A 56322-nucleotide genomic window follows, 5' to 3' on the forward strand; every position below is an offset into this window, starting at 1 on the left:
ACTCGTAGAACAGTTGACCTTGGTCACTCTTCAGACGGCCCATCATGGATCGACCTCGCCGAGATTCGCGTCAACACAACGGAATCACGGTTCGCGGCCTGCCTCAACCGACTTTTGCAACAAAATCTGCCAAAGGCGGAAGTCGCTCCATGACGCCATCAACTAAGCTTATTTGGCCCCAACGCGAAAAGGCGGAGGCTCTCTCGATCAGCCAATATGCGGATTGACTGTTCGATGCGCGCAGGCTCAAGGCGAAACTCGTTTCTGCGGCGAAAGACAAAGCCCGTCATCCATATCACAGCGAAAGGCCAGTTGATGCGACGCCAGTCGCGTACCAGGGGCCAGAACGAAGAGCAGATGATCGAGCCAAACAGGATATGTGGCCGCATTTCAGCTTGCCGCACTGCCCCGAACGATGCAGCGAAAGCCCAGATGGGAAATTGAGGTGTCGACGGGTTGTGCCATGCGCGCGGCCGGCCGGTAGCGCCGGCAGTAGTTCGGTGCGCAGAGATGTGAACCTCCCTTCGTAACCTTGCGCGGGATTTTCAGATCCGGCAGGCCAGGATCGAAGCTACCCTCGCGGGATGCGCCGCGCGGGTTGGAGGCGGTACAGCAGGGGCTGTCGATGCTCGCATGGTCCTGGTACCAATCGGCGGTCCATTGCCAGACGTTGCCCGCCATATCGTACAGGCCGTAACCGTTCGGCGGGAAAGAGCCGACTGGAGCCGTGTATTCGAAGCCATCATCGCGCGTATTGCGGTAGGGAAATTCGCCCTGCCAGATGTTCGCCATGTGTTTGCCGCCAGGCATCAGTTCGTCGCCCCAGACGAATTCCGCATTCTCGAACCCGCCCCGCGCAGCGAACTCCCATTCCGCCTCGGTGGGCAGTTCCTTGCCTGCCCACCTGGCGTAGGCTGCGACGTCCTCGTAGGCGACGTGGACGACCGGATGGTCCATGAGCTTGGCGATCGACCTCGCCGGCCCGCGCGGACGGCGCCAGTTTGCTCCCGGCACATAGACCCACCAGTTGTAATGATTGCGCATATCGACCGGCCCGGCCGGCTTCTTGAACATGGTCGAGGACGGCGCGAGCATCTCGGGTCTCGCGCCGGGATAGTCGTTCGGGTTGGCCGGCCGCTCGGCCTGCGTCACATACCCTGTTGCGGCGACGAAGCGCTCGAAGTCGCGATTGGTCACGGTCGACACGTCCATCCAGAAGCCGCCGACGCACACGCGGTGCGCCGGCGCTTCTTCCGCATAGTGGCTGTCCGATCCCATCAGGAAGGTCCCACCTGGGATCCAGACCATGCCGGGCAGTGAAGAGGAATGAGGCAACGCCGCTACTTTCCAGCGCCCCGCGCTCCCTGCTCCAGTGCCGCCAGCGCCTTGTCCACGCCAAAGTTCGAGGGAGGCGCGCTCGGCGGGTACTCCTTGAACGACTCCAGGAATTGGCCGACGATCGTAGTCGCGGGGAGGAACGTCCACATCTTCTGCCCCCACCACTTGCCGTACAGCATCGATTGCGACTGGTAGCGCTCCCACGGATCCTGTCGCAGATTGGTGACAAGCGGCGCGTTCGTGCTTGCCTCATGGCCGTTGAAGAGATTGCCTTCGACCGTCTTGAAGCTGACTTTCCAGTCGTTATAGCGCAGGGCGTTGAGTTCGCCGCTGTCGGTGAAATAGAAGACCTCGCGGCGGGGCGACGTGGCGACCTCACCCTTGAGATAAGGCACGAAGTTGTACCCATCGAGGTGATTCTTGAAGGTCTTATCGCCGACCTTCATGCCCTTCAGCAGCGTCTCCTTTACGTCCGGCGCACCGGCAGCAGCGAGAAGGGTCGGCATCCAATCCTCGTGCGCCATAATCTCGTTGACTACGGTGTCCGGCTTGATGACGCCGGGCCAGCGCACAAGGAGCGGCACGCGGAATCCGCCCTCGAAGGTCGTGCCTTTCTCACCTCTGAACGGATGGTTGCCACCGTCGGGCCAGGTGAATATCTCTGCCCCATTGTCGCTGGTAAAGACTACGATGGTGTTGTTGGCGATGTTCAGCTCGTCGAGCTTCTTGAGCAGTTCGCCGACCTCCCAGTCGAGCTCCATCATGCCGTCGGCGAAAAGGCCATAACCGCTCTTTCCGTTCCATTTGTCCGAAAGATGCGTCCACACGTGCATGCGTGTGCTGTTGTGCCAGAGGAAGAATGGCTTGCCGCTTTTCACCGAGCGATCCATGAAGTCGAGCGAGCGGCGCACCAACTCGGGTTCGATGTTTTCCATGCTGACCTTGGCTGCGGGGTCCATCCCGGGATGCGGCGGCAGCGGACCACCGTCCGCGATCGTCTGCTTGCCGACCTGGCCCCAGCGCGGATCAGTGGTGGGATCGTCCTTGTCCGTCGCCTTGCTCTCAACGATGTTGCGCGGCCCGAATTTCGCTCGGAATGCCGGGTCCTTCGGGTAGTCGTTCTCGTATGGCTCCTCCATGGCGTTAAGGTGGTAAAGGATCCCGTAGAACTCGTCGAAGCCGTGCACCGTCGGCAGGAATTCGTTGCGATCGCCGAGATGATTCTTCCCGATTTGCCCTGTCGCATAGCCCAAGGGTTTCAGTAGCTCAGCGATCGTCGGATCCTTGTCCTGGAGGCCCTGCTTGGAGGCCGGCAGGCCGACCTTCAGCAGTCCCGTGCGGAACGGCGTCTGGCCAGTGATGAAAGCGGCGCGGCCTGCCGTGCACGATTGTTGCGCGTAGTAGTCGGTGAAGAGCGCACCTTGTTTGGCGATGCGATCGATGTTGGGTGTCCTGCCGCCCATCATTCCGCGGTGGTAGGCGCTCACGTTCCAGGTGCCCAGATCATCCGTCATGATGACGAGAATATTTGGCTTCTCGGACTGTGCATGGGCGGCGCCTGCCGATACCGCCAAGGCGGCGCCAGCAAGCAGTGATGAGACGTATCGTTTCATGATGCCCTCCTAAAATCGTTGCAAAAATCGTTACCGAATCCAGAAATCGTCTGTTGGCGCTAGATTCATGAGCAGAATGCGTGATGCAACTCGTCGATGCGGGTTTGAGACGCTCATCATTGGCTACCCCCCGAAAACCGAATTGATCTGAATTGGCTGAAAACCGAATCCTTCTCTCCTAGTCGGCGTACGTTGCCCACATCTGCAATTCTGGGGCAGTTTCCGTCTTGGTCTGCCTCAAGACCGTTCGCGGACGAGCGGCGCTTTGACCAGTTCGTGTTCGTCGTTATGTTTGCTGTGCAAATGCCGGAGCTGTGACGATGAAGGCAGGGAGATCAGTAATCTTGCGAATATCCATTGCAATATACTCCCAACACGCACGAGCACTCTACTTCAGATCGCATCCCGGTGTCGAGTGTAGATCCAAATCAATGAGACCAAATGACGTTGGAGCGGCGCAAACGGGGTAGCTTCAATATTCTTTCATTGCGGCGCAAGCAAGCTAACGACTGAATCGCGTTGCAGATCCGAGGGCGTTGAGCCTCGCAAATCCGCCGCTTCTAGGGGACCGTCCCGCTCTTTTTACACGCGGCTGCTAATTTGTTACCGCTCTCACAGCAACGGACCTGCTAGGTTGCTGCAGACATACCCCGTTCTTCTCTGAACACGGCTCGTGGTTTCAGCCGACGGCGTCATCATGAGAACGAGAAGGTACCAGAGATTGCAGAGCATCGTTTGAGCAGCATCTGCCGAACATTAGGACTTCGTCTGGTCAACGGTGCTGTCATATTTCTACGCGGTCGAATTAGCAGCGAGCCCACGTGACTTCGATGCGCTAAAATCAACTAGCACGCCGGGACATGATGCATGGCGGAGAGAGACAGCGCCGGCTTCAACGTCCGGGTTGGGTCAATCGCGTCACTTTGGCCATCGGGCGACTTCTTCCGGTCCTCCCCTGAAAACGGACATCGTCAGGGCCGGTCGCGATGTCTCAAAAGTGCCACAAGCGGCAGTCGTCCAGTCGGAAATGGAGAAGACCAATCGTACCAAATGAGCCGTGGCTGCCGCACGCTCGCCACTGAACAAACTCATCGCCACCGGTTCACGATCCATAACGCGCCCCACGATCCCAGCAGCGTGACGACCATCATGCCGGCGAGCGCGACAGACGCCACGGGACCTCCCGTGGCCGCCAGCGACCCAGATACATCCATAAACAGGCTGAGTATCATTACCACAACCATGCCGCCGGGCCGTCACGGCGGTACGTCAAGAGCGGCTTGCCGCTCGTATCACCTTTGATGTGGCGACGGGACGGAGCTGCCCCGCAAGGATCACTCGGCCGAGTTCACGCGGATTTCGGATTGGACGAGCCTGCATCCCTTAGCTTCGGCGCAGCGGTCCATCGGAACAACAAGCATCTCCCTCAACCTGCGTTGCTTCTCTCCTTGGGAAAAAGGGGGCGCTAACTGGTCGGCTCTTCTCCGAATCTCACTTTCCAAAGCGGCTCGCTGGTCAGGAGTAAGAGCCTTCCCAGCCGTCATTAAAAGGAAGCCAACAAGGTCATGCCGCCGTAAGTCCAAATCCAGAATGATGAGCCCGAAAGGACCATCGGGGATGCTCACCCGCTTGAAAATGCAATCATAGCTGTTCTGGCAAAGCGAATATTGCTTCAAGTTCACATACCGCATGCTGCATTCCGGAGGCGTTTCCAAACGAACGACGCAGACCGCCAGATCCGGCGGAGCATTTTTGTTGGGGATGGGAATGGCCGTCTGACCGCGCCCCCCGCCAAGGCCTGGAATGCCGTCCCAGGGTTCTCCGTTGGCCTTCGTGTGGTCGGCCGCCACGGTGATGCTGATGGGTTTCCCTTCACCGGCTAGGCAGTAGGCGGGAAACACCAAAATAAACAAAATGGCCCACAAGGACCGTCGGCTTATGCGCGAATGCCAACTAGCGACTCGGTAAGAGCGCCTGAACAAGCACAACTGGTGTATTTGCATATTGCGCATCCAACAGATTTTTCCTGACGCGGGCTCCCGGTTCATTGATGATCCCTTTGCGAGATCAACATATTCTCGCGTACGGATGCGTCAACGCCCAAGCGACAAGCTCTATGGCAGAGCGCCTAAGAGAGGTACTTGTGAATTAAGCGGATTTTGATTCCGCCATTCGGACGTGCGATCGGTGCTGCCCCAGCCAGGGCTGAAATCGTTGAGTTCGCTATGTAAACCGCTTTGTTTAGGCCCCAATTTGGTGGGCGTTTTGGAAGCGTTGCAACGAGGACGTAATTGTGACGTTGTTTGGGTCAGCAATTGACTTGGACGTCGATAGCCAACCCATCGTTTCCAGGTCCTGCGGTTCACGAATAGAGGATGCGATGAAACTCGCCGACCGTTACCAAGCGCTGGGCGTGCCACATCCGAGCGCTGACACGATGTGCCAAGACCAACGTGAGGGACCGGCTGGCTTCCAATTTCCAAAGACAACATGGAAGAGCCTTGGAGGTCTCTTTGGCTGGAAGCTGAGGCAAAGGAAAAATCCGACAGGTGGCACTTCGTGAAATGCCCTACATGCCACGGCACAGCCGAGTCCAAGCGGGACTGGGACGAATACGAAGTGATCGGAACGATCCCCGGAGAAGTGGCATATCGCCCGCTTTCCGAGAGTGAGTGTCCGCAAGCGCTGAGTTCGCGATAAGGCTTGGCTCAGGCTCGTGTGGCCCGAGCGAACTGCAGCGGGGTGAGCCCGTAACTTCGCTTGAAGTGATGCGTCAGCGAGCTCTGATCGTAGAACCCCGCGGCGACCGCGGCATCGCCAATCGGCGATCCCGTCGCGAGATAGCGCCGGGCGGCGTCGAGCCGCAGTTGCAGGACATAGGCATGCGGTGTCATGCCGATCGTGCGCTTGAACAGCCTGATGACCTGAAATTGCGTGAGATCGAGCGTGTCGCTCAGGTCCGCCAGGGAAATCGGCATCGCCAATCGCGCTCGGATGTACTCGATCGCCCTTTCGACGCGCACGCGGTCGCGCGGCACGGGCTCGACGCGCAGCCCGCCGCTGCCGTGACGCCTGAACAGTGCTCCGAAGCTCGTGACCATCAATTCGCGCTGCAGCAGCGGATCATGTTCGCCGTCGAGCGCGCGATGCAGCGCATGCAGATTGCTGGCCAGTTCGGGATCGGCAATCCAATTGCGGGTGAAGTAGGGAATACGATCGGTGCCGAGTGCGTGCGAGAGATCGTCGAGCGCGCTCTGTTCGAGGTAAAGCGACCGGTAGCGCCAGTGGCAGCTTGCGCCCATCCATCCCGCATGAGGTTCGGACGGGTTGAAGACCAGCAGTGCCGATGTATCGGCATTGTCGACGACGCCGCGGCTCTGGATCACGGAGCCGCCGATCTCGGTGATCGCGATCACTAGCTCTTCGTGGCGGTGGGGCGCGAATTGCTGTGTCTGGAAATCGGCGTGCATCAAGCTCAGACCCGGCGAATCTCGGCCACTCCAGAAGCGGGTCAGGTTCTTCAAATCGCGACGTGCCATCCCGGTCCTCGTGAGTTTCGCATCTCCCGTTGCTCGTTTTGCTGCCAGCGCGCGCTGATCATTCTTCGCGGACGCCGCTTGCGCTAGCGACTCTTCCTTCGCACCCCCAGCGTCGGCCTGCGTGCGAGCCCCTGCAACACCGCATCGATCAGCTGCTCTTTGAACTTGCGGTCGAACCGCCGCTTTCCCAGCAAGAGGCGGAACCAGACCGCGCCGGAAATCAGATCGCTGGCGAAATCGGGTTCCTCCAGGATTGCGATTTCGTTTCGTGCCGCTGCGCGCGCGAAGATCGAGCCGATGATTGCACGCCGCGGCACCACGTAGGTTTCCCGCAGCTGATCGGCCAATTCGGTCACAGTCTGCGCTTCCGCAATCAGGCCAGAGAGGATGTTGCCGGTCGGCGTATCGCAATAGAGCCGCGACAGTCGCGTCAAAAGCACTTCGAGATCGCCACCAAGGCTCCCGGTATCATCGGTGACGAGATCGGCCGGCACCAGTTCGCGATAGACCTCGATGAACAATACAGCCTTGTTGGGCCACCAGCGGTAGATGGTCTGCTTTCCGACTTTGGCTTCCTGGGCGATCTGTTCGATCGATGCATTGGCATAACCGACCCGTCCGGCCAGATCGGCGGCCGCTCGCAAGATCGAAGCGTGCGAATGAGCCGATCGGCGCGGATTGTCACCCGGAACGCGGCAGAGCTGGAACATGGCCTCAGTCTAGACGAGACGAACCGTCTCGTCTAGAGCGCTGTGCGACGCCGCGGCAGCCGCTCCCGCTACACGGTGAACGGACACAGTCCGCCGTCTACGAGCAAGTTTTGGCCGGTAATGTAGGACGCGCGCGTGCTGCACAGGAACGCGCATGCGGCGCCGAATTCTTCCGGAAGTCCGCCCCGACCGGCAGGCACCATGGCGATGAGCCGGTTTGCAGTCTCACCAAGCTCCTTGATGCGTTCGGTCAGCACAGTTCCCGGCAATAGATTGTTGATCGTCACGTTGTGCTTTGCGGTCTGGCGAGACACGCCCGCGACGTAGCCTGTCAGCGCCAATCGCGTTGCGGTCGACAGGTCAAGGCCTTCGACAGGCATACGAACCGTCAGCGAGGTGATGTTGACGATCCGGCCGAAGCCGCGTCCGATCATGCCATCGACGCAGGACCGGATGAGTTCGACGCTTGCAAGAAAATTGGTCCGAATGGCCGAATCCCAATCCGCAGGCGATAGCTCGCGAAAGTGCTTGGCCGGAGGACCGCCGGCGTTTGTCACCAGAATGTCGGGCGTGTCGGCGTTGGCCAGGGCCATCGTCAAGCCTTCGTGCGTAGCAAGATCGCACGCGATTATGTCTGGCCGATATCCACCTTCCGTCTCGATCCGGCGCGCGGCGCTCTCCAAAGCCGCGCGCCGGCGCGACAAAAGCGTGACGCGGACGCCCTCTTGGGCGAGCGCCACGGCACACGCATAGCCGAGCCCTTGTGACGCGCCACAAACCAGCGCCGTGCGGCCGGCAATTCCCAAATCCATCAGAATCTCCTTCGCTTCACCGCGGGCAGGATCTTCAATGGGCTTGTGGGTGTATTGTCGAAACTTGCGGGGCGCGCGCAGGGTGAAAGAGTCTCGTCGCGCCGCCCGGTTTCACGATCAATCCGCAAATTTCCACAATAGCGCGCATCGCAAGTTGCGGTAAGTCTGGCCCCGCACGACGCCATAGGGCGGAACACTTCACGAGGCGCAGAATGGTTTTCTCCTGTGATGCCTTCGACTCCCATGAGGAAGTCGTTTTCGTTTCTGACCCAGCCTGCGGATTGCGCGCGATCATAGCGGTGCATAGCACCGTCCTCGGCCCGGCGATTGGCGGCTGCCGCATACTGCCTTATGCCGACGACAGCAGCGCGCTGCGCGACGTTCTGCTGCTGTCGCGCGGAATGGCGTATAAGGCGGCCGTCGCCGATGTACCATTCGGCGGAGGCAAGGCCGTCGTAATCGCCGATCCATCCACGCAGAAATCTCCGGAATTGCTGCGCGCACTGGGCCGGTTCATCGACAAGCTGGATGGCCGCTATGTTACCGGTGAGGATGTCGGCACCACCACGGCGGACATGTTGGAGATCAGACGATCAACTCCCCACGTCATGGGACTGCCGGAGGAAAAGGGGGGCAGCGGGGATCCGTCACCGCGTACGGCGCTCGGCTGCCTTGTCGGGATCGAGGCGAGCGCCAATCATGTGTGGGGAAGCCGGGATCTGCGAGGCCGGCGTGTGCTGGTGCAGGGGCTCGGCAATGTCGGCTTCAACCTGTGCCGGCTGCTCTCGGAGGCCGGCGCGGGTCTGCTTGTGTCGGATGTCAAGCGCGATGTCGTCGAAAAATGTGTGACGATGTTCGCGGCGATGCCCGTTGACCCCGAAGCGATCATTGACGCAGCTGCCGATATCTATGCGCCGTGCGCGCTCGGCGGGGTGATCAACGATCGGACCATCGAACGATTGCAGGTGAAGATCGTCGCTGGAGGCGCGAACAATCAACTGGAGAGCCCGCATCACGGCGACATGCTGCGCGCCCGCGGAATTCTCTACGCGCCGGACTACGTCATCAATGGTGGCGGCATGATTCAGCTCGCGATGGAACGCTTGCGGCGCGAAAGCGAAGAAACCGAACAGCGCGTCCGCAACATCGGCGACGCGTTATCGGCGATTTATCGAACGGCGGACATGGAGAATGTCGCGACAAACGTCGCTGCTGACCGGCTGGCGGAAAGCAGATTGAAGTCGCCCACCGTGTCGTCTCGTCGACTTGAGCAAGCCAAAGCATGAACGCACGGTCAATTCTCAGAGAGTTGGTGGCGTTCGACACTTCGACGAAAAACTCGAACCTGCCGCTTGTCCACTTCGTTGCGAATATGCTGGACCGGCCCGGCTGCAACATCCGCCTCTCGCATGACGACAGCGGGACCAAGGCAAACCTGATTTGTGCGATGGGGCCTGTGGCCGAGGGAGGGATTCTACTTTCGGGTCATTCCGACGTTGTCGGCGTTGATGGGCAGTGCTGGAGCAGTGATCCGTTCGTCCTGCGCGAGACGGACGGCCGGCTCTACGGCCGCGGCTCGTCTGACATGAAAGGCTTTATTGCGTGCTGTCTGGCCCAGATGGTCGCGCTCTCGCCGGACCGTTTGCGACGGCCGCTCTATCTGGCGCTGTCGTACGACGAAGAGCTTGGCTGCGTCGGCGTTCCGCGCCTGATCGACGATCTTCGGCAACATTTCCCGCGACCGTCCGCGGCAATCGTGGGAGAGCCGACGCAGATGAAAGTCGTCAGCGTCCACAAAGGGGCGTTCGTGATGCGTACCTCCTTCCGCGGTCGTGCTGCCCATTCGAGCAACCCAGCGGCCGGACTTAGCGCCATCGACTATGCGCATTGCTTCCTATCATTTCTCTTCGACATGGCCGCAGAACTCAAGGAAGTTCGCAGCAGTTCCGGAGTCGAACCGCCTTACACCACGCTGAATGTCGGGACGATCCAGGGCGGCACATCGCTCAACACGGTCGCGCCTAGCTGCACGCTGGCGTGGGAGTTCCGGCCGATTCCCGAGGCCGATGGTCAGGCGATCTGCTGCAGGGTGGAGCGATTTGTCGATAGTCTTCGACGGGAAATGAAAGCTGCTGAACCTGACGCGGATGCGACCGCCGAGCGGCTTGGAACGGTTTTTCCGCTCCGCTGGCAGCCGGACAACGCCGCGAAAGCTTTCATCGAACAGTTGACGGGCTCGACTGTGATCCCGGTTTCCGTTCCCTTCGGAACGGATGCCGGGCACTTTCAGGCTGCCGCTATCCCGACGGTGATCATGGGCCCGGGCTCGATCGAGCAGGCACATCAGCCGGACGAATGGATCGCCACGAGCGAGCTGCATGCAGCCAGCGACTTTCTTTCGCGCGTTGCTGCGAGTGCCGTGGCGTCAAAATAGGAATTGACAACCTATCAAGAAGGATGCCCGACCACGTCGGTAGACTTACGTTCCCGTCGCGAGACCGACGAGACCGATCTTCACGCGACGGTTATGACGGCCCTTATTGTCGATCTTGAGCACCCTCACCAGGCGCGAACGCCCGGTGGAAGCAAGGTGAGTCCCGCCGCAGGCCTGCCGGTCAAGTCCCGCGATCTCGACAATGCGGACTTTGCCGTCCGGTGTCGGCGGCGGCGCAACGCTCCGGGTCCTGATCAGGCCCGGCCCATCGATCGCATCATCGATCGGAACGTAACTGTCGCCCACCGTCAGGTCCTGCTTGATCGCGTCATTGATCGGTCCGTCGAGCGCACGAAGCCGGTCGTTATCGGCATCGGGCAAATCGAAGTCCATCCGTGCGCTGCCGTCCGGGTTGATCTGGACTCCCGTTACCAGCGCGCCATTGAACTGTTGGTACACAAATGCGTTCAGGAGATGGGTGTCGGTGTGAAGCTCACGCATCATCTGGCGAAAGTCAGGATCGACCGCCGCCTCGACCGTACCCGATAGCTCGACCTTGTCGGCAAGGAGCACCCAGATCCCGCCCCCATAGGGCTCGAAACCGGTGACGGTTACTTCGCCGCCGTTCCAGCGAATGACGCCCTTGTCCGGCAGTTGCCCGCCGCCGCCTGGAAAGAACGGCGATTCGGCCAGCATCACGCGGCCCGAATTGGCGTTAACGACCTTTGTTTCGAGCGTCAGCCTCTCCGGGTGTACGTGGTAGAAGAGCCGCGACATGCTATCCACACCTTGAGCCTGTTCCTTTTCCGCCTATCTCGGTCGGAATCTATCCGCGGTATTGGGGAAAATTGCGGGCCGCTGGCTAAATTCAACTTTTCCCGATCGCCGGGCTCGCAATTTTCGCCAATACGCGCGCCGGGCCGATCCTCTAGTTCCGAACGAAATGGAGCCGGAGGTCTCGATGCTCACGGAAGGACAACGCCAGGTTCGTCAGATGGCGCGCCAGTTTGCGCAAAGAGAGCTCGCCCCGGGTGCGGCCGAGCGCGACCGAGGACAACGGTTTCCGCGCGAGGCGTTCGCCAAGATGGCCAAGCTCGGCATGATGGGCATGGTCGTGCCTGAACAGTGTGGTGGCGCGGGGTTCGACTACGTTTCCTACGCGCTGGCGGTGATGGAAATTGCCGCCGCCGATGGTGCGGTTTCGACGGCATTCCAGGTGCATAACTCGCTGGTTTGTCTTGCCCTGGTCAATTACGGCAACGAGGAGCTGAAGAACCGCTATCTGCGCCCGTTGGCGGCTGGCGAGATGCTGGGGGCGTTCTGCCTGACCGAGCCGGACGCGGGTTCCGACGCCGCCGCCATCAAGACGCGTGCGCGCCGTCGTGGCAATGCGTTCGTTCTCAACGGATCCAAGCAATTCATCACATCGGGAAAGAGTGCCGACCTAGCGGTCGTATTCGCGGTGACCGATCCGGCCGCGGGGCCAAAGGGCATCTCCGCCTTTGCGGTTCCGACCCGTTCCCCGGGCTACAAGGTTACGCGCGTCGAACACACCATGGGCCAGCGCGGCTCCGACCATTGCCACATCGTCTTCGAGGACTGCGAGGTGTTGCCCGATCAGATGCTTGGCGAGGAAGGGCAAGGACTCAAGATTGCGCTTGCGAATCTGGAAGGCGGGCGGATCGGTGTTGCCGCGCAATCCGTCGGCATGGCGCGCGCAGCCTACGACTGTGCTCTGGCTTACGCGAAACAGCGCAAGACGTTCGGCAAGCCGATCATCGAGCATCAGGCGATCGCTTTCCAGCTCGCCGACATGGCCACCTCTCTGCAGGCGGCCGAGCTGATGGTACTGCGGGCGGCTTCCTTGCGCGATGCCGGCGAGCCGTGCCTGAAGGCGGCCTCGATGGCGAAGCTTTTCGCTTCCGAAGCCGCGGAAAGAATCTGTTCCGCCGCGATCCAGATTCATGGGGGCTACGGCTATCTCAACGATTTCTCGGTTGAGCGCATCTATCGCGATGTCCGGGTTTGCTCGATCTACGAAGGATCTTCCGAGATCCAGCGGCTGGTGATTTCGCGCAAGCTCGCGGGCGAAGCGCAGTTCGAAGGAGTACAATAGCATGATCGCGCGACTGTGGCGCGGCCGCGCTGACGCGAAAAACGCCCCATACTATGTCAGGCATATCTCCGAGACGGTGTTCCCATCGCTGCGGGACATGTCGGGTTATCGGGGTGCGCAACTGCTCCGCCGCACGGTTGACGCTCAGGTCGAATTTCTCGCCATTACTCACTGGGACACGCTTGACGATATCAGGCAATTCGCCGGCGCGGATATAGAGGTTGCCAAGGTCGAGCCTCGCGCCGAAGAACTCCTCTCGGACTACGAGCGCGTCGCCCAGCATTTTGAGCTCGCCCACGTCGCGGACGATCCCAGCCGCTAACCGAGGGATCCGTTTCAGAGGCGCGCGTTTGACGAGGCAGGACAGATAAGGAACCAAACCATGCAATTTCTGCTGCTGGCCTATGATGGCACGGACAAGGAAGCCAAAGCGCGTCGCGCGGCGGTGCGGCCGGCTCACTTCGCAAGCATCAAGCCGATGGTCGAACGTGGCGAATTGCGCGCGGCCGGCGCGATGCTCGATGATGCTGGCGACATGATCGGGTCGGTGGTGTTTGCGGAATTTCCAAACCGCGCCGATCTCGATGCCTGGCTTGCGCGGGAGCCGTACGTCAAAGAAGGGGTCTGGCAACAGATCGAGATCAAGCCGTTCCGTTTAGCAGTTCTCGGCGGCAAAGTTATGCCGTGAGTACGCGCCTTTCGTCTTGAACGCACCTACGAGGGAACGCGCTTGCTAAGCGACTCACCGAAGCGAGAATACTGCTTGCCGATCGCGGGCATCGCTGTGTAGCGCCTGACTAAAAGCCCCGATCGCCTAATGCGACCTCTAAGCACATTATCGCCAAAGATACGCTTTCTGAAGCAAACGGTGGCTCCAGCGAGCGCCGTTTTGGTTGAGAGCGCCGCAACGAAATCGTAACGAATTGGGTGAAACGACCGTGAACAAAACGTGCCGGAAACGTCGGTCGCAGCCAGAAAAATCAATAACTTAGAAGACGTTCGGGACGCAGGCGTCGCCCTCCGTTAGATATTTACTTGAACCGAATGTCGGTATCGGTGGTTGCGCCTCCCCGATTTGAACCTACCATTCGACAAGTCACTGAATTTAGGCGGACGATCGAAGAAAATATCGCAGATTTGCGTCGTGTGGGGAAAGGCGGTAGCGGTCTCTCGCTACCAAGATTTCCTCGCAGGCCATACGCTTAGAAGGCTCGCGCTTAGAAGGCTCGCGCTTAGAAGGCTCGCTCGATCGGCGGGCCTTTCTGATTCCGGCGCGCTGTACCAAACTTTACTGGCCACCAAGCTTAAATGCTCGGTGCTCGGCTTCATGTTGCCGACCGCGCAGAAGGGTTTTTCGAGGCCTTCGCGCAGACGTCAGCAGCGACCCGAAGATCAGGATCATGGCAAGCCGCTCCCGGAACTCCTCGTCCATCGCGCGAAGCTTTTCGACCCGACGGCGAACATCCTCGTGGGTTGAGAACTCGGCGGAGAGGCAGGATGAGATCAGGTCCTTGGCGAGCCATGGGCCGACGATCTGGGCGCCGATACACCATCCGTTTAAGCGACGGGCAGTTCGCTTAACTTGCTGAGCGCCTGACGCATGACCTCCACCAAATCCAGGGCCACCGGTGAGGGACTGCGCTGCGGCGGAAACACCGCGGCGAATTCGAAATCGATCCGCGGCAGGAAATGGCGCGCGACGACGCCTCGGTTCGCGAACTCCTGCGCCGTGAAGGGATCGCAGATCGCAACCCCAAGGCCGGACGAAACCAGCCCGCACATGATCTCCGACAGGCTGGTCTCGACCCGCAGGACGCGGCGAACATCATCGCGGTTGAAGGCTTGATCGATCAGATGGCGACCGGTCGATCCGGCGGTCAGCGACACAAAGGTCTCGCCCTCGAAATCGCGCGGCTCGAGCACAGCCTTGGCCGCCAGCCGATGGCCGGCCGGCAAGATCGCAACGCGCGCGGGCGCCGGCAGCCGTACACACGGCAGGCCCAAATGGGCGATCGGTACCTCGGCAAAACCGATGTCGCACTGGTGATTCAGAACCCAGTCGACCACGATCGGCGAGATGACCCCGAAAAACGACAGGTTGAGGTTTGGCCGGTCCTTCAGGAATCCACCAGCCAGCCGCGGCAGGTAGCCGTTGGACAGCGCCGGCAGCGCCGCGATCCGCAGCGTACCGGTCCGGCGGCCGCGAATCTCCTCGGCGGCCGCGGTGATGCGTTCGAGTCCGACGAAGGACCGCTCGACTTCCATGTAGAGTGCTGTTGCGGATGCCGTCGGTACAAGGCCGCTGCCGCGTCTCTCGAACAGCTCCATTTTGAGCAGCGCCTGAAAGTCGCGCAACAGCCGGCTTACGGCCGGCTGTGTTACAGCCATCAGCTTTGCCGCCTCCGTCACGCTGCCTGTCAGCATCATCGCGCGAAAGGCTTCGACCTGCCGCGAATTGATCCGAGCCATGCCTGCTCCCGTCCATAACATTTCGGCATGTAATGGGTGCCATTATTCATTGGACGGCGAAAGCGTGGATTGCGATCTTTTTCATCAAGACTGGAAACAGCTAGTTTTTTAGGCGACGCCGGTCGAAGCGAGCTGGTGAAGCCCGAAAACCCCTGCGTGCGGATACCGATGAACTTGGCGCAAGCGCCTCGTTCGGCGGGGGCTCGAGCCGGTCAAAATGAGGGTGCGCTCCGGGTGCCACCTCGCAAACGGTATTGGAGATCGATCGATATGAAGCATCTCTCCCTTGTGACCGCGGTCAGCATCGCGACGCTCGCCTTCGCCCCGTCGGCGGTTTTGGCGCAGCAGAAGACGCTCTATGTCGCGGGTTACGGCGGCTCCTTTGAGAAGACGATCCGCGACGAAGTGATCCCGGCCTTTGAGCAGGCCAACGGTGTCAAGGTCGAATACGTCGCCGGCAATTCGACAGACACGCTTGCCAAGCTGCAGGCGCAGAAGGGAAACCAGCAGATCGACGTGGCCATCGTCGACGATGGTCCGATGTACCAGGCGATCCAATTGGGCTTCTGCGGCAAGATCGAAGGCCTGCCTGCCGATCTCTACGAGGCCGCACGCTTCAAGGATGATCGCGCGGTCGGCATCGGTCTGGTCGCCACTGGTTTGATGTACAACACCAAAGTCTTCGCGGAGAAAGGCTGGACGCCGCCGACCTCCTGGAACGATCTCAAGGATCCGAAATACCAGAAGCAACTGGTCATTCCGCCGATCAACAACACCTACGGCCTGCACGCGTTGCTGATGCTTGCCAGGATGAACGGTGGCAGTGAAGCCAACGTCGATGCCGGCTTCAAGATCTTCAAGAGTGATGTCAATCCCAACGTGCTGGCCTATGAGCCTTCGCCGGGCAAGATGACCGAGCTGTTCCAGTCCGGGCAGGCCGTGCTGGCGGTGTGGGGTACGGGCCGCGTCCAGAGCTTCGCCAACACCGGCTTCCCCGTCGACTTCGTCTATCCAAAGGAAGGCGCGGCCACGCTCGTGACGACCGCCTGTCCGATCACCAAGCCCAACGCGTCGCCACTCGCCTCGGCATTCGTCAAGACACTGCTCGAGCCGAAAACGCAGCTCGTGATGCTGAAGGATTACGGCTACGGCCCGGTCTTGAAGTCGCTCGTGGTTCCGCCGGAACTCGGCAAGATGGCTCCGATCGGCGAGCGCGCGGCGAAGCTCTACACGCCCGATTGGGCTGTTATCAACGACAAGCGCGAGGAGTGGACCAAGCGGTGGAATCGGGAGGTCGAGCGCTGAGCTTAAGGCTCAGTGCGGGCGAGCGGGATTTCGGCGATGCTCCGCGCGGGCGCCGCAAGCCTCGATCGACCATTGCCACAGCACCATCCGGAAGCACGTCCATGTCCATTCTCGAACTCGACCGTGTCGGCAAACAGTTCGGCACGCAGACAGTCGTCGATGACCTCAGTCTCGCGGTCGGCAAGGGGGAGTTCATCTCCTTCCTCGGTCCCTCGGGCTGCGGAAAGACCACGACGCTGCAGATGATTGCGGGTTTCCTCGATCCCTCGCGCGGCGCGATCCGGCTCGAGGGACGAGACCTGACCGCCGTGCAGCCGGCGAAGCGCGGGCTCGGTATCGTATTCCAGAGCTATGCCCTGTTTCCTCATATGACGGCGGCTGAGAACGTCTCCTTTGGCCTTGAGATGCGACGCGTACCACGGGCTGAGCGCGCAGAGCGTGTCCGCGCCACGCTGGCGATGGTCGGGCTCGCCAGCTATGAAGATCGTTACCCGCGGCGCATGTCGGGCGGCCAGCAGCAGCGCGTGGCGCTTGCCCGCGCGCTGGTGATCCGGCCGAGCGTGCTGCTACTCGACGAGCCGCTGTCGAACCTCGATGCCAAGCTGCGCGAGGAGATGCAAATCGAGTTGCGCCAGATCCAGCGTAATCTCGGCACCACCACGATCCTCGTCACGCATGACCAGATCGAGGCGATGTCACTGTCCGACCGGATCGTGGTCATGAGCCAGGGGCGGATCGAACAGATCGGCACGCCGCAGGAGACCTATGAGCGACCGGCCTCGGCCTTCGTCTCCCAATTTCTTGGCAAGACCAACGATTTCGCCGCGACCGTCGACCGGACCGTCGCCCCGGCGCGGCTGGTCGCCGGCTCCTGGAGCGCGTCCGCGCCTATAGGTGTCGTCGGTCCGGTGACGGTGAGCGTGCGCCCCGAGCGGATCGGTTTCGGTGACACGGGGCTCTCTGCGAAGATCGTCACCCGGATATTCCAGGGCAATCACTGGCTATTCCAGTGCGAGACCGAATGTGGCCCCGCGACTGTGATCCGTCAGAACGATGGCAAGCCGCAGCCCGTCGAAGGCGAGGCTGTTCGACTCGCCTGGCGGCCGGAAGACATTAGCCTGCGGGGCGCTGGAGTTGCCGCATGAGTGCCGCCATCGACACCGCTGCGGCAAACACTGTGGCGACGGCGGACACGCGCGATGTGCGCGCGGCATGGGCGCTGACCGCGCCTGCGCTGATGCTGTTCATCGGTGTGCTGGTGATCCCGCTCGCCATGACGGTGATGCTCTCGTTCCATGACTGGGGCCAGTACAAGGGCATCGAGCCGGTCTTCATCCTGAAGAACTGGCACGAGGTCGCGACCGATCCTTATTTTGCCGAGATGTTCTGGCGGACCTTCCGCATCGCGTTGTTGACCACGCTGATCACCGCCGTGCTCGGTGCGCCGGAGGCCTACATCCTCAACCGCATGAGCGGACGCTGGAAGAGCTTCTTCCTGCTCGTGATCCTTGGCCCATTGCTGATCTCCGTGGTGGCGCGCACGCTCGGCTGGGCGCTCTTGTTCGGCGGCAACAATGGCCTCGTCAACAAGCTCCTGATGTCGCTAGGGCTGATCGGCAGGCCGCTGCCCTTCATGTTCACCGAAACCGGCATGGTCGTAGCACTCGCACATGTGATGATGCCGTTCATGGTGCTGTCGGTCTGGGCGGCGCTGCAGCGCGTCGACCCGCAGATCGAGAACGCCGCCTTGTCGCTCGGCGCCAGTCCGCTCACGATCATCCGCCGCATCGTCCTGCCGCAGATCATGCCGGGCGTGTTGTCGGGCGCGATCATCGTGTTCTCGCTGTCCGCCAGCGCCTTTGCGACGCCAGCCATCATCGGCGGCCGACGGCTCAAGGTCGCGGCGACGCTCGCCTATGACGAGTTTCTCAATACGCTGAACTGGCCGCTCGGCGCAGCCGTTGCGGTCCTGCTTCTGGTAGCCCTCGTGATGATCGTCGTCGGCAGCAATGCACTGATCGAGCGACGCTATGCCGAGGTGTTCCGATGAGGACCAATGGCCCGCTGGCGCTCATCTTCCATACGATCTTCGTCGTCGTCATGCTGGCGCCGATTGTGGTGGTCTGCCTCGTCGCGTTCACGCCCGAGGGCTACCTGTCGCTGCCGGCCACCAGTTTCTCGCTGCGCTGGTTCAGGACGATCGCGAACTATCCCGAGTTCGTCCATGCCTTCTGGGTGAGCCTCGGGCTAGGCGCGCTGTCCTCGCTGGTGGCGCTGCTGTTCGCGGTGCCGGCGGCGCTTGCCATCGCCCGTTATCAGTTTCGGGGCCGCGACGTTCTCGCAGCACTGTTCCTCTCGCCGTTGATGATCCCGCATGTCGTGCTGGGGATCGCCTTCCTGCGCTTCTTCACGTCGATCGGCATCGGCGGCAGTTTCGCGGGGCTGCTGGTCGCTCATGTGGTAGTCGTGTTCCCGTTCGCACTCCGGCTGACGTTGGCCGCGGCGACCGGCATGGATCGCTCGGTCGAGATGGCCGCGGTCTCGCTCGGCGCCGGCGGTTGGACGTTGTTCCGCCGCGTGACCTTGCCTCTGATCCTGCCGGGCGTGATCAGCGGTTGGGCGCTTGCCTTCATTCAGTCCTTTGACGATCTGACCATGACCGTCTTCCTGGCCGCGCCCGGCACCGAGACGCTGCCCGTTCGCATGTTTCTTTATATCCAGGACAACATCGATCCGCTGGTGACCTCCGTCTCGGCCAGCGTGATCGCGATCACCATGACCGCCCTGATCCTGCTCGACCGCTTCTACGGGCTCGACCGCGTGCTCGCCGGCAAGAGCGATCCAGGGCGCTAGGAGAACCCAAGGAAAACCTATGTCAAAGGAATATGACGTCGCTGTCGTGGGCGGCGGCCTGCTCGGCTCCGCTATCGCCTGGGGGCTTGGCCGGCTCGGCAAGAAGGTCGTCGTGCTCGACGAGGGCGACATCGCCAAGCGCGCTTCGCGGGCAAACTTCGCGCTGGTCTGGGTGCAGAGCAAGGGGCTCGGCATGCCGGCCTACACCGGCTGGACAATGCGGGCGTCCGAAAGCTGGGGCAGGCTAGCCGCCGAATTGAAAGATCAGACCGGGCTCGACGTCGCCCTGCAGCAGAATGGCGGCTTTCACTTGACGCTGGGCGAGGACGAGTTCGCGCAGCGCACTCAGCTTGTGACACGCATGCACAACCAGGTGGGCGCGGCTGACTACAGGATGGCGATGCTGTCGGCGTCGGAAGTCAGAAAGATGCTGCCGCTGATCGGACCCGAGGTGTCGGGCGGCAGCTTCTGTCCGCTGGACGGGCACGTGAATTCGCTGCGCACTTTTCGCGCCTTCCACACGGGACTGAAGCTGTTCGGCGTCGACTATTTTCCGGAGCGGCCGGTCTCGGCGATCGCCCGGAGCGGCGGCGAATTCCGGCTGTCGACATCGCAGGGCGAGATCCGCGCCGGCAAGGTCGTGCTCTCCGCCGGCAACGCCAACCAGACGCTCGCGCCGATGGTCGGCTTGTCGGCGCCGATGGGACCGACCCGAGGGCAGATCGTGGTGACCGAGCGCACCGTGCCGTTCCTGCCGCATCCCTTGACCACCATTCGCCAGACCGACGAGGGCACGGTGATGATTGGAGACAGCAAGGAAGATCAGCTTGACGATCGCACGCTGAACCATTCGATCAGCGCCGTGATGGCGGATCGGGCGCAGCGCATGTTCCCGCATCTGGCCCGCCTCAACGTCATCAGGACCTGGTCCGGCATCCGCGTGATGCCGCAGGATGGCTTCCCGATCTACGATCAGTCGGAGCGCGAGCCGGGCGCTTTCGTCACCTGCTGTCATTCCGGTGTAACGCTCGCGTCCAACCACGCCTTCGATATTGCCCGGATGGTCGCGGCGGGTGCGCTCGAACCGGAACTCGTCGGCGCGTTTTCGGCCCGCCGCTTCGACGCGAACCAGGCTGCGGCAGGCAGCGGCTACTACTGACATCGAGACGTCCGGGCGGGCGAGAAAACGGTGAAGAGGCATCCCATGTTCAAACGATCCGATCAGGACAGCAGAAGATCCGTGCACATCCTCGTGGACGGGGCCGCCGTCGAGGCGCGCGAGGGCGATACTGTTTCCGCTGCGCTGCTCGTCTCCGGCCGAGACGTGCGCCGCGCGACTGCGGTGAGCGGCGCGCCGCGCTTGCCCTATTGCATGATGGGTGTGTGTTTCGACTGCCTCGTCACCATCGACGGCGTCGGCAATCGCCAGGGCTGCCTGGTGCCCGTCGCCGAGGGCATGCAGATCGAAATTCAGAAGGGCAAAAGGGAAATCGGCCGATGAACAGGACTCCCAGGCGCGATAGCTATGATGTCGTGGTTATCGGGGCAGGGCCCGCTGGGCTCGCTGCCACAGCGACCGCGGCCGAGGCCGGCCTGTCGACGCTGCTGCTCGACGAGAATGCCGGCCCCGGCGGCCAGGTCTGGCGCGCCATCGCCTCGACCCCGGTGACGGAACGTGATCGCCTCGGCGCCGACTATTGGGCGGGCGCGGACCTTGTCGATGCAGTGCGATCGAGCAGTGCCGAGATCGTCCAGCGCGCGACGGTCTGGAGTCTTGACCGGAATCTCGAGGTCGGTGTGTCGGTCGGCGGCGCGTCGTTTTTCGTCAAGGCGCGGCGTGTGATTCTGGCGACGGGCGCGCTTGAGCGGCCGTTTCCAATTCCGGGCTGGACGCTTCCGGGGGTGATGACCGCAGGCGCCGCGCAGACGATGCTGAAGTCCTCAGGGCTGGTGCCGGACGGGCAGACGGTGATCGCCGGTCAGGGACCGCTGCTTTGGCTGCTCGCAGCGCAGATCCTGCGTCTTGGCGGTCGCATCGACCGCATCCTCGACACGACCGAGCGCCGGAATTATTTCGCCGCGCTGCCTCACGCCTTCGCCTTCGTAACGTCGCCCTATTTTGCAAAGGGACTCGCGATGATGAAGGAGGTGCGAGCGAAAGTGCCGGTGGTGACCGGTGTCAGCGAACTCGAGGCCGCCGGTGATGGCCAGCTCGCAACCGTGACCTATACGGCCGGCGGCCGACGCGAGACGATTGCGGCCGAGTTATTGCTGCTGCATCAGGGCGTGGTGCCCAACATCAATCTCGCAATGGCGGCGGGGATCGAGCACCGCTGGGACGACCTGCAGCTCTGCTGGTCGCCCGTGCTCGATCGCGACGGCAGTTCGTCGGTCGAGGGCATCGCTGTCGCTGGCGATGGTGCCGGGATCGGCGGCGCGGGAGCCGCAATTGTCCGCGGCCGTATCGCCGCGAGATCTGCGGTCGAGGCCCTGGCGCCTGCGGCTGCTGCGAAGCTTGCACCCATGTCGACGTTCAGGACATCGTTGGCCCAGGCCGAGCGCGGCCGTGCCTTCCTCGACACGCTGTTCCGTCCCGCCCGGCAGTTTCGCATCCCCTCAGGCGCCACCATCGTCTGCCGCTGCGAGGAGGTCACGGCCAAGGACATTCTCGACGCCGTCGCGATCGGTGCGACCGGCCCCAACCAGCTCAAGGCCTATCGTCGCACCGGCATGGGTCCCTGCCAGGGCCGGCTCTGCGGTCTGACCGTCACTGAGTTGATGGCGCAGGCCCGTGGCAAGACTCCCCAGGAGATAGGCTATTACCGGCTGCGCGCACCGGTAAAGCCGATCACGCTGGCGGAGCTGGCGGCCGTGCCGAAGACAGAGGCCGACGTCCAGGCCGTGGTGCGCGGATGACGAAGCTCGCGGATGCCATCATCGTGGGTGGCGGCATCCACGGATGCTCGACCGCGCTTCACATGTGCCTTGCGGGAATGAAGCCGGTGCTGATCGAGAAGGACTATGCCGGCCGCCACGCCTCAGGGGTGAATGCCGGCGGCGTTCGTCAACTCGCGCGGCATATCCCCGAGATTCCGCTCTCGATCCGCTCGATGGGAATTTGGGAGCGGATCGCGGAGCTCCTCGACGATGATTGCAGCTTCGAGAGCCACGGCCAGGTCCTGGTCGCGGAGAATGACGCAGAACTGGAAGCATGCCGCGCACGTGTCGCGGAACTGAACGCGCTTGGCTTCACCCACGAAGAGCTGATTGACGCAGCCGAGCTGCGCCGGCTGGTGCCTGCGGTGGCTGACACTTGTCCCGGTGGAATAGTGTCACGGCGCGATGGCGCGGCCAATCCCGCGCAGACCACGACGGCGTTTCGGCGCAAAGCGGCTGCGCTTGGCGCCACGGTCTGCGAGGGCGTGGCCGCGAGCAATGTCCGGCAGCGCGACGGGCTCTGGCACGTCGACGTTGGCGTGGACAGCTATGCTGCCCCGGTGCTCGTCAACGCCGCTGGTGCGTGGGCTGGACGAATTGCCGACGCCCTCGGCGAACCGGTCCCGGTCGAGACCGTGGCGCCGATGCTGATGATCACGTCACACGTGCCGCACTTCATCGATCCAGTCGTGATCCTGCGCGGCCGCAAACTGTCCTTCAAACAATTCGCCAACGGCACCGTGCTGATCGGCGGCGGTCATCTGGCGACGCCGGATCAGGATCGCAACGAGACCGTGCTGGATTGGCGGAGCCTCGCCGTGAGCGCGCGCACCGTGTTCGAACTGTTTCCGGTCATGCGCGGTGCGACGATCGTCCGCGCCTGGGCCGGCATCGAGGCCAAGACAAAAGATGATCTGCCCGTCTTTGGGCCGAGTGCCCGTCACAAGGGCCTTTATCACCAGTTCGGGTTTTCGCTGCATGGCTTCCAACTCGGTCCCGGCGCCGGCGCCGTAATGGCGGAGCTGATTGTCAATGGCGGCACCCAGACCCGGATCGGCGATCTGGGCATCGCCCGTTTCCACGCTTCCACACCCTAAGAAGAGGACATCATGAGCATTATCCGCAGCATCCGCACCCCGATCATGCACCGCGCCGTCGAAGCCAATGGCTTCGTCTTCGTTGGCGGCACGATCGCCGACGACACGGGTGCATCAATGGGCGAGCAGATCCGCAACATCCTCGGCAAGATCGCCGGCTATCTGAAGGAGGCGGGAACCGATACGTCCCGCGTGGTCAGCGCGTCGATCTTCGTCACGGATCTCTCCAGAAAGAAGGAAATGGACGCGGCCTGGACCGAATTTTTCGGCGAAGATTTGCCGGCACGAGCAACAGTCGGCGTGGCCGATCTCGGAGGTGGCGCCTTGATTGAAGTGGTGGTCACCGCGCTCAAGGGCTGACGCTTTTGGAAGGCGGCGACGTCGACAGATAAGCCCCCATAAACTCAGGCAAAACTTCTGGAGGCAAACTCGGCTTGCGCGCGACCTAGAGCGGGATGACTTTTCTTCGAATCGTCATCCCGCTCTATCCCTTTGATTTGAGCATGATCTCCGCGCAAACGCGTTTCCGCGTTTGTCGCGAGGGAAAACCGGTACCCACTTTTCCGGATCATGCTCTAGGTAGCGCGCGAGACAGCTCGAGCAGAGGATTCACAGAATGAGCGGTTATGGAAGGACCGCTCACGCAAGGCGGACATTCCAAGCATCGCCTGCGTCTTGTCCGGGGGCTACGAGATCGCAATGATCTCAAGCTCTTGACCGGATGTGCTGACGACATCCCCAACAGCTTTGCCTATCAGAGACCTCGCCACCGGGGACACGAAGGAAATGGAACCGGCCTTGGGGTCCGCTTCGTCCTCTCCCACGATATGATATTTCTGCACGCGCCCATCGTCGCGCCGGAAGGTCACGGTGCTGCCAAAGGCGACGGTGTCAGCTGACGTCGGATTGGTGATGACCTGAGCCGTCCGAACTCTTGCCGCAAAGTAGCGCGCATCACGCAAGGGCGTTGCGGCTTGCCGCCGCCGCTCATTCACGTCTTCGATCTTCTGCGCCGTCTCGTACGCCTCGCGAGCCTGCTGGAGTTGAAATTCCAGAGCCTTTAATCCCGCTTCCGTAACAAGGTTCGGATGAGGTGAAACCGGGCGATCGGGCAGCAACGTCTCCGACGCAGTTTCGGCACTGTCTTCCTTGGTGAAGGCAACGCTCAAGCTCGGAACTCCTTTTAAGCGAGATATGCAAAAAGGTTTTAAGCGAGATATGCAAAAAGGCAGTCGGCGACAAGGGCGCGGACTCGTCAAGGGAACTGTGGCGCAACGCTCAGCGACTTCTACGAATCATATACCGCAGAGCGAGCCGGGCGCCATTATCAAGTTACTCGTTTGTGGAACACTCGACAGAAGCCCTGTGGCAGTCCTCTGCGGTGGACAGCCACGGCTTGATCCGTTGGTGTTTTCCGAGTGCGCGCGCGACTGCCGCATCATGGCGCCGAGCTGCTGCAGCCTTGCTCCGCCGGCAGTTCCTCGGCATTGGGGTCGCCCGGTGCCGTCGCCCAGGCCAGTTCGACGAGCGTCACGATCCGCCGGCCGGCACCGTCAAGCTGGCAAACAATGAGGCCCTGCTCCTCGATGTAGGTCAACAGACGCCGTGCACGGCGCAACGAATGTGAGCCATAGGCGCGGGCAATCGCTGCATCGCCCGGGCAGGGCCACCCTTCCTTCGCGGCGCGGGCGATCATCATGAAGACGCCCTGCATATCCTCCGGCAGAAGTGAGGCGCGGACCGAGACATCCTGCCAGGCGTCATCCTCTGCCATATCGGAGCCGAGCCCGGCGCGGGCGCGCGTCAGCATGCGACGGAAGTCACCCAGGTCCGGCACGTCCGAACCGAGGCCCTCTATTCGGCAGCGGACCACGAACTCCTGATAGAGAACGCCGATGGCACGGAATCCCGAATCGGGTTCCGCCATGACGGCGCGCAGAATACGGTCCACGCGCTCACGCCGCTCCGCCAGTTCCTCGGCGCTGAGTGGCTGCTCCACCGCTTCGGGACGGATTTCCAGCGCCGCGGTCTTCGCCGCCATGAGCTGGCCGAGGAGGTCCGGCGGCGACCGGCGCTGGGGCCGGTTATTTTCGGGCGGCGGTGCCGCCAGGATGATGGCGCGGGCGTCCGGTGTCGCTTCCGGCAGAGGCATCAGGCGCGGGGTCGCGTTGCGCGGCGTGGTCTCCGTCGGACCGATGCGCAGCCCCAGCGGACGGCGGGAGAGGGCCGGTCCCAGCGCCATGAATTGCCCGCGTTCCAGATCCCGGAAGGCCTCTGCCTGTCGCCGCTCCATGCCCAGAAGGTCGGCGGCGCGCGCCATGTCGATATCCAGAAAGGTTCGGCCCATCAGGAAATTGGACGCCTCGGCCGCGACGTTCTTGGCGAGCTTCGCCAGTCGCTGGGTGGCGATGATCCCCGCAAGCCCGCGTTTGCGGCCACGGCACATCAGGTTCGTCATGGCGCCGAGCGAGAGTTTGCGCGCCTCGTCCGAAACCTCGCCGGCGACTGCCGGCGCGAAGAGCTGCGCCTCATCCACCACCACCAGCATCGGGTACCAGTGGTCGCGGGCGACGTCGAAAAGCCCGCCAAGGAAGGCGGCGGCGCGCCGCATCTGGTTCTCGGCGTCGAGCCCCTCGAGATTAAGCACCGTGGAGACGCGATGGATGCGCGCGCGCTCGCCGGCGACCTGCAGGCCCCGCTCAGTATGGTCCTCGGCATCGATCAGCAGGTGGCCGAAACGGTCGGCAAGCGCCACGAAGTCGCCTTCGGGGTCGATGATGGTCTGCTGCACCCAGGGGGCGCTCTGTTCCAGCAGCCGGCGCAGCAGATGGGATTTGCCGGAGCCCGAATTGCCCTGCACCAGCAGGCGGGTCGCTAGCAGTTCCTCAAGGTCCAGAGTAGCCGGAGCGCCTGCCGTCGTGTGTCCCATCTCGATCGCAACGGTCATGTCTCGACTCAAAGGCTCCTTGGCGGAGGCGGGCTTAACAACCTGATCGCAGCCCGTCGAGCGCCGATGGCCGGCCACGTCACGTTCTCCACGGTGGTCGAGCGCCATCGACTTAGACAGATGCCGGCCTTGGCAGACCTGCTGTTTTTCGTCGGTCTCGAATGAGCGTCCGAAGCGCTTCATGTCTCGCCGAGCTCGATGTCCTGGACACAGTCAACCCCGCTCTTGACGGGGCATTCAAATAATACAGATCATCTAAAAATTGGATATTTCGGCTGGGCCATGGCGCGCAAGCGTCAAGGTCACTTGGCGACCTGATCAGGATTGCGACCTAATCAGGGTTGAGAGAGGTAGCGCGGCAGCTCGCGCTCGAACTCGGGAAAGTAGCGGGAGATCACGGTGATGTCGAAACGCCGCAGGATCGATCCCTGGGGTTCGCGATCAAGCAGGAATTGGAACGCCGCCTTGATGCAAGCCTCGGGCGTGTGCGTGCCCATCGTCAGCCGTTCGCAAGTATCTCTTGCCATCGTGACGTGATGGCGCGTCTCGCCGTTTCCCACATGGACGATGACCTCGAATTCGAGTGGATCGCCTTCGCCGGCTCGCTCGATCTTGATCATGGCCTGCCTTCACCGAAATCGGTTCAATTCGATTGTCGTGGCAGATCCATCCTAACACACGGGCCGACGGTTCAAAGAAACCGACGGTTCAAAGAAAGTTGTCGAGGCCACCGCAAGTTCGGATGGAAATGAGGCGAGCGCGTGCTTCCCGGTGGAACTGTGAAGATCGCGTTGGGAGCTATGCGGGATGTTCGGTGACGAGGCGATCAGTCGGCATGGCCTTCCGGCATTTGGACGACCTTCCTTATCCACCTTGGGCTGAAGGAACTGCCGGCGCAGCAGATTGTTGAGCCACTGTTGCCGCAAGCGTCTGAGCTCTCACGGAACTGACGGCGCGCTAGACGTGCCGGCCTCTGACGTCAAAGCCGCGGTGATGCGATGACAATGGAAGCGCACATGGCTCGTGAAAATCTGGCTCGTGGAAATTTGGCTTTCAACTGGCGCCGGGCGTCGATGATGGGCGGGATGACCGTTTTCGCGATTCCGGTGATCGCGAATATCGCGCAGGCAACGGTAAATTCTCCGGGCCAGGCTTCCTTCGTGGGCAGGCCGACAACATTGATCGATCGGGTTGCTGGTACTGAAGATGGTGGTGGGCCCGGCGATTTCGCCGATCTCGCCGAAAAGGTTCAACCGACCGTGATTGCGGTGCGTTCCAAAGCGACTGCGACGCGCAAATTTGGTGCGCCTGAACAGCGCGCTCCGAAGGGGGAGATTCCAGGAGCGGATCCGGATGCGCCCGATCGAGGGAGGGCACCGACACTCGAACTGATCAATGCTGGATCAGGCTTCTTCATCTCTCCGGACGGTTATGCCGTGACCAGCAGTCACGTCGTGGAAGACAACGACACGGTCGAGATCCGAACCAGCGACGACAATGCCTATTCGGCAAGAGTCATAGGAAGGGACGCGTGGAGTGATATCGCCTTGATCAAAGTCGACGGACGCACGGACTTCAGCTACGTGAAGCTCTCTGACCAGCCCCCGCGCGTGGGTGATTGGGTGCTTACCGCCGGAAATCCGCTTGCGGTCGGAGGTACCGTGACGGCCGGTATTGTTTCAGCGCGCGATCGCGACATCGAGGCTGGTTCAGCGAAGGATTTCATCCAGATCGATGCGCCAATCAACAGCGGCGATGCCGGCGGTCCGAGCTTCAATACCCGGGGCGATGTCATCGGTGTCAACAGCATGATCTTTTCACCCTCCCAAGGCTCGGTGGGCGTTGCGTTTGCGGTCCCGGCCGATACGGTCAAGGCAGTGATACCGCAGCTAAAGGAGAAGGGCGCGGTCACGCGCGGATGGCTCGGGACCAAAGTTCAATCGGTCACGCCTGAACTTGCCGACGGCCTCGGATTGAGCAATCTCCGCGGTGCGATCGTGGCGGCGGTTCAAGCCAATGGTCCCGCTGCGAAAGCCGGATTGAGAAGCGGAGACGTGATCACCTCGGTGGGTGGCGAGCCAGTCAAGAACGCCAACGAGTTGACCAAAAAAGTCGGTGCGATGGCGCCGGGCTCTTCGACCCAGCTCACGGTGCTTCGGCAAGGAAAAGAGAGCTCATTGAGCGTGACCTTGGGGCAGCAGCCGAATGAACCCAATGCGTCCGCGGCGAATCCAAGATAGCGGGCGTTGGGAGCAACTCGCGAAATCTCGCCGCGAGAAGTTCGAAGGAGCCGGGCGCATACACGCCGGAAGCATGAAGATGGAGCGTTGTGATGTGTGACTACAGCCTGCATGCCGTCCAATCGCGTCCAGCGAGAGCGGGGGACGTGCTGCTAACGGGCGAATTCCCCAATACGGTGACACGCGGGTTCTCCGCGATCGGAGAGCCAGACACCGCTGTATGCCTCTTGCCAGGCACCGAACTTGCTTTCAACGAAGACGCTGTATGCGATCACCCGTTCGCGAAGCTCTACCCGCAAATGCGGTTTGGGAGCGTCGGGGCGCGGCTCGCGCGTTCCCGGCAAGTCAATCTGGGAACCAATTCGCACCATGACGCGCTGGAATTTGCGAACGGCAGGATCGTGCTTCTGACAAAGCTCCGTCCCGGTCAAAGGGCAACGGTGCTGCAGCTTCCTGCACAGCGCGAGATCGACGGGAAGCCGTCGACGGCAGATCAGAACCAGCGCTCGTCAGAATCCCGGAAGGGCGGAGAGTTCATAGATCGCCCCTTCACGCGGGCGTGATGATCTTGCGAAAATCACCTAGTGATATTTGAGCAATTCATCTCAGCAAAAGCCCGCCGGTTGGGGGGCAGGCTTCCTTTGGTTGTTGTTGCCTGCTGTCAGGCTGCCTTGCGAGCCTTCCGCGCGCTCTTCGCGCTGCTTCGAAGGAGATTTAGCACCGCATCAGGGTTCTTCTCGATAATCATGAGATACGCGCGCAGACCATCGAGCGGACGGGAGCGGCCTTGCTCCCAATCGCGAATCTGATTGATCGTGAACCCAAACTCTTGCGCAAAATCATCCTGCGAGAGCCCAAGCTTTTTTCGAATACCACGAACATTGATCTCAGCAGGGACATAGAGCTTGGTAGGCTTCGCGTTACCGCGCGCTATTTCAAGCGCTTCGGTCAAGCCTGCTGCGATCTTGTCGAATGCTTTCTTACTCATCCTGCTAACCCTCTCCGCTCCGCCAAGCTGGATTTTTTCTTTTTGTACTCATCTACGATGAGTTTGGTCAGGGCTTTCAACCCTGCCGCCTCTTTGCCGGTCAATGTTGCCTTCTCCCCTTTTGCAAATACTGTGATGAGAAAGACTGGCATTGTCTCACCAGAGTAGAACGTGACGGTCCTGTAGCCACCGCGTTTTCCTTTGCTGCGGCCCGCGAACCGAACCTTTCGGCAGCCGCCAGTGCCAACCATTTCCTCACCGGCTTCAGGGTCTTCAGCCAGAAAGGTAATGATCTCGAAGATTTCATCTTCGGTCAGGGCAGCTTGCTTGGCGGCTGTATCAAAAGCTTTCGTGCGGGCTACAGTGTGCACGGTCCAGTTACTACGTAATTAACGCATGCAGTTGTACGTAACTTACGTAGTGCAGTCAAGTTCCGGCCGCAATAAAGCGGGCGCCGGACCCCGGTGCACCGCCATGCATGCGGCAGCGCTTTTTGCCGCGCACCGCCGGCGAGCGGCGGTGATGGCAGGCTCGCCATGGCTCCGATAGCGGTTGAGCGCCTCGATCTGGGCGGGAAAGGTGCGGGCGAGCCTGCCCAATGCGCGCCCGGCACTATCTTGCTGACCGATGTCTTCCGCATTCGCGAGATGATGGGCACATCGCATCGCCATCACATGAACGGAAACCATCTGAGCCACCAGCATGGCCTCGATGGAATCCTGGGTCTGATGCTCACCATTGAAATCATGAAGGAGAGGATGATTTCGTCGGGCCTCTCGCCGTTCACGCTGGCCTTCACCAATTGCCGGAGGATGCCATGCATCGCATCGCGATCGGCGGCTCCCAATGCGCTCGCCAGAAGCTGTTCGCCAAGCTCAGGATCTGGATGATCGATGGAGAAACCATGTGACGAGAGCTTTATCCGCGGCGTTGCGGCGGCCTTGGTTGGATCGGTCGTGGCTGTCGCCGTCGGCAGATTGAGGTCCGGAGCGGGTGTTCATGTCGATACTCCTCAGCACGCGCCGGAAGCGCGCGCGGTTCGGCAACGCGCAGGCGATGGCTCGTTGCGGCGACTTTCAATTGTCAAAAGATTTTGTGTGCAATCGCGACAAAGGGCGGCGTTACAGCAGGCCCATAGCTAGTCTGCGCGATGATGGAGTAGTGCCGCTGATTTGCCCGACGTGTCAAGTGTTCGCGGAATCGCTCACGGTATCATGCCAGCGATTATTGCTACTTTGCATGGGGTTGTTTTCCATATTTTGTCCACGGTCGCGATGCGATCGAGCGTGCCAGTTTCGACCATGCGTGCGGCGGGATCGAGGCGTATCGCCAGCGGTCGCAGCGGCTTTGCAATCCGGCCGGGCTTCGATCATAAAGACGCCTGAACTTCAGCCGGCCGATTTCGCCATCCGGCGACAATAAAAGAGGGAGCAAGTCTCGTGGCATATTCCAATACGCAACTGTTCATCAACGGCAAATGGCGGCCGAGCCAGTCGGGCAGGACCATCGCCGTGCTCAATCCGGCGACCGAGGAAACCATCGGCACCGTCGCCCATGCCGACCGTGCCGATCTCGACGAGGCGCTCGAAGCGGCCGCCAGGGGTTTTAAGGTCTGGCGGGCGGTGGCGCCGTTCGAGCGCTGCAGGATCATGCGCAAGGCGGCCGCGATCATGCGCGAGCGCAATGACGAGATCGCGCCGCTGATGACCATGGAGCAGGGCAAGACGCTGGCCGAGGCCAAGATGGAAGCCATGGCCGCCGCCGACGTCATCGAGTGGTTCGCCGAGGAAGCCAAGCGCGCCTATGGCCGGGTGATCCCGGCCCGCGGCCCCGGCATCTACCAGATCGCAGTCAAGGAGCCGGTCGGCCCGGTCGCGGCCTTTACGCCGTGGAATTTCCCGATCAACCAGGTGGTCCGCAAGCTCTCCGCGGCTCTCGCGGCCGGCTGCTCGATCATCGTCAAGGCGCCCGAGGAAACGCCGGCGTCGCCTGCGCAACTGATCAAGGCGTTCGCTGACGCGGGCGTGCCCGATGGTGTCGTCAACCTGGTCTACGGCGTGCCGTCGGAGATTTCGGAATATCTCATTCCGCATCCAGTGATCCGCAAGATCTCCTTCACCGGCTCGACCGTCGTGGGCAAGCAACTCTCCGCACTGGCGGGTCTGCACATGAAGCGCGCCACCATGGAGCTGGGCGGCCATGCGCCGGCCATCGTGTTCAAGGACGCTGACGTGTCGTCGGCGGCGAAGATTCTGGCGGCGGCGAAGTATCGCAACGCCGGCCAGGTCTGCATCTCGCCGACCCGCATGCTGGTGCAGGACGACGTATTCCGTGAGTTCGTCGACAAGTTCGTCGAAGGCGCCAAGTCGATGAGGGTCGGCAACGGCCTCGATCCGGATTCGAAGATGGGGTCGCTCGCCAATCCGCGCCGCGTCACCGCCATCGAAGGCATGGTGCAGGATGCCGTGGGCAAAGGAGCAAAACTCGAGACCGGTGGTCACCGCGTCGGCAACAAGGGCTACTTCTACGAGCCGACCGTGGTCAGCGACGTGCCGAAGGATGCGCGCGCGATGAACGAGGAGCCGTTCGGGCCGCTGGCGCTGATCTCCCGCTTCTCGACCTTCGACGAGGTGGCCGAGGAAGCCAACCGCTTGCCGTTTGGTCTCGCGTCCTACGCGTTCACCAGCTCGACCAAGACGGCGACCGCGATCGGCGCCGCCATCGAAGCCGGCATGGTCTCGATCAACAGCTTTGGGCTCGCGCTGCCCGAAGTGCCGTTCGGCGGCGTCAAGGATTCCGGCTACGGCTCAGAGGGCGGCACCGAGGCGATGGACGGGTATTTCAACACCAAGTTCATCACCCAGACCGGGGTGTAAGCCAGATCGCGAAGCCAACGCGGTTGGCTTCGCTCACATAACATGGCCCAACGCTCCACCGGAGCGTCGGGCTAATTTCGTACCGACCACGCCAGAAGCAGGATGACGAGCACGATCAGGCCTGCGGACAGGCTCTTCCAGAAAACGAGCGGATCGCGGTCGTAGAGCGAGCGCCGTGATGCGACGGCCGGCTTGGCCCACATCGCGCCATTCTCGAGCTCGTGCGAGAACTCGATGACGTCGCCGTAGCGCTGCAGCGGATCGACGTTGAGCGCCTTGCCTACCACCGCATCCAGCCAGGCCGGCAGGTCGGCGCGATAGCGGGAGAGGGAAGCGGGCTTGCCGAAGCGGGGCCGCGAGAACGGCTCGATCTCGCCATAGGGATAGGCGGCGGTGAACGTCCGGTACACGGTGACGCCGAGCGCATAGAGATCGGAAAACTCGTCGCCGGGCCGCCCGCCGAACAGCTCCGGCGCCATGTAGCTCGCCGTGCCCGGAATATCCTCGGCCGGGAAATCCTCGAGCAGCGGAACGCGCGCGACGCCGAGGTCGACCAGCCGCAATCCGCCGGCCTTCAGCAGGATCACGTTGTCGGGCTTGATGTCGCGATGGATGATGCCGGCACGATGCAAGGTGGCGACCGCGCGCGCCAGCTTGGTCGCGATCCCGATGCCTTCAGACAGCGAAAGTTGCGGCGAACGATTCAGCCGCTGTTCCAGCGTCTCGCCTTCGTAAAGCGGCATCACCGAATAGAGGCGGGTCTGCCGTTCGGCGGGCAGTTCGACGATTTCTCCGATCCACAGGCTTCGCACGCGCGCGGCGACCCACGCCTCGCGGACGAAGGCGAGGCGATAGGAGCCCTCGCTGGCCACGCGCGGATGCGGAAACTTCAGCACGAGTTCGCGGCCTTGTCGTTTGTCGATCGCCTTGAACAGCCGGCTGTAGCGGCCATCAGACAATATTTCGCCGAGCGTGAAATCGTCGACGACGTCGCCGGTTTCGGGCAAATCCAGAATCGGAAGCGTCGCGATCGAGTGGGTGAGTTCGTCGCGGTCGGCGGGCGGCAGGTCGACGACGTCGAGCACCAGCGCGGTCATGTTGTCGCTGGAGCCGGCATCCATCGCCGCGTCGACCAGTGCGCGTGCGGATTCTTCCGGCGAGGTGCGCTCGCTCAACAGCACCTGCAGCCGGTGATCGGCCAACACGCCATGAACGCCGTCGCTGCAGATCAGCAACCTGTCGTGCTGGCGCAGTCCGACGGTGGCGTAATCGAAGCGGGCAAAATCCTCGAAGCCGATGGCGCGGTTGAGCAGATGCGCGAGATCGCCGCGGCCGGCGATGTGGTCGGTGGTCAGCCGCTCCAGTCGTCCCTCGCTCAGGCGATAGGCGCGGGTGTCGCCGATATGAATGATGTGGCAAAGCCGCCGCGACAGGATGATCGACGAGAAGGCGCAGCTCATGCCGCTGAGCAGGGGATCGGTGCGGCCTTGCGTGTAGATCCAGCTGTTGGCGGCTTCCAGCGAACGCGAGGCCCGGCGGCGAACACCGAGTGTTTCGGGGAGGGAGTAATAGGCGTCGATGAAGCAGCGAACTGCGAGCTCGGCGGCTTCGCGCCCGCCCTTGTGTCCGCCGACGCCATCGGCGACCGCGGCGACGATGTCGCGGTTGCCCCCGCCGGACCGGCCGAGGCAGGTCCCGACATAATCCTCATTGGCGGAGCGCTTGCCGGTTTCGCTGACGAAGCCGACGCGAACCCCGAGATTTCGTTGCGAACCGATCGTCACCCGCGGCCTGTCAAGTTAGCGCGCGTCGTCAGACCCGCGCTCCCGATGCGGCGCCCCAAGTGGTGCGCCAGCGCACCTTGACCATGGCAAGTCCGAGGAAACCAAGCAACGCCAGCAGGCCGAAAAACACGAAGCCCGCGCCGAAACCGCCGGTCATTCCCTTGGCGACGCCAAGTGCCTTGGCAAGGAAGAAACCGCCGATGCCGCCCGCGCAGCCGACCATGCCGGTCATCAGGCCGATCTCCTGACGGAAGCGGAGAGGAATGAGCTGAAACACGGCGCCATTGCCCATGCCGAGCGCGAGGACGCCGATCGAGAACAGCGATACCGAGATCCAGGCGATCCGCGGCATCTCGGTGAGCGCCCAGCCCCCAGGCGTCGGCGCGGCCGGTCCTTCCGGCATGAAGGCGATGACGAGATAGGCCGCCACGACGACCCCAAAAAACATCGACAATGAGGGGATGCCGCCGATGCGGTCGGCGAGCAGGCCACCGACCGGGCGGAAACCCGAACCGAAGGCGACGATCAAGGAAACCAGCAGGCCCGCCGCAACGCCTGATACGTGATACTGCACGCTGAAATACAGCGGCAAGGCGTTGGCCAGTCCGACAAAGCCGCCGAAGGTGATGAAGTAGAAGAACATGAACCAGCGGCTGTCGGGATCGCGCAGCAACGCACCATAAGCCTTCAGCGAAACCGGTTTCCGCTCTCCGGGCGCATCCTTGGCGGCGTAGATGTAGTAGGCGAGGATCAGCACCATCGGAACGAGCAGTACGCCGAACACGGCCTGCCAGCCCCAGTGTTCGGCGATCGACGGTGCGAACATCGTGTCGAGCACGACACCCATATTGCCGGCGCCGGCGATCCCCATCACCACGCCTTGATATTGCGGCGGATACCAGCGGCTTGCCTGCGGCAGCGCCACTGCGAACGAGGCGCCGCCGATGCCGAGCGCGAGACCGAAGATCTCCACCGACAGCTTGGTTGGAAGGCCGAAGTAGCAAACCCACGCGGTCGCGGCGATGACGACGATTTGCGCGACAATTCCGGTCCGTTTGGCGCCGAACAGATCGGCGAGCAGGCCCATCGGCACCCGCAGCAATGCGCCGGCCAGAACCGGAATCGCGACAAGCGTGAACTTCTCGTCGACGGCGAGGTTCATGTCGCTCACGATGTAGACGATCAACGGACCGAGCGCGACCCAGGCCATGAAGCTGATGTCGAAATAGAGGAAGGCGGCGAGCAGCGTGGGCCAGTGGCCAGCCTTCTTGAACTCAGCAAACTTCATCGAGCAGCCTCGAACATCGGCGCGTGATACCGCGCAAGCGCGGTGATCTCGGCACAAAGGGATTTAATTTTGGGATGCGAGTCGTCTCGTCGTTGAGACTTTACTCTGGTCGCAATATCAGCAATTCGTGTGCCAGAAAAACAAGCGCGCCACTTTGCGTGTATTTGCAGTGTCTTGCGGCGCGTGGATAACCTGCCGCGAATGCGGCCCTTGCTCCGTTTGTTGGCAAAAGCAGCCGCTCGAGCGTGCAGTGTGGTGTTTTATTATGCGGTTCCGGCTATTGACGGAAAAACGCGCCTGAAAAGCCGCCTATCCGTGTCGTGCCGGTTCCGCGGGCAAATTGACGCTCGCTGATGGTTAAGCATTCGTGTTGTGCACAATGGGTAGCCCAGGAGGGTGATTTTTTGGGCATTCATGCACGCCCTGGTGCAGCCAACTGACGATTCATCGGCTGAAGCCGTGCGTTGCGCCCGGAAAAATACGGACCTGGTGTTGGCACGTCTCTTGAATACCCAAGATATAGATCGTCATAGCCGATGATCCTTTGCCCGCCGATGGGCGCTCCCCAATCATCAATACTTTTTGCCAATCGACGATGCAGAGCTGCGTCGCCGAGCGGGACCATCGGAAATCTGGAAGGCAGGGCATGCTCGAGAAAGTAAACAAGCAAAAGTTGGTGGTGATCGGCAACGGCATGGCCGGCATTCGCACGGTCGAAGTGCTGCTGGATCGTGCCCCCGACCTCTATGACATCACCGTCTTCGGTTCCGAGCCCTACGGCAATTACAACCGGATTCTGCTGTCGCCCGTGCTCGCCGGCGAGAAGACCGTCAACGACATCATGCTCAACACGGAGCAGTGGTACGAGGATAACGGGATCACGCTGCGCAAGGGCGAAATGATCGAGATGATCGATCGGCGTACCTGCGAAGTCGTCACCGCGGAAGGCGCGCGGGTGCCTTACGATCGCCTGCTGATCGCCACCGGCTCGAACCCGATCATGTTGCCGCTGCCGGGCAAGGACCTTCCGGGCGTCATCGGCTTTCGCGACATTCAGGACGTCGAGCGCATGGTTCAGGCCTCGACGAGCTACAAGAACGCCGTCGTCATTGGCGGCGGCCTGCTCGGTCTCGAAGCCGCCAACGGCCTGATGAAGCGCGGCATGAACGTCACCGTGGTGCATCTGCTCGACACGCTGATGGAGCGCCAGCTCGATCAGGTCGCGGGCGGATTGCTGCGCAAGTCGCTGGAAGAGCGCGGCATGGTGTTCAAGATGCCCGCGCAGACGGAAGCGATCCTGGGCGAGGATCGCGTGACCGGCGTGCGCTTTGCCGACGGCGAGGAACTCCCCGCCGACCTGGTCGTGATGGCGGTCGGCATCCGCCCGAATGTCGAGCTGGCGCGCAAGGCAGGGCTCTATTGCGAGCGCGGCATCGTCGTCTCCGACACCATGCAGACCTACGACGGACGAATCTATGCGGTCGGCGAATGCGTGCAGCATCGTCGCCAGACATACGGCCTCGTCGCTCCCCTGTTCGACCAGGCCAAGGTTTGCGCCAACCACCTCGCCATGAAGGGTTTTGCCACCTATGACGGGTCGGTCGTTTCGACCAAACTGAAGGTGACCGGGATCGACCTGTTCTCCGCCGGCGACTTCGCGCCGGGTGCGGACAAGGAAGAGATCGTCATGCAGGACGCTTCCCGCGGCGTCTATAAGCGGATCATCCTGCGCGACAAGAAAATCATCGGCGCCGTGCTCTATGGCGATACCATCGACGGCCCCTGGTATTTCCAGCATCTGCGCGACGGCACTGATGTTTCGCAAATGCGCGAGCGGCTGGTGTTCGGCGCCGCCAATCTCGGCGATGGCGGTCACAGCGGCAAGAACTCGGTTGCCGCCATGAGCGACGAGGCGGAAATCTGCGGATGCAACGGCGTCTGCAAGGGTGCGATCGTCAAGGCGATCAGCGAAAAGAAACTGTTCACGATCGACGACGTGCGGGCCCACACCAAGGCCTCGTCGTCCTGCGGCTCCTGTACCGGCCTGGTCGAGCAGGTGCTCGCCTTCACGCTGGGCGGCGACTATTCGGCGGCCCCGAAGGTCAAGCCGATGTGCGCATGCACCGATCACAGCCATGACGACGCGCGGCGCGTCATCATCGAGAACTCATTGAAGACCATTCCCGATGTCATGAGGTTCATGGACTGGAAGACGCCGAACGGGTGCCACTCCTGCCGGCCCGCCCTCAACTATTACCTGCTCGCCACCTGGCCCGGCGAGTATCGCGACGATCAGCAGTCGCGCTACATCAACGAACGCGTCCACGCCAATATCCAGAAGGACGGGACCTATTCGGTCGTGCCGCGGATGTGGGGCGGCGTCACGACGCCGGATGAACTGCGTGCCATCGCCGACGTCGCGGACAAGTTCAAGATTCCGACGGTCAAGGTGACCGGCGGGCAGCGCATCGACCTTCTCGGCGTGAAGAAGGAGGATTTGCCCGCGGTCTGGGCCGACCTCAACGATGCGGGCATGGTGTCGGGCCACGCCTATGCCAAGGGGCTGCGCACGGTGAAGACCTGCGTCGGTTCGGAATGGTGTCGTTTCGGCACACAGGATTCGACCGGCCTCGGCATCAAGATCGAGAAATTCATGTGGGGCTCGTGGACGCCGGCCAAGGTGAAGCTCGCCGTATCCGGTTGCCCGCGCAACTGCGCGGAAGCCACCTGCAAGGACGTCGGCGTCGTCTGCGTCGATTCCGGATTCGAGATCCATTTCGCCGGCGCCGCCGGTCTTCACATCAAGGGGACCGAATTCCTGACCAAGGTCGCGACCGAAGAGGAGACGCTCGAAGTCATTGCCGCGCTGACACAGCTCTATCGCGAGCAGGGTTGGTATCTGGAGCGCATGTACAAGTGGTGCGATCGGATCGGTCTCGATGCCATCCGCAAGCAGGTGGTCGACGATGTCGCCAACCGCAAGGCGCTGTTCAGCCGCTTCGCTTATTCGCAGCAATTCTCGCAAAGCGATCCGTGGGCGGCGCGCGCCAAACGCGGTGTCGATCGCAACGAATTCACGCCGCTGGCGGAACTGGAACTCGCATGAGCAACTGGATTGAAATCGGGACGCTGAGCGATATTCCCGTTCTCGGCTCACGCGTCGTGCGGACGGCGTCCGGAGACATTGCGGTATTCCGGACCGCCGATGACGAGGTGTTCGCGCTCGACGATCGCTGTCCGCACAAGGGCGGGCCGCTGTCGCAAGGCATCGTCCACAACAAGCGCGTCACCTGTCCGCTGCACAATTTCGTCATTGAGCTCAAAAGCGGAACGGCGGTCGCGCCGGATGAGGGATGCACGCGCGCGCATCCGACCAAGGTGGAGAACAACACCGTCTGGCTTTGCATCCAGACGGCGGCGGCCGTGCCCGCCGAGTGAGGGTGATTGCCCGTGCCAGTGAAGACTAGCTGTCCGTATTGCGGCGTCGGCTGCGGCGTCATCGCTGACAGGGATTCCGCTGGCACGGTGACCGTCCGGGGCGATCCGCTGCATCCCGCCAATTTCGGGCGGCTGTGTGCGAAGGGCTCAGCGCTGGCCGAGACCATCGGTCTCGAGGGGCGACTGCTTGCTCCCGTGGTCAACGGCCAGGAAACGAGCTGGGATACGGCGCTCGATCATGTCGCCGAGGGTTTTGCCAGAATCGTCCGCGAGCACGGGCCGGATTCGGTCGCTTTTTATGTCTCCGGCCAGATTCTGACCGAGGACTATTACGTCATCAACAAGCTCGCCAAGGGTTTTATCGGCACCGCCAACATCGACACCAATTCCCGGCTGTGCATGGCGTCGAGCGTGGCGGGGCACAAGCGCGCGTTCGGCAGCGACACCGTGCCGGGCTGCTATGAGGATCTCGAAACCGCCGACCTTCTGGTGCTCGTCGGCTCCAATGCCGCCTGGTGCCATCCGATCCTTTACCAACGCATGGTGGCCGCAAAGGCCAATAATCCTGCCTGCCGCATCGTCGTCATCGATCCGCGGCGGACCGCGACTTGCGAGGAAGCCGATCTGCACCTGCCGCTTCGCTCGGGCAGCGATTCCGTGCTGTTCAACGGGTTGCTCGCGCATCTCGCGTCGCGCGACGCCATCGACCGCGCGTTTGTGGATGGATCCACCACCGGCGCCGAAGCCGCGTTGCAACAGGTCGCCGGCCAGACGGTCGCGCAGACTGCCGACATCTGCGGCCTGGCCGAGGGCGCGGTGGCATTGTTCTTCGACTGGTTCGCCAAAACCGAGCGGGTCGTCACGCTTTATTCGCAGGGCGTCAACCAGTCGAGCAGCGGCGTCGACAAGGTCAATGCGGTCATCAACTGTCATTTGTTGACCGGCCGTATCGGGCGACCCGGCATGGGGCCGTTCTCGTTGACCGGACAACCCAACGCCATGGGCGGCCGGGAGGTCGGCGGGCTGGCCAATCAACTTGCCGCCCACATGGAGATCGAAAACCCGCGACACCGCGACATCGTGCAGCGGTTCTGGCAGTCGCCAATTATCGCGGACAAGCAGGGCCTCAAGGCCGTCGACATGTTCGACGCGATCGCCGATCGGCGCATCAAGGCGGTGTGGATCATGTCCACCAATCCGCTGGTGAGCCTGCCGGATGCCGATCGCGTGCGCCGCGCACTCGATGGGTGCGAGCTCGTCGTCGTCTCCGACTGCATGCACCATACCGACACCACGCGTCATGCCCATGTATTGCTGCCTGCGCTCACCTGGGGCGAAAAGGACGGCACCGTCACCAACTCCGAACGCCGCATCTCCCGGCAGCGGCGGTTCCTGCCGGCGCCCGGCGCTGCCAGGGCCGATTGGCAGACGGTCTGCGACGTCGCGCAGCGCATGGGTTTTTCGGGGTTCGACTATCTGAACGCCGCCGCGATCTTCCGCGAGCACGCGAGACTCTCCAGTTTCGAGAATGAGGGGACGCGCGATTTCGATCTATCCGCCCTGAATACGCTCGACGATCGCGCCTACGACGCGCTTACGCCGATCCAGTGGCCGGTGACGCGCGAATATCCGACCGGCACGCCGCGGATGTTCGAAACCGGACAATTCTTCACGCCCGACCGCAAGGCGCGTTTCGTGCCGGTGACGCCGCGTGCCGCCGTGAACGCGACCAGCCGGGACTATCCGCTGGTGCTCAATACCGGGCGGGTCCGCGATCAATGGCACACCATGACGCGGACGGGAAAATCGCCGCGGCTGCTGGCGCATGTTTTCGAGCCTTGCGCCGAATTCCATCCCGACGATGCGCGCATGGCCGGCGTCGAGAATGGCGGGCTCGCGCGACTGACCAGTCCTTGGGGCGAGATGGTGGCGCGCGTTGTCGTCACCGCCGAACAGCGGCGCGGCTGCGTGTTCGTGCCGATGCACTGGAACGGCGAATATGCCGGCGATGGCCGGGTCAACGCGCTGGTCAATCCAGCGACCGATCCGATCTCCGGGCAGCCGGAGTCCAAGCACACGCCGGTCAAGGCGGCAGCCTACTTGCCGAAATGGCATGCCTTCATTCTCAGCCGCCAGGAGATCGCGCGCCCCGAAGCGGGCTACTGGGTCGGCGGGCTCTCAGGGACTTGCTGGCGGATGGAACTCGCCGGCGACGAGCGGCCGGCAAGCTGGCGCGACTGGGCGCGTGCACAGCTTCGCGTGGGATATGACGACATCGAATGGATCGCCTATCGCGATCCGAAGGCCGGCCGCTTCCGCTACGCGGCCGTTCGCGACGGCCGGCTGGAGGGCTGCGTGTTCATCGCACCCGATCACAAGCTGGTCTCGCGATCATGGCTGTCAGGGCTATTCGCAGAGCAGGCATTGTCAGCGAATGCGAGGATGTCGCTGCTGACGGGGCAGCCGCTCGATGTGGGCCAGGACGTTGGGCCGATCGTCTGCTCGTGCTTCGGCGTCGGACAGCACCAGATATCGGCCGAAATCAAAAAAGGGGCAGCCAGCGTCGACGAGGTCGGCCGGCGCCTGAAGGCCGGTACCAATTGTGGTGCCTGCAAGCCGGAAATCGGCAAGCTGCTGCGCGGCGCGGCTGTGCGGGACTCGCAGCCCGCATGAGCCGATAATTCCTGATCGCGTAAAGCGGCGTTCGCAGCGTTAGCTGGTACGACGGTTTCGGCGTCCAGGCGATCTGTGCGGTGACGCCGAACAGACGATTATCGTTGTCGTCCATGCGGTCGAGGTCGAAGCGCACGATCGGCTGCGTGAACGCGGGAAACGGCGTCAGGTTCAGAAGCTGCGCGCCGCCGAAATGTTGCACGCCGACACGGCCGGTGAACTTCCAGTTGTTGTCCCACTGATAATAGCCGCCGACATAACCCATGACGTCGGGGCTGACGCGAGCGAGCGGGGTATCGACCAGGACCTTGGCGTACTGCATTCCCGCGAGCAGCCCACGCGTTTCATCCGCATTCAGTGCGTAGTCCGCCTCGACGATCGTGTTGTAGGTAGTGGAGGCCAGCGGGGCATCTGAAGTCGAACGCGACGCGTTGGATTGGACGGTGATGGTCGGAAACATTCCGCCGTTCTGCTGATAGATGTCGGCCTGGAATCCGACGGTAAAGCTGAAGATCGTGAACGCCGTCCAGGGATCGGTACCGGCCTGCGACGTGGCTCCGCTGACGCCGCCATAGACCGAGAGCCAATCATTGACATCGACGGTCAAGGGCAGATCGACCGAGAGGCTTTGGCTGGATGGCGAGGTCCGGGTTCGGAGCGAGGAAAGGTTTTCCAGCCTCGACAACAAAGGCGGCGCGCCGAATCCGATCGAGAGCGAGCCGGCGGGCAGCGTCGCGTAGATGGTTCTCATATCGAGGTAGAAGTTCGGCAGGGCCGACTTGGCTTTGGCTGCATCCTCGTCTTCGTCGCCATCGTCTTTCCCAAAGGCTGCGCCGGAAAGACATAACGACAGCAGCACGCCCAGCGCTACGCCTCGGGCGGATCGCGCCGGTGCGAACAGCAGACCGCGCGGTGCGGTGGATCTGGTCAGATTCGTGCTCAATCGACGGCGCCTTTGATTGGCCGAGATGACCATTTGGCTGCGGCGAATACAAGAAGCCACGACCACGCGGGCTTCGATCTCATGACGGGTGTGGCGCGTTTGCGCCGCTGCGGCTTCGTCGTCGTTTCGCTGGCTGACCCCTTATCGGGGAGATGAAGCTCCGCTCGATCGCTCGATCGCCGAGAACATCAGTGCGGCGACGATGCCAGACAGCAGCGAGGCCATGAGAACGCCAAGCCGGACTTGCTTAAGGACCGCTTCGTCGTCGAAGGCCAGCGTGCCGATGAAGAGGCTCATGGTGAAGCCGATGCCGGTCAGGATGGCCATTGCATAGAGTTTTCCTGTCGTTGCCCCTTCCGGCATTGCAGCCAGGCCCAGCCTGATCGCGAGCAGCGATGAGCCGAAGACCCCGATCTGTTTGCCGACGAAAAGCCCTGCGATAACGCCCAGCGTTATCGGCTCTGCCAGCTTTGACAAGGTCAATCCGTGAAGCGGTACGCCGGCATTCGCGAAGGCGAAAATCGGCACGATGGCGAAAATCACCCACGGCCTGAGCGCGTGTTCGGTATCTTCGAGCAGGCTGTGCCCGTCGCGTCTGGTCAGCGGCATCGCGAGACCGACGGCGACACCGGCGAGCGTCGCATGCACGCCGGATTTGAGCACGCAGACCCAGGTGAACAGCCCGGCGATGAGATAGAACGCCGGCCTGCGCACATCGAGCAGGTTGAGGACCGCGAGCGCCGCGACGCCAAGCCCGCCGAGCGCCAGCGCCAGAACTGAAAGGTCGGCGGTATAGAAGATCGCGATGACGATGATGGCCATCAGGTCGTCGATGATCGCGAGCGCCAAGAGAAAGGTCTTCAGCGAGGCCGGCACCTTGCGTCCCATCATGGCGCAGACGCCGAGCGCAAAGGCGATATCGGTCGCCGCCGGTATGGCCCAGCCGCGCAACGCCTGGGCGTCGCCCCAGTTCACTGCGGCAAAGATCGCGGCCGGCGTGATGAAGCCGCCGAACGCGGCGATCACGGGCAATGCCGCTTTCTTCGGGCTCGCCAGCGCACCCTCAATCGCCTCGCGCTTGATCTCGAGCCCGACCAGCAGGAAGAACACCGCCATCAGGCCGTCGTTGATCCAGTGATCGATGGTCTTGCTCAGTCCGATCGATCCGATTCGGACTTCGCCGGTCGTGCGCAACAGCGCTTCGTAGGCCGGCCCGAACGACGAGTTTGCGACGACGAGAGCCGCGATGGCGGCGAGGCCGAGAACGATGCCGCCATAGAGGCCCGTGTAGTTGAGATCGTCGGATGCTGGAATCCTGGCCGTCATCGGGCGTCTTTGCCGGCCGCCTCGATCGCCACCGACAGCGCGAGTTTCGTTTCCTTCACGATGTCCTCGACCAGTTCTTCCCGGCTGACATGGGCAACCTGGCCGGTGAGCAGTCCCTGTTCGGCGAGCATGACCACGCCGTGCAGCGAGGCCCAGACTTTCAGGGCGCTCCGCTCGCGCAACAGTCCCACGGCGGGGGCCTCCAGCGCTTCCACCAGGAGTTCGAAGGTTTCCATTGCCGCGCTCTGCAGCTCGCTGCCTTTCGGTGCGCATGCCATGGTCCGCGACGCGAACATCAGGCGATAGATGCCGTTGCGGCGCAGTCCGAAATCAAGCGTGAGCTGCGCGAAGCGCGACAGCTTCGACTGTTTCGACGGCTTTTCGATCGCCGTGCGCATCATCGCGCTGAATTGGCGGAACGCTTCGGCCGTGACAGCGGTCAGCAACGTCTCGCGGTCGGCAAAATGCTTGTATGGCGCCGGCTGCGAGACGCCGAGTTTCTTGGCAAGCGCGCTGATGCTGATCGCTTCCGGGCCGCCGAGCTCGACTTCGTGCAACGCGGCCTGAACCAGGGCATCGCGGAGATCCCCATGATGATAGGCGTTCAGCGCTTTGCGTGCGGGTCGAGGTGGCATTTCAACGTCATGATCTATAACTTTTGACTTGACAGCACAACGGCAGCGCGAATGTAATACGATATAACTTCGCGGTGCGCCGGCGGGTCTGTGCCGCCGTGCCGAAGAATGCCTAAAGAAGAATACCGCGCGGCAAAGCGCCGCAAAAAGGGAAACGCTGCGATGGCCGGAAAGCTGAAAATCCGCGTCGACCAGGACAAATGTCAGGGCCACGCGCGCTGCAAATCACTGGCACCCGAGCTGTTCGACCTCGACGAATTCGGCAACGCGCACGAAGTCGGCGACGGTTCCGTGGCTGAGGGCCTGGAAGACAAGGCTTGGCTCGCCCAGAGCAACTGCCCCGAGATCGCGATCGAGGTGACCGAGGAATAGTCCGGTCCGGAGATCGATTTAGCCAAAATAGATCTGAACGAACCAAGCAGAGGATTTGCTCCGATGTCCGATTCCGCCAGCATCATGCCCGAACATCCCCCGGTCTCCGACTGGGTCAACGATTTCGACCACACCGATCCGACCTGGACCGAAAACCCGTTTCCGATTTGGGAAAAATTACGCGAGGCTTCGCCCGTCGTTCACACCGAGCGGTTCCTCGGTTGCTACATGCCGACCACCTATCAGGCGGTAAAGGAAATCGCCTACGACACCGACCACTTTTCTTCCCGGCGCGTCATCGTGCGCGACATTCGTCCGGAAATCACGGCGCGGGCGCCACCGATCACCTCCGATCCGCCTGAGCACAAGCCTGCCAAGCAGTTGCTGTTGCCGCCGTTCACGCCGGACGCGATGAAGAAGCTCGAGCCGCGGGTGCGCGCCATCTGCAACGAGCTGATCGACGAGTTCATTGCCGACGGCAAATGCGACGCCGCCGCGCGCTACACCAAGCATGTTCCGGTCCGCGCCATTGCGCACATGCTCGGAATCCCCGAGAAGGACGGCGATCTCTTCATCAAGTGGATTCACGGCATCCTCGAACTCGGCATCAAGGATGACAATGCGCTGATGGAGGCGGTGAGGGAGATGACCGGCTATTTCGCCGGCCACATCGAACATCGCAAACAGAATCCGACCGACGACCTGATCTCGACGCTGATGAATGCGAGGGACAAGGACGGAAACCCGCTGGCGGATGAGCATGTGCTGGGTTCGCTGCGGCTATTGCTGATCGCTGGCATCGACACCACCTGGAGCGCGATCGGTTCCTCGCTCTGGCATCTGGCGCGGGTACCTGCGGACCGCGAGCGCCTTGTCGCGGAGCCCGAACTGATGCCGCTGGCGGTCGAGGAACTGCTGCGCGCCTATTCGCCGGTGACGATGGCGCGCGAGGTGATGAAGGAGACGACCATCAGCGGCTGCCCGGTCAAGCCCGGCAACATGGTGCTGCTGTCGTTCCCGGCCGCCAACCGCGATCCCGCCATGTTCCCCGACGCCGACAAGGTGGTGATCGACCGCAAGGAAAACCGCCACGCCGCGTTCGGCCTCGGCATTCACCGCTGCGTCGGCTCCAACCTCGCGCGCATGGAAATGACCGTTGCGATCGAGGAATGGCTGAAGCGCATCCCGGATTTCAGGCTCGATCCCGCCGGCAAGGTCACCTGGTCGGAAGGCACCGTGCGCGGCCCGCGCCAGTTGCCCATGCTGTTCGGCAAGGTGAGCTGAGCGTTCCATGAATGAGGCGGGGAGGGCCGATTGTCTCGGCCCTCCTTTTGCGTTCAGCGGCTACTTGATCTCGATCTTCGCGTCGCTGGCGACCTTCTTCCAGGCTTCGATGTCGCGCGCGTTGATGTCGCGCTGCTGGTCTCCGGCGATGAAATCGGCCGAGATGCCAAGTGCCAGCAGTTTCTCGACGATGTCGGGCTCGGCCAGCGCCGCCTTCAGCGCGCCGGAGATTTTTTGCGCGACGGAGGCGGGAACGCCCGCGGGCGCGTACATCACCCAGGACAGGCTCCGCTCGAAATCGACGCCTTGCTCCTTGTAGCTCGCGACGTCAGGCAGGCTCGGAGATCGTCCGCCGCAGACCGCAAGCGCCTTCAGCTTGCCATCCTTCACCAGCGGCGTCCCGGTCGCCATGTCGACCAGTCCCACCGAGATGTGCCCGCCCATCAGGTCGTTGGCGAGCTTCGCCGCGCCGCTGAACGGGACATGCTGCAGGCGGATGCCCGCCTTCTGCGAGAGGATTTCGCCGCAGAAATGTCCGGTCGAGCCGACGCCCCAGCTTCCGTACTGGATCGGCTCGCCCTTCTTCGATAACTCCGTCAGGCCGCGCAGATCGTTGGCGACAAAATCCTTTGTCGCGATGAGAAGAATGGACGACGTTCCGATACGTCCGATGGTGGTAAAATCCTTGATCGGATCATAGGGCAGGTTCGGATAGACCGCCGGCGCGAGTACATGGCTGGTCATGCCGCCGATCGTGATGGTGTAGCCATCGGGTGGGGAGGTCGCGGCCTGCTGCGCGCCGATGGTGCCTGCGGCGCCGGTGCGGTTTTCGACGTAAATAGTCTGCCCAAGGCGATTGCCCATCCGGTCGGCGAGCAGCCGTCCGAGCACGTCGCCGCCGCCACCGGCCCCGAACGGCAGCAGCATCTTGATCTTCCTGGAGGGGTAGTCGGTCGCGTCCTCGCCGTGGGCTGAACACGCCACCGACGCGAGCGCAATCAGCGAAAGCATTATCGCGCGTAACTTCATTTACTCTACTCCCTGGGTTTCCCATTTGTTTTTTTGCTTTGGTCGTTCGTCGCCGGCGTTCTTCGCCGGTCGTGAAGATCGGTGACGCCGTCGCGCGATCAGGGTGCGCGAGGCTTGGCGCCGGAGTGCCGAAGGATGAAACGTGTCGGCAGGTAGACCGGGCGGACCTTGCGGGCCTCGTCGCCGCCACGAATCCGATCGAGCAGGATGTTGGCGGCGACCCGGCCCATCTGGTCCAGATCCCAGGTCAGCGCCGAGATGCCCGGCGTTGCATGCCGGGCGAGATCGGTGTCGCCGATGCACACCAGCGACATGTCGTCGGGATAGCGCAGGCCGTTGCTGGCAAGCGCGTCCATCACGCCGGCCAGCATGTGCGTGCCCAGCGTAATGATCGCGGTCGGACGGTCCGGGCCTTGCAGCAATTGGCAGACGTCGCTGAACGCAATGCTCGAGCCTTGCGTCTGCGGCCGGATCAGGTCGGGATCGAACTTAAGTTTCGCCTCAGTATGGGCCTGCCGATAGCCGGCCAGGCGCTCCGAACTCGGCAGCAACGCGGCGCGTCCGGTGAGAAGCGCGATGCGGCGATGGCCGAGCCCGATGAGATACCGCGTGATTTCGAGGCCGCCGCCGCGATGATCCGCACGCACCGAAGGGACGCCCGGCACCTCGCGATCGATCGCCACGCAGGGCAGGTCCAGGTTTGCGAGCGCGCCGGTGAAGTCGGTATGCGCGTTGTCACCCGCAAACAGCAGCAATCCATCCATGCGCCGCCTTCGCACCGCCGATATGAACGCCGTTTCGCGGTCTTGCTCGTGCCGGGTAGCCGCAAGCATCAGCACGTAGCCGGCGCGCTGGAATTCCTCCTCCGCGCCGTTGATCATCTCGCTGTAGAGCGGATTGGAGAGGTCGGAGACCATGCAGCCGATCGTCTTGCTCTCACGCGAACGCAAGGCTTGCGCCGCTGAATGCGGTTCGAAGCGCAGGCGGTTCACCGCCCGCATGATGCGGGCGTGCAATTCCGGGCTGATGTGCGGCTCGCCGTTCATGACGCGGCTGACGCTGCTGACCGATACGCCGGCCTGGGCTGCGACGTCCCGAATTGTGGCGCGTGCAGGCTGGCGCAACGACATTGCAGGGCTCCCTTGAGCATCGCCGCTCGGGCGTAGGTAGGCCAAATCCTAGTGCATTCTGGAAACGATATACAAGATAGAATTCCATAAAAACCTATCTTGAATAACCATATGAGACAAAGTATGGAAACGTTTCCAAAAAATGCCGGGGAGCAGGGCGGGCACGCCGTTGTTTTCCGCGACAACAAACCGGCCGAATGGCCGCAGGCAGGAAACGGGACCGAGGCATGACGCGGCGTGTCGAAGGAAAAGTCGCTTTGGTGACCGGCGCCGCCAACGGCATCGGACGAAGCGCCGCCCTGCTGCTGGCGCGCGAGGGCGCGAAGATCGTCGCAACCGATCTGCAGGACGAGAAAGGCGAGGGCCTGCTGCGCGAATTGCGCGCCATGGGATGCGAGTGCGAGTACTACCACCACGACGTGACGCGCGAGGAGGACTGGCAGTCGATCGTGGCCCAGATCCGGGCGCGGTTCGGCAGGCTCGATGTTCTCGTCAACAATGCCGGGATTGGCCTCTCGGGTCCGGTGGTCGACATGGCGTTCGCCGACTGGAAGCGGCAGGTGGCCGTCAATCTCGACGGCGTCTTCCTCGGCGTAAAGCATTCGCTCCCGTTGATGCGGGCAGGCGGCGGCGGAAGCATCATCAACGTTTCCTCGATTGCAGGCATCAAGGCATCGCCGAACGTCTCGGGCTATTGCGCGACCAAGGGCGGCGTGCGGCTGTTCACGAAATCGGTCGCGCTGGAATGCGCCGCCGCCAAGGATGGCGTGCGCGTCAACTCGCTGCATCCCGGCATCACCGAAACCGCCATCTGGGACACGCTGATCGGTACCGTCGAGGACGGCTCCAATGGCGGACGGGAGCGCGGGCCGACGCTGGACAAGTTCACCGAACGCGCCGTCCCGCTCGGGTACAAGGCCGCGCCTGAGGATATCGCCAACGGCATCCTGTGGCTCGCCAGCGACGAGAGCCGCTACGTCACCGGCACCGAACTCGTGATCGACGGCGGCAGGTCGATCGGCTGAACGCGAGGGATCAAGAAGAATGAGAGGCGGGAAGGATGTCCCGCCGGCAAGCGGACGGAGGTCGTCATGAGTCGAATCTTTGGTGCAGTCTGCCAGAACGGATATGTCGTGCGGGATATCCGTGCCGCCATGGATCACTGGGTCAATGTGATGGGTGTCGGGCCCTGGTACTATATCGACAAGGTCAAGACCGATTACTTCCGCCACCGCGGCCAGGACTCCGCCATGGAGATGAGCGTGGCGCTCGCTAATTCCGGCGATCTCCAGATCGAGCTGATCCAGCAGCGCAACGACGCGCCCTCGATGTACAAGGAGTTTCTCGACTCCGGCCGCGAAGGCTTGCAGCACATGTCGTACTGGACCCGTGATTATCAGGCCCTCTACGACCGCGCGCTGTCGCTTGGCTATAAAGTGGGGCACGAAGGCCAGATCGGCGGCGAAAAGGGCCGCTTCGCCTATTTCGATACGCAGGCCCATTCCGGCACCGTGGTGGAGATTTCAGACATCAGCGGCAGCAAGGGGAGTTTCTTCGAGCACATTCGCAAGGTCGCCGCCGGTTGGGACGGCGCCGATCCCATCCGCGAAGTCGGCGGCCGCTGAGGGGTGCGCGGGTAAGCTCGAGCGACAGCGGCAGGTCTTTAGCGGTAAAAGCAAACGGCAAAACATGAGGAAACGAGAGGATGGCAAGACTTCCCCTGATCGACCCGGCGGCAACCAGCGGCGACGTGCGCACCTCCTTTGACAGGATGCCGGTCGTATTGAACATCTTCCGGATGATGGCGCATGCCGAGGCCAATTTCATTCCGGCGATGCGGTTCGCCAATTCGATCCTGCACCGCCAGAAACTCAGCCACGTCAACCGCGAATTGCTGATCCTCCAGGTCGCGCAGCTGCAGCATGGCGTCTATGAGTGGCGTCAGCACGTTCCGATCGCGCTCGGTGTCGGCGTCACGCAAAAGCAGATCGACTGCATCGAACAAGGCAAATACGAGGACGCAGCCTTCAATGCCGCCGAACAGGCGCTGCTGGCGTTCGGACGGGAAGTCATCGAGAACGTCCGTGTCGCCGAGCCGGTCTTCGCTGCCATGCGCACGAATTTCAGCGAACAGGAGATCGTCGAATCGATCCTCGCGATCGGCTTCTACATGACGATGGCGCGCCTGACGGAGGCAACCGATGTCGATCTCGACCCGGCCGCCGGCATGACCGTCTTCGAGAGCAGCAAGAAGCGGTCGGGCTGACGCCTACACATTGCCCGCGCCACATTGACCCCACGGCCAGTTGCAGCGATCATCGACCGGTCCAAAGCAACGATAGCGTGGAGCGCAGGCAATGACGGGTGAGCCGGGGGCGGGCGGTCCGCGACCATTGGGCGAGATCGCGAGTTACCACGCCCATATCTATTACGATCCGACGACGTCGCGGGCCGAGGCCGAGCAGTTGCGGGCCTGGATTGGCGAGCGTTTCTCGGTCACGCTCGGACGCTGGCACGACGTCAAGGTCGGCCCGCATGATCAGGCCATGTACCAGGTGGCCTTTGCCCGGGAGGTATTCCCCGAGCTGGTCCCGTGGCTGATGCTCAATCATGGCAAATTGAGCGTTCTGGTCCATCCGAATACGACCAATCCGCGCCGGGATCATGAGGCCGATCCGATCTGGATCGGGCCAGCGCTCGCTGTGCATGCCGACAAGCTGCCGGAGCACGCCGAGATGGAAGAGGCGCCCGCGCCGAATACCAATCCGGTTCTGCGGCCCTGAGCGCAGCCTCGCCGGAGAATCCCGGCCCAGCTTACCATTAGATGCTTGAATCCGTGGATTCGGCCGGTCATGATGACGTCGAGCGCTTGTCTCGATTATGCCTTACTTTGGTTTGCATTATGTTGGGACTTATTCGGTGAATCCATTAGGAATCAGACGTGATTCCGAAGCGCCGAGCCGGGGACGGATGGATAGAAAGACGACCAGCGCAGCCGGGCTTGCTTCGAGCCGCCGTACCCGATTGTGCCGTGAGGCGGCCTTCGGCGCGGCGGCGCTGGCCATGGCGTTGGGGCTGGCCGGCTGGGTGATCGATTTCGACCCGGCCGCCTGGATCAATCCCGCATCCGCGAATGTCGGCAGCACTTCCTCGTTCGACGAGCGCTTCGGCCCGGGCTCGGTGCGCCGTTCGCTGGCCTTTAATTACCCCTGGCGTCCCGCGGCCCGTTCGAATTTCGATGCAGAGTTCGGGCACATCGAAAGCCAGTTGGGCGGACGATCGCGTGAGGAGCAGAACGTTCAGCCCGAACCGTCCGCCCCGACGGTCGAGGCGGCAATCCCGCTGCCACGAGCCCGGCCGGTCCTGGCCAATCTTCAGTCAACGGGGAGCGACCCGGCGCCGGCTTCGTCTGACAACCGCACCATGTTCGAGAAACTCGCCGATCTGGTGCCGATGCGCTTCTCGCTGGCGTCGCTGACCCCGGGGGATGGGCTGCTCGGCGAGCGCAAGGATCTGACGGCGCTCGGCTACGACAGTCAGACGGCGGTCTACGACATTTCGGCCCGCGCCGTTTACTTGCCGAACGGCGCCAAGCTCGAGGCACATTCGGGGCTGGGCGGCCTGATGGACAATCCGGCCCATGTCGACCAGCGGATGGTCGGCGCGACCCCGCCGAACGTCTACGATCTCAAGCCGCGTGAAAAGCTGTTTCATGGCGTCGCGGCGCTGCGCATGACGCCCGTGGGCGAAAACGAAATGCACGGGCGAACGGGCCTGCTCGTGCACAGCTACCTGCTGGGCCCAAACGGCGATTCCAACGGCTGCGTCTCGATCAAGGAGTATGACCGCTTCCTGACGGCGTACCGCAATGGCGAGGTCAAGCGCCTCATCGTCGTGCCGAGCCTCAAGGAAGGCCTCACCGCGTCGCGGCGTTCACCGTCCCCGTCATGAACGCAGTCGCAGGCGATGCCGCCGATTCCGACACGCCGCTGCGTGCGGTTTTCAAGATCAACCTGAACGGCCAGACGCTGTCGATCGGAACGGTCGGCCAGGCCTATCGCTTCATCAGCAATCTCAGCTCGATCGAGTGGATCGAATTCCGCGCGCTGCATGCCGATGCCGTGCACGCGCTGCAGGGCGCCGCCGGCAACGCGATGCTGACTGTACAAGCGACCAACGCGTTGCGCGCGTTGTTCGTCCGGGCCAAGCTGTTGTGAAGGTGCTGGGTGCGTTCAGCCAACTCCCAGGGGCTACTCGACTTGTCAGCGGACGCCCGCCGCTTCTATGTCTCATAGACACCTGAGATATACGTCCGAAGGGAAACGTCCGCATGCCCGGAAGTCACGCCGAGATTGAAGATGACCGCCTGATCCGTGAATTGTTGCAGAACTGGGCGATCTGGCGCGATGCCGGCGACTGGGAGCGTTTCCGCACCGTCTGGCATCCGGACGGCCGCATGATGGCGACCTGGACGCAGGGCACCGGCGACGAGTTCATCGAAATCAGCAAGCAGGCCTGGGCCAAGGGCGTCAGCATCCTGCATTTCCTCGGCGGTATCTCGGTCGACCTTGCAGGACAACGCGCCATCTCGCAGACCAAGATGACGATCTCGCAGCGCGCCGAGGTCGAGGGCGTACTGTGCGACGTGCTTTGCACCGGCCGGTTCTACGACTTTCTCGAAAAGCGGGAGGGACGCTGGGGCATCGTGCTGCGCCAGCCGATCTATGAAAAGGACCGCATGGACCCCGTCACGCCGGGCACAGCGCCCGTCCTCGACAAGGCGCTGCTCGAACGGTTTCCGCCGGGCTACCGGCATCTCGCTTATCTGCAGACCCGCATCGGTTACACGGTGAAGCCCGACATGCCGGGCCTGAAGGGGCCCGAAGTCGAGGCCTTGTACGTGCGCGGTGCGGCGTGGCTGCAGGGCAAGCCGCTTGGCTGATCTCGGTTAGCTGATCTCCTTGCGGACGGCGGCGGCCGCGTCGCACATCGCCTTCAGTTTTCCGAACGCTGTCTGGCGCGGCATGTATTTCATGCCGCAGTCGGGGGCGACGACAAGGCGATCCGCGGCGACGTGCTTCAGCCCGTTGCGGATCCGGTCGGCCACCACATCGGCAGATTCGATCTCAGGGTTGCCGAGGTCGAGCACGCCGAGCATGATCTTCTTCGACGACAGATCCTTGAGCACGCCGAGATCGAGCTTCGGCTGCGCCGCCTCGATCGAGATCTGCTCGGCATTGGTGTCGGCGAGTTCGGCGAGGAAGGAATAGCCGGCCGGCTTGGTCGAGCCGGGCACGACGGCGGCATAGCCGAAGCACAGATGCACCACCGTCGGCACGGTGATACCCTCGAGCGCGCGGTTGATCGCCTTTACGGCGTAGCGGCGGGCAAGGTCCGGATTGTTGCGCACCCAGGGCTCGTCGAGCTGGATCACGTCGGCGCCAGCCTCCTGCAAATCGCGCGCTTCGGCGTTGACGGCGGCGGCGAACGCCATCGCCAGTTCCTCGTCGTCCTTATAGAATTCGTTCTTGGCCTGCTGGCTCATCGTGAACGGGCCGGGCAGGGTGATTTTTGCTGCGCGATCAGTGTTCTGGCGCAGGAATTTCATGTCGTGCAGTTCGACCGGGCCGCGGCGTTTCACCGGGCCTGTGACGCGCGGCACCGGCGTCTGGTGTCCGCTGCGCGAGGTGATCATGGCCGGATTTTCGTCATCGATGCCTTCGAGCGCCGTCGCAAATCGGTTGGAGTAGCTCTCGCGGCGGATTTCGCCGTCGGTCACGATGTCGATGCCGGCGCGCTCCATGTCCCTGATGGCGACAATAGTGGCGTCGTCCTGCGCCTCCTCCAGGTGCTCGGCCGGCAGCCGCCACATCGCATGCAGGCGCGTGCGCGGCACCACCTTGGACAGCATCGCGCGATCGACCAGCCATTCCGGCTGCGGATAGCTGCCGACGACGGTGGTCGGCAGCAGGTGCTTTGGCAGGTTCATGAGTATCTCCTTGCTCTTGTTATTTTCCCGCTTACGTCAGGCAGCACGCGTCGCTGCGGCCGCAACCTCGTCCCTGACCGGATTGCGCAGCACGCCGATGCCGGAGACCTCGACCTCAACCACGTCGCCATCCTTCATCCAGAGCGGCGGCGTGCGGTAGGCGCCGACGCCGCCGGTGGTACCGGTCACGATGACGTCGCCGGGCACGAGCTCGGTGAAGGTCGAGCAGTAGGCAATCAGGGCAGGGACGTCGAACACGAGGTCCGAGATTGGTGCGGCCTGCACCTCGACGCCGTTGAGGCGGGTCGCAATCGTCTGCTTGCTGATATCGGGGATTTCGTCCGTCGTGACCATCCACGGCCCGAACGCGCCGGTACCCACAAAATTCTTGCCCGGCGCGAATTGCGAGGTGTGGCGCTGCCAGTCGCGGATGCTGCCGTCATTGTAGCAGGCATAGCCCGCCACATGCGCCGGCGCGGCCTCGCGCGAAATGCGGCGGCCGGCCTTGCCGATGATGACGGCCATTTCGCCCTCATAGTCGAAGCGCTCCGACTCCAGCGGCCGGATCATCGGTTGGCCGCTGCCGACCTGGCTGTTGGCAAAGCGGGTGAAAATCATCGGGTGCGGCGGTGTAGGATGGCCGCTTTCGGCGAGATGCGTGGCGTAATTGACGCCGATGCAGAAGATCTTGTCCGGATCGGGAACGGTCGGCAGCAGCTCAATTTCGGCGAGCGCGTAGTCCGGCCGTTCGCCTTGCAGCGCGCTCAAGGCATCGAGCGATCCGCTCGCGAGCAGCGCCTTCAGGGTTGGCCGATCCTTCAGCCGCTTGCCGGCGTCAATGATGCCGTCTTTTATCACCAGGCCGTATGTTGCTGTTGGACCCGCCTTGAAACTTGCGATCTTCATTATTCGGCACTTTCTTCGATGGAGGAAACATAGGGTTCGATGGATTGTACGATCTCGCCCGAACGGATCGGAACGCAATCGGGCGGAAAGTCCTGATGGAAACGCGCGCCGGCTTTTCCGGCGTGGTCGATGAAGCGCTCGAGATGGTTCATCGCGCCACTCGGCAGATCGTGCAGAACCATCAGGCTCCACGGCTGCGACCGGCACTGCTCCAGGGCCCGGTCGGCCCAGCCGTCCGGATCGCCCCAGTCGCGCGGGATCGCGTTCCAGAGCACGCAACTATGCTTGTTGCGCGTGAGATATTCGACCACGGAAGGCTTCAGCAGCCGCGCGTCGAGATTGCCGCCGCCGCCGAACGGCCGGAACCAGCGATTGGCGTGCGCGAGGTTGCCGATCGCATCCTGCGTCCGCCCGATCTCGTTTTGCGCAGCCTCCGTTTCCCGTTGCTGCCCGAGCGGCACCGAATGCGTAAAAGTGTGATTGCCGATCCAGTGGCCTTCGTCATGGGCCCGCGCCGCAAGCCGGCGGCGTTCGGGGTCGCCAAGCTTCTCGCCGATCACGAAGAAGGTCGCCTTGATGCCGCGCTCGCGCAAAATATCGAGCACGCGCGGCGTCACGCCGGGCTCGGGACCATTGTCGAATGTCAGCGTCAGGTCGAACACGCAGGCCTCCGTCAGGTCGCAGGCTGCAGGGTAGTCGTTGAGATTTCTTCCGCGGCGTTTTGTCCGGCGCGGGTGCCGGTCTGCCAGATCGCAGCCTTTCGCTCGATCCATTTGATGGCGGCGTTGAAGGCAATCGCCATCGCCAGCACCAGCAGCACGCCGGCGAATACATGCGGGCTGTCGAGAATGGTGCGGTAGCGCGAGATCAGATAGCCGATGCCGGCGGATGAAATCAGCATCTCCGATACCACGACGCCGACGATCACGAGCGCGCCGCCGACGCGCAGCCCCGACAGCACGGTCGGGATCGCCGCCGGGATGATCACGCGAACCAGCCGCTGGCTCAGCGTCGCGCCCATGCTTCGGGCGGCCAGCAGCAATTGCGGATCGATGGTCTGGATGCCGGCGGCGGTCGCCAGCATCGTCGGCAGGAAGCCATAGATTGAGGCGAACGCGATCTTGGATTCCGAGCCGATGCCGAGCCACACCGTGAAGACCGGATAGAGAATGACCAGCGGCACCGCATAGAGGCTTGAGACCATCGGCATGATCAGGATGCGCGGCCGGGGCAGGCTGCCGACGATGGCGC

General features: G+C 62.4%; 53 protein-coding genes and 1 pseudogene (1 of these 54 only partly in view). 29 read left to right on the forward strand and 25 right to left on the reverse strand.

All coding sequences use genetic code 11. From position 1 onward, the window contains the following. Window positions 1–390: 390 nt before the first annotated feature. The 6 genes from C7G61_RS34020 to C7G61_RS34045 form a co-directional block, all read right to left on the reverse strand. A complete protein-coding gene (locus tag C7G61_RS34020; protein WP_420836813.1) occupies window positions 391–1278 on the reverse strand; it encodes a formylglycine-generating enzyme family protein in 888 nt (295 codons plus the stop codon). 62 nt (window positions 1279–1340) lie between these two features. After that, window positions 1341–2951: an arylsulfatase gene (locus tag C7G61_RS34025; RefSeq protein WP_108522084.1), complete on the reverse strand. Its 1611-nt coding sequence runs from the start codon at window positions 2949–2951 to the stop codon at window positions 1341–1343. A gap of 1334 nt (window positions 2952–4285) precedes the next feature. Beyond that, complete coding sequence (locus C7G61_RS34030) at window positions 4286–4876, reverse strand: hypothetical protein (protein ID WP_145963737.1); 591 nt, start codon at window positions 4874–4876, stop codon at window positions 4286–4288. 783 nt (window positions 4877–5659) lie between these two features. After that, the gene (locus C7G61_RS34035) at window positions 5660–6490 is read right to left on the reverse strand and encodes an AraC family transcriptional regulator (RefSeq protein WP_108522086.1); all 831 of its coding nucleotides are present in this window, start codon (window positions 6488–6490) and stop codon (window positions 5660–5662) included. 83 nt (window positions 6491–6573) lie between these two features. Continuing rightward, window positions 6574–7200, reverse strand: a complete 627-nt coding sequence (locus C7G61_RS34040; protein WP_108522087.1) for a TetR/AcrR family transcriptional regulator — start codon at window positions 7198–7200, stop codon at window positions 6574–6576. A gap of 68 nt (window positions 7201–7268) precedes the next feature. Further along, entirely contained in the window at window positions 7269–8012 is a 744-nt protein-coding gene (locus C7G61_RS34045; RefSeq protein ID WP_108522088.1) for an SDR family oxidoreductase, read from the reverse strand. Between the two features lie 212 nt (window positions 8013–8224). On the opposite strand from C7G61_RS34045, the gene C7G61_RS34050 reads away from it, so the two are divergent. Both C7G61_RS34050 and argE read left to right on the forward strand, forming a co-directional pair. Continuing rightward, window positions 8225–9298, forward strand: coding sequence for a Glu/Leu/Phe/Val family dehydrogenase (locus C7G61_RS34050; RefSeq protein ID WP_108522089.1), 1074 nt, complete (start codon window positions 8225–8227; stop codon window positions 9296–9298). Next, window positions 9295–10446 (forward strand): acetylornithine deacetylase, encoded by a 1152-nt coding sequence (gene argE, locus C7G61_RS34055; protein ID WP_108522090.1) that lies wholly within the window; start codon window positions 9295–9297, stop codon window positions 10444–10446. Before C7G61_RS34050 ends, argE begins: the two co-directional genes overlap by 4 nt. Window positions 10447–10491: 45 nt before the next feature. Here argE and C7G61_RS34060 read toward each other — a convergent pair whose 3' ends face one another. After that, window positions 10492–11223 (reverse strand): alanyl-tRNA editing protein, encoded by a 732-nt coding sequence (locus C7G61_RS34060; protein ID WP_108522091.1) that lies wholly within the window; start codon window positions 11221–11223, stop codon window positions 10492–10494. Window positions 11224–11407: 184 nt separating this feature from the next. On the opposite strand from C7G61_RS34060, the gene C7G61_RS34065 reads away from it, so the two are divergent. The 3 genes from C7G61_RS34065 to C7G61_RS34075 are packed head-to-tail and all read left to right on the forward strand — an operon-like array spanning window position 11408 to window position 13250. Then, window positions 11408–12562, forward strand: coding sequence for an acyl-CoA dehydrogenase family protein (locus C7G61_RS34065; RefSeq protein WP_108522157.1), 1155 nt, complete (start codon window positions 11408–11410; stop codon window positions 12560–12562). 1 nt (window position 12563) lies between these two features. Next, entirely contained in the window at window positions 12564–12884 is a 321-nt protein-coding gene (locus tag C7G61_RS34070) for an antibiotic biosynthesis monooxygenase (protein ID WP_108522092.1), read from the forward strand. 60 nt (window positions 12885–12944) lie between these two features. Beyond that, window positions 12945–13250, forward strand: coding sequence for a YciI family protein (locus C7G61_RS34075; RefSeq protein WP_108522093.1), 306 nt, complete (start codon window positions 12945–12947; stop codon window positions 13248–13250). Window positions 13251–13982: 732 nt separating this feature from the next. On the opposite strand, the pseudogene C7G61_RS47280 reads toward C7G61_RS34075, so the two are convergent. Next, window positions 13983–14123 (reverse strand): annotated as a pseudogene (locus tag C7G61_RS47280) (ribose-5-phosphate isomerase); the annotation flags it as partial. Beyond that, the gene (locus tag C7G61_RS34085) at window positions 14120–15031 is read right to left on the reverse strand and encodes a LysR substrate-binding domain-containing protein (RefSeq protein ID WP_108522094.1); all 912 of its coding nucleotides are present in this window, start codon (window positions 15029–15031) and stop codon (window positions 14120–14122) included. The pseudogene C7G61_RS47280 and the gene C7G61_RS34085, both read right to left, overlap by 4 nt. Before the next feature lie 270 nt (window positions 15032–15301). On the opposite strand from C7G61_RS34085, the gene C7G61_RS34090 reads away from it, so the two are divergent. The 9 genes from C7G61_RS34090 (at window position 15302) to C7G61_RS34130 (ending at window position 23583) form a co-directional block, all read left to right on the forward strand. Continuing rightward, complete coding sequence (locus tag C7G61_RS34090) at window positions 15302–16336, forward strand: ABC transporter substrate-binding protein (protein WP_108522095.1); 1035 nt, start codon at window positions 15302–15304, stop codon at window positions 16334–16336. A 101-nt stretch (window positions 16337–16437) separates the two neighbouring features. Then, window positions 16438–17481 carry an ABC transporter ATP-binding protein gene (locus C7G61_RS34095; RefSeq protein ID WP_190242098.1) on the forward strand — a complete coding sequence of 348 codons (1044 nt, stop codon included), beginning with the start codon at window positions 16438–16440 and terminating at the stop codon, window positions 17479–17481. Next, entirely contained in the window at window positions 17478–18386 is a 909-nt protein-coding gene (locus tag C7G61_RS34100; protein ID WP_108522097.1) for an ABC transporter permease, read from the forward strand. The genes C7G61_RS34095 and C7G61_RS34100 overlap by 4 nt, the downstream gene beginning before the upstream one ends. Beyond that, window positions 18383–19189, forward strand: coding sequence for an ABC transporter permease (locus C7G61_RS34105; RefSeq protein ID WP_108522098.1), 807 nt, complete (start codon window positions 18383–18385; stop codon window positions 19187–19189). Before C7G61_RS34100 ends, C7G61_RS34105 begins: the two co-directional genes overlap by 4 nt. Window positions 19190–19208: 19 nt before the next feature. Continuing rightward, window positions 19209–20348: an NAD(P)/FAD-dependent oxidoreductase gene (locus C7G61_RS34110; RefSeq protein ID WP_108522099.1), complete on the forward strand. Its 1140-nt coding sequence runs from the start codon at window positions 19209–19211 to the stop codon at window positions 20346–20348. Window positions 20349–20393: 45 nt separating this feature from the next. After that, window positions 20394–20690: a (2Fe-2S)-binding protein gene (locus tag C7G61_RS34115; protein WP_108522100.1), complete on the forward strand. Its 297-nt coding sequence runs from the start codon at window positions 20394–20396 to the stop codon at window positions 20688–20690. Next, a complete protein-coding gene (locus C7G61_RS34120; protein WP_108522101.1) occupies window positions 20687–22105 on the forward strand; it encodes an FAD/NAD(P)-dependent oxidoreductase in 1419 nt (472 codons plus the stop codon). The genes C7G61_RS34115 and C7G61_RS34120 overlap by 4 nt, the downstream gene beginning before the upstream one ends. Then, the gene (locus C7G61_RS34125; protein WP_108522102.1) at window positions 22102–23223 is read left to right on the forward strand and encodes an NAD(P)/FAD-dependent oxidoreductase; all 1122 of its coding nucleotides are present in this window, start codon (window positions 22102–22104) and stop codon (window positions 23221–23223) included. Before C7G61_RS34120 ends, C7G61_RS34125 begins: the two co-directional genes overlap by 4 nt. Before the next feature lie 12 nt (window positions 23224–23235). Continuing rightward, window positions 23236–23583, forward strand: coding sequence for a RidA family protein (locus C7G61_RS34130; RefSeq protein ID WP_108522103.1), 348 nt, complete (start codon window positions 23236–23238; stop codon window positions 23581–23583). A gap of 326 nt (window positions 23584–23909) precedes the next feature. Here C7G61_RS34130 and greA read toward each other — a convergent pair whose 3' ends face one another. From greA to C7G61_RS34145, 3 genes are all read right to left on the reverse strand, one after another. After that, window positions 23910–24392 (reverse strand): transcription elongation factor GreA, encoded by a 483-nt coding sequence (gene greA, locus C7G61_RS34135; RefSeq protein ID WP_108522104.1) that lies wholly within the window; start codon window positions 24390–24392, stop codon window positions 23910–23912. Window positions 24393–24661: 269 nt separating this feature from the next. Then, a complete protein-coding gene (locus tag C7G61_RS34140) occupies window positions 24662–26170 on the reverse strand; it encodes a helicase HerA domain-containing protein (RefSeq protein WP_108522158.1) in 1509 nt (502 codons plus the stop codon). 335 nt (window positions 26171–26505) lie between these two features. After that, window positions 26506–26790, reverse strand: a complete 285-nt coding sequence (locus tag C7G61_RS34145) for a hypothetical protein (RefSeq protein ID WP_108522105.1) — start codon at window positions 26788–26790, stop codon at window positions 26506–26508. A gap of 396 nt (window positions 26791–27186) precedes the next feature. Here C7G61_RS34145 and C7G61_RS34150 point away from each other — a divergent pair, with 396 nt between their 5' ends. Together C7G61_RS34150 and C7G61_RS34155 are read left to right on the forward strand one after the other, a co-directional pair. Beyond that, window positions 27187–28410: a S1C family serine protease gene (locus C7G61_RS34150; RefSeq protein ID WP_190242099.1), complete on the forward strand. Its 1224-nt coding sequence runs from the start codon at window positions 27187–27189 to the stop codon at window positions 28408–28410. Window positions 28411–28502: 92 nt separating this feature from the next. Beyond that, window positions 28503–28973, forward strand: coding sequence for a hypothetical protein (locus tag C7G61_RS34155; protein ID WP_190242100.1), 471 nt, complete (start codon window positions 28503–28505; stop codon window positions 28971–28973). 98 nt (window positions 28974–29071) lie between these two features. Here the strand turns inward: C7G61_RS34155 and C7G61_RS34160 are convergent, their stop codons facing one another. The 3 genes from C7G61_RS34160 to C7G61_RS47285 are packed head-to-tail and all read right to left on the reverse strand — an operon-like array spanning window position 29072 to window position 30102. Next, on the reverse strand, window positions 29072–29398 hold the full coding sequence (locus tag C7G61_RS34160) for a helix-turn-helix domain-containing protein (protein WP_108522107.1): 327 nt from the start codon (window positions 29396–29398) through the stop codon (window positions 29072–29074). After that, entirely contained in the window at window positions 29395–29769 is a 375-nt protein-coding gene (locus tag C7G61_RS34165; protein ID WP_108522108.1) for a type II toxin-antitoxin system RelE/ParE family toxin, read from the reverse strand. The genes C7G61_RS34160 and C7G61_RS34165 overlap by 4 nt, the downstream gene beginning before the upstream one ends. A 42-nt stretch (window positions 29770–29811) precedes the next feature. Then, window positions 29812–30102, reverse strand: coding sequence for a hypothetical protein (locus C7G61_RS47285; protein ID WP_190242101.1), 291 nt, complete (start codon window positions 30100–30102; stop codon window positions 29812–29814). Window positions 30103–30837: 735 nt separating this feature from the next. On the opposite strand from C7G61_RS47285, the gene C7G61_RS34175 reads away from it, so the two are divergent. After that, window positions 30838–32274 carry an NAD-dependent succinate-semialdehyde dehydrogenase gene (locus tag C7G61_RS34175; RefSeq protein WP_108522109.1) on the forward strand — a complete coding sequence of 479 codons (1437 nt, stop codon included), beginning with the start codon at window positions 30838–30840 and terminating at the stop codon, window positions 32272–32274. A 71-nt stretch (window positions 32275–32345) separates the two neighbouring features. Here the strand turns inward: C7G61_RS34175 and C7G61_RS34180 are convergent, their stop codons facing one another. Further along, complete coding sequence (locus C7G61_RS34180) at window positions 32346–34058, reverse strand: bifunctional protein-serine/threonine kinase/phosphatase (protein WP_108522110.1); 1713 nt, start codon at window positions 34056–34058, stop codon at window positions 32346–32348. A 28-nt stretch (window positions 34059–34086) separates the two neighbouring features. Continuing rightward, window positions 34087–35346, reverse strand: a complete 1260-nt coding sequence (locus C7G61_RS34185) for an MFS transporter (protein ID WP_108522111.1) — start codon at window positions 35344–35346, stop codon at window positions 34087–34089. Between the two features lie 646 nt (window positions 35347–35992). Between C7G61_RS34185 and nirB the strand changes: the two genes are divergently transcribed. From nirB to C7G61_RS34200, 3 genes are read left to right on the forward strand one after another with little or no spacing between them, the layout of a single operon-like run. Continuing rightward, a complete protein-coding gene (gene nirB, locus C7G61_RS34190; protein WP_108522112.1) occupies window positions 35993–38452 on the forward strand; it encodes a nitrite reductase large subunit NirB in 2460 nt (819 codons plus the stop codon). Further along, entirely contained in the window at window positions 38449–38784 is a 336-nt protein-coding gene (nirD, locus tag C7G61_RS34195) for a nitrite reductase small subunit NirD (RefSeq protein ID WP_108522113.1), read from the forward strand. The genes nirB and nirD overlap by 4 nt, the downstream gene beginning before the upstream one ends. Window positions 38785–38790: 6 nt before the next feature. Further along, window positions 38791–41457: a nitrate reductase gene (locus C7G61_RS34200; RefSeq protein WP_202975807.1), complete on the forward strand. Its 2667-nt coding sequence runs from the start codon at window positions 38791–38793 to the stop codon at window positions 41455–41457. A 1084-nt stretch (window positions 41458–42541) separates the two neighbouring features. Here the strand turns inward: C7G61_RS34200 and nhaA are convergent. Beyond that, entirely contained in the window at window positions 42542–43726 is a 1185-nt protein-coding gene (nhaA, locus tag C7G61_RS34210) for a Na+/H+ antiporter NhaA (protein ID WP_108522114.1), read from the reverse strand. Continuing rightward, window positions 43723–44361, reverse strand: coding sequence for a TetR/AcrR family transcriptional regulator (locus tag C7G61_RS34215; RefSeq protein ID WP_108522115.1), 639 nt, complete (start codon window positions 44359–44361; stop codon window positions 43723–43725). The genes nhaA and C7G61_RS34215 overlap by 4 nt, the downstream gene beginning before the upstream one ends. Before the next feature lie 162 nt (window positions 44362–44523). On the opposite strand from C7G61_RS34215, the gene C7G61_RS34220 reads away from it, so the two are divergent. After that, a complete protein-coding gene (locus C7G61_RS34220; protein WP_108522116.1) occupies window positions 44524–44733 on the forward strand; it encodes a ferredoxin in 210 nt (69 codons plus the stop codon). Between the two features lie 63 nt (window positions 44734–44796). Continuing rightward, window positions 44797–46017, forward strand: coding sequence for a cytochrome P450 (locus C7G61_RS34225; protein ID WP_108522117.1), 1221 nt, complete (start codon window positions 44797–44799; stop codon window positions 46015–46017). Between the two features lie 60 nt (window positions 46018–46077). Here C7G61_RS34225 and C7G61_RS34230 read toward each other — a convergent pair whose 3' ends face one another. Then, window positions 46078–47046, reverse strand: a complete 969-nt coding sequence (locus C7G61_RS34230) for a Bug family tripartite tricarboxylate transporter substrate binding protein (protein WP_108522118.1) — start codon at window positions 47044–47046, stop codon at window positions 46078–46080. A 98-nt stretch (window positions 47047–47144) separates the two neighbouring features. Beyond that, window positions 47145–48176, reverse strand: coding sequence for a LacI family DNA-binding transcriptional regulator (locus C7G61_RS34235; protein ID WP_108522119.1), 1032 nt, complete (start codon window positions 48174–48176; stop codon window positions 47145–47147). Between the two features lie 227 nt (window positions 48177–48403). Between C7G61_RS34235 and C7G61_RS34240 the strand changes: the two genes are divergently transcribed. From C7G61_RS34240 to C7G61_RS34270, 7 genes are all read left to right on the forward strand, one after another. After that, a complete protein-coding gene (locus C7G61_RS34240) occupies window positions 48404–49201 on the forward strand; it encodes an SDR family NAD(P)-dependent oxidoreductase (RefSeq protein WP_108522120.1) in 798 nt (265 codons plus the stop codon). A 66-nt stretch (window positions 49202–49267) separates the two neighbouring features. Continuing rightward, entirely contained in the window at window positions 49268–49801 is a 534-nt protein-coding gene (locus C7G61_RS34245; protein WP_108522121.1) for a VOC family protein, read from the forward strand. An 80-nt stretch (window positions 49802–49881) separates the two neighbouring features. Beyond that, entirely contained in the window at window positions 49882–50442 is a 561-nt protein-coding gene (locus C7G61_RS34250; protein WP_108522122.1) for a carboxymuconolactone decarboxylase family protein, read from the forward strand. A 91-nt stretch (window positions 50443–50533) separates the two neighbouring features. After that, the gene (locus C7G61_RS34255) at window positions 50534–50959 is read left to right on the forward strand and encodes a DOPA 4,5-dioxygenase family protein (RefSeq protein ID WP_108522123.1); all 426 of its coding nucleotides are present in this window, start codon (window positions 50534–50536) and stop codon (window positions 50957–50959) included. A 280-nt stretch (window positions 50960–51239) separates the two neighbouring features. Next, window positions 51240–52127 (forward strand): DUF2778 domain-containing protein, encoded by an 888-nt coding sequence (locus C7G61_RS34260; protein ID WP_244608594.1) that lies wholly within the window; start codon window positions 51240–51242, stop codon window positions 52125–52127. After that, window positions 52124–52393 carry a hypothetical protein gene (locus tag C7G61_RS34265; protein WP_108522125.1) on the forward strand — a complete coding sequence of 90 codons (270 nt, stop codon included), beginning with the start codon at window positions 52124–52126 and terminating at the stop codon, window positions 52391–52393. Before C7G61_RS34260 ends, C7G61_RS34265 begins: the two co-directional genes overlap by 4 nt. Before the next feature lie 113 nt (window positions 52394–52506). Continuing rightward, entirely contained in the window at window positions 52507–53118 is a 612-nt protein-coding gene (locus C7G61_RS34270; RefSeq protein WP_108522126.1) for a nuclear transport factor 2 family protein, read from the forward strand. A gap of 6 nt (window positions 53119–53124) precedes the next feature. On the opposite strand, the gene C7G61_RS34275 is transcribed toward C7G61_RS34270, so the two are convergent. The 4 genes in view from C7G61_RS34275 to C7G61_RS34290 are tightly spaced (at most 36 nt apart) and all read right to left on the reverse strand, a layout consistent with a single transcriptional unit that may run on beyond the window. Next, a complete protein-coding gene (locus tag C7G61_RS34275) occupies window positions 53125–54165 on the reverse strand; it encodes a uroporphyrinogen decarboxylase family protein (protein ID WP_190242102.1) in 1041 nt (346 codons plus the stop codon). A gap of 36 nt (window positions 54166–54201) precedes the next feature. Beyond that, on the reverse strand, window positions 54202–55071 hold the full coding sequence (locus tag C7G61_RS34280; protein ID WP_108522127.1) for a fumarylacetoacetate hydrolase family protein: 870 nt from the start codon (window positions 55069–55071) through the stop codon (window positions 54202–54204). Continuing rightward, complete coding sequence (locus C7G61_RS34285; protein WP_108522128.1) at window positions 55071–55733, reverse strand: polysaccharide deacetylase family protein; 663 nt, start codon at window positions 55731–55733, stop codon at window positions 55071–55073. The genes C7G61_RS34280 and C7G61_RS34285 overlap by 1 nt, the downstream gene beginning before the upstream one ends. An 11-nt stretch (window positions 55734–55744) precedes the next feature. Then, window positions 55745–56322, reverse strand: the 3' portion of a protein-coding gene (locus tag C7G61_RS34290) for an ABC transporter permease (RefSeq protein WP_108522129.1). Its footprint extends 223 nt past the window's final position; 578 of the gene's 801 nt are visible here — the last part of the coding sequence; its start codon lies beyond the right edge, outside the window; the stop codon is at window positions 55745–55747.

This window comes from Bradyrhizobium algeriense (genome assembly GCF_003062295.1).
Taxonomy (GTDB): Bacteria; Pseudomonadota; Alphaproteobacteria; order Rhizobiales; family Xanthobacteraceae; genus Bradyrhizobium; species Bradyrhizobium algeriense.

Excerpts from the sequence above, each read along its gene's own strand:
- C7G61_RS34020 (WP_420836813.1), bottom strand. The coding sequence starts at position 1,278 with ATGGGATCGGACAGCCACTATGCGGAAGAAGCGCCGGCGCACCGCGTG.
- C7G61_RS34025 (WP_108522084.1), bottom strand. The coding sequence starts at position 2,951 with ATGAAACGATACGTCTCATCACTGCTTGCTGGCGCCGCCTTGGCGGTA.
- C7G61_RS34035 (WP_108522086.1), bottom strand. The coding sequence starts at position 6,490 with ATGGCACGTCGCGATTTGAAGAACCTGACCCGCTTCTGGAGTGGCCGA.
- C7G61_RS34040 (WP_108522087.1), bottom strand. The coding sequence starts at position 7,200 with ATGTTCCAGCTCTGCCGCGTTCCGGGTGACAATCCGCGCCGATCGGCT.
- C7G61_RS34045 (WP_108522088.1), bottom strand. The coding sequence starts at position 8,012 with ATGGATTTGGGAATTGCCGGCCGCACGGCGCTGGTTTGTGGCGCGTCA.
- C7G61_RS34050 (WP_108522089.1), top strand. The coding sequence starts at position 8,225 with ATGGTTTTCTCCTGTGATGCCTTCGACTCCCATGAGGAAGTCGTTTTC.
- argE (WP_108522090.1), top strand. The coding sequence starts at position 9,295 with ATGAACGCACGGTCAATTCTCAGAGAGTTGGTGGCGTTCGACACTTCG.
- C7G61_RS34060 (WP_108522091.1), bottom strand. The coding sequence starts at position 11,223 with ATGTCGCGGCTCTTCTACCACGTACACCCGGAGAGGCTGACGCTCGAA.
- C7G61_RS34065 (WP_108522157.1), top strand. The coding sequence starts at position 11,408 with ATGCTCACGGAAGGACAACGCCAGGTTCGTCAGATGGCGCGCCAGTTT.
- C7G61_RS34070 (WP_108522092.1), top strand. The coding sequence starts at position 12,564 with ATGATCGCGCGACTGTGGCGCGGCCGCGCTGACGCGAAAAACGCCCCA.
- C7G61_RS34075 (WP_108522093.1), top strand. The coding sequence starts at position 12,945 with ATGCAATTTCTGCTGCTGGCCTATGATGGCACGGACAAGGAAGCCAAA.
- C7G61_RS34085 (WP_108522094.1), bottom strand. The coding sequence starts at position 15,031 with ATGGCTCGGATCAATTCGCGGCAGGTCGAAGCCTTTCGCGCGATGATG.
- C7G61_RS34090 (WP_108522095.1), top strand. The coding sequence starts at position 15,302 with ATGAAGCATCTCTCCCTTGTGACCGCGGTCAGCATCGCGACGCTCGCC.
- C7G61_RS34095 (WP_190242098.1), top strand. The coding sequence starts at position 16,438 with ATGTCCATTCTCGAACTCGACCGTGTCGGCAAACAGTTCGGCACGCAG.
- C7G61_RS34100 (WP_108522097.1), top strand. The coding sequence starts at position 17,478 with ATGAGTGCCGCCATCGACACCGCTGCGGCAAACACTGTGGCGACGGCG.
- C7G61_RS34105 (WP_108522098.1), top strand. The coding sequence starts at position 18,383 with ATGAGGACCAATGGCCCGCTGGCGCTCATCTTCCATACGATCTTCGTC.
- C7G61_RS34110 (WP_108522099.1), top strand. The coding sequence starts at position 19,209 with ATGTCAAAGGAATATGACGTCGCTGTCGTGGGCGGCGGCCTGCTCGGC.
- C7G61_RS34115 (WP_108522100.1), top strand. The coding sequence starts at position 20,394 with ATGTTCAAACGATCCGATCAGGACAGCAGAAGATCCGTGCACATCCTC.
- C7G61_RS34120 (WP_108522101.1), top strand. The coding sequence starts at position 20,687 with ATGAACAGGACTCCCAGGCGCGATAGCTATGATGTCGTGGTTATCGGG.
- C7G61_RS34125 (WP_108522102.1), top strand. The coding sequence starts at position 22,102 with ATGACGAAGCTCGCGGATGCCATCATCGTGGGTGGCGGCATCCACGGA.
- C7G61_RS34130 (WP_108522103.1), top strand. The coding sequence starts at position 23,236 with ATGAGCATTATCCGCAGCATCCGCACCCCGATCATGCACCGCGCCGTC.
- C7G61_RS34140 (WP_108522158.1), bottom strand. The coding sequence starts at position 26,170 with ATGACCGTTGCGATCGAGATGGGACACACGACGGCAGGCGCTCCGGCT.
- C7G61_RS34145 (WP_108522105.1), bottom strand. The coding sequence starts at position 26,790 with ATGATCAAGATCGAGCGAGCCGGCGAAGGCGATCCACTCGAATTCGAG.
- C7G61_RS34150 (WP_190242099.1), top strand. The coding sequence starts at position 27,187 with ATGGCTCGTGAAAATCTGGCTCGTGGAAATTTGGCTTTCAACTGGCGC.
- C7G61_RS34155 (WP_190242100.1), top strand. The coding sequence starts at position 28,503 with ATGTGTGACTACAGCCTGCATGCCGTCCAATCGCGTCCAGCGAGAGCG.
- C7G61_RS34160 (WP_108522107.1), bottom strand. The coding sequence starts at position 29,398 with ATGAGTAAGAAAGCATTCGACAAGATCGCAGCAGGCTTGACCGAAGCG.
- C7G61_RS47285 (WP_190242101.1), bottom strand. The coding sequence starts at position 30,102 with ATGCTGGTGGCTCAGATGGTTTCCGTTCATGTGATGGCGATGCGATGT.
- C7G61_RS34185 (WP_108522111.1), bottom strand. The coding sequence starts at position 35,346 with ATGAAGTTTGCTGAGTTCAAGAAGGCTGGCCACTGGCCCACGCTGCTC.
- nirB (WP_108522112.1), top strand. The coding sequence starts at position 35,993 with ATGCTCGAGAAAGTAAACAAGCAAAAGTTGGTGGTGATCGGCAACGGC.
- nirD (WP_108522113.1), top strand. The coding sequence starts at position 38,449 with ATGAGCAACTGGATTGAAATCGGGACGCTGAGCGATATTCCCGTTCTC.
- nhaA (WP_108522114.1), bottom strand. The coding sequence starts at position 43,726 with ATGACGGCCAGGATTCCAGCATCCGACGATCTCAACTACACGGGCCTC.
- C7G61_RS34215 (WP_108522115.1), bottom strand. The coding sequence starts at position 44,361 with ATGCCACCTCGACCCGCACGCAAAGCGCTGAACGCCTATCATCATGGG.
- C7G61_RS34220 (WP_108522116.1), top strand. The coding sequence starts at position 44,524 with ATGGCCGGAAAGCTGAAAATCCGCGTCGACCAGGACAAATGTCAGGGC.
- C7G61_RS34225 (WP_108522117.1), top strand. The coding sequence starts at position 44,797 with ATGTCCGATTCCGCCAGCATCATGCCCGAACATCCCCCGGTCTCCGAC.
- C7G61_RS34230 (WP_108522118.1), bottom strand. The coding sequence starts at position 47,046 with ATGAAGTTACGCGCGATAATGCTTTCGCTGATTGCGCTCGCGTCGGTG.
- C7G61_RS34235 (WP_108522119.1), bottom strand. The coding sequence starts at position 48,176 with ATGTCGTTGCGCCAGCCTGCACGCGCCACAATTCGGGACGTCGCAGCC.
- C7G61_RS34240 (WP_108522120.1), top strand. The coding sequence starts at position 48,404 with ATGACGCGGCGTGTCGAAGGAAAAGTCGCTTTGGTGACCGGCGCCGCC.
- C7G61_RS34245 (WP_108522121.1), top strand. The coding sequence starts at position 49,268 with ATGAGTCGAATCTTTGGTGCAGTCTGCCAGAACGGATATGTCGTGCGG.
- C7G61_RS34250 (WP_108522122.1), top strand. The coding sequence starts at position 49,882 with ATGGCAAGACTTCCCCTGATCGACCCGGCGGCAACCAGCGGCGACGTG.
- C7G61_RS34255 (WP_108522123.1), top strand. The coding sequence starts at position 50,534 with ATGACGGGTGAGCCGGGGGCGGGCGGTCCGCGACCATTGGGCGAGATC.
- C7G61_RS34260 (WP_244608594.1), top strand. The coding sequence starts at position 51,240 with ATGGCGTTGGGGCTGGCCGGCTGGGTGATCGATTTCGACCCGGCCGCC.
- C7G61_RS34265 (WP_108522125.1), top strand. The coding sequence starts at position 52,124 with ATGAACGCAGTCGCAGGCGATGCCGCCGATTCCGACACGCCGCTGCGT.
- C7G61_RS34270 (WP_108522126.1), top strand. The coding sequence starts at position 52,507 with ATGCCCGGAAGTCACGCCGAGATTGAAGATGACCGCCTGATCCGTGAA.
- C7G61_RS34275 (WP_190242102.1), bottom strand. The coding sequence starts at position 54,165 with ATGAACCTGCCAAAGCACCTGCTGCCGACCACCGTCGTCGGCAGCTAT.
- C7G61_RS34280 (WP_108522127.1), bottom strand. The coding sequence starts at position 55,071 with ATGAAGATCGCAAGTTTCAAGGCGGGTCCAACAGCAACATACGGCCTG.